Below are 54,838 nucleotides of genomic sequence, written 5' to 3'. Positions count from 1 at the left end.
GAGGCCGTAGAGCTGGAACGGCGGCGCCGTGCCCTGCTCGTAGGCCTCGATCATGCTCTTGCCGCCGCCGCTGTAGCCGCTGACCGCGTTGACGCTGATCGGGTGGTCGGCCGGGATCAGGCCGCCCTCCACCAGCGGGCGCAGGAGCGCGACGCCGCCGGTCGGGTAGCAGCCCGGATTGGCGACGCGCCGGGCGCGGGCCACCGCCGCGCCCTGCTCCCGGGTCAGCTCCGGGAAGCCGTAGGTCCAGCCCTCCGCGACCCGGTGGGCGGTGCTGGCGTCGAGGACGCGGGGGCCGCCGCCGGGCAGGCTGTCGGCCAGCGCCACGGTCTCCCTGGCGGCCTCGTCCGGCAGGCAGAGCACGACGAGGTCGACCTCGGCGAGCAGCGCGCGCTTCGCCGCCGGATCCTTGCGGTGCTCCGGCGCGATGCTGCGCAGGGCGACCCGTCCGTCTCGCTCCAGGCGCTCGCGGATGCCGAGACCGGTGGTGCCGGCCTCGCCGTCGATGAACACGGTGGGCTTCGTCGCGCCTGCGCCAGACATCGCTCGTCTCGCTCTCTCGAATATGCCTCGCCGCCCGAGTCGGGCACCGCGGCCGGGGATCAGGTGCGCGCGGTGCGACAGCCTGTCAACGGCCGTGCCGCGGCCTGAAAACGCGAAAGGGCGGCCCCCGCAGGAGCCGCCCTCTCCGTGACACCGGTGTGACCGGATGTCTTAACGCTTGGAGAACTGGAAGCTGCGGCGGGCCTTCTTGCGGCCGTACTTCTTACGCTCGACGACGCGGGCGTCGCGGGTGAGGAAGCCCTCACGCTTCAGCGAGGCGCGCAGTTCCGGCTCGTAGTAGGTCAGGGCCTTCGACAGGCCGTGGCGCACCGCGCCGGCCTGGCCGGAGAGGCCGCCGCCCGCCACCGTGACGGTGATGTCGTACTGGTCGACGCGGCCGGCGATCTCCAGCGGCTGGCGCAGGATCATGCGCAGCACCGGGCGGGCGAAGTAGGTCTCGACCGGGCGCTTGTTGATCGTGACCGTGCCGCTGCCGGGCTTGATCCAGACGCGGGCGACCGCGTCCTTGCGCTTGCCGGTAGCGTAGGCGCGGCCCTGCGCGTCCAGCTTCTGGACGTGGACGGGGGCCTCGTTGGCGGGGTCGACCGCGCCGGTGTTCGACCGGTTGAGGTCGGCGAGGGACTGCAGGGTCGCCATGATCAAGCGCTCACGTTCTTGCGGTTGAGGGCGCCGACGTCGAGCGCCTGCGGTTGCTGGGCCTCATGCGGGTGCTCGGTGCCCTTGTAGACGCGGAGATTGCCGAGGATCTGGCGGAAGAGCGGGCCGCGCGGCAGCATGCGCTCGACAGCCTTCTCCACCACGCGCTCGGGGAACCGGCCCTCGAGGATGAACTTGGCCGTGCGCTCCTTGATCCCGCCCGGGTAGCCGGTGTGGTAGTAGTAGCGCTTCTGGACGTACTTGCGGCCGGTGAACTTCACCTTGTCCGCGTTGACGACGATGACGTTGTCGCCGCAATCGACGTGGGGCGTGTAGGCGGCCTTGTGCTTGCCGCGCAGGCGCATCGCCACGATCGACGCGAGGCGGCCGACGACGAGGCCCTCCGCGTCGATCACGATCCACTTCTTGTCGACCTCGGCGGGCTTCAGCGAGGTGGTCTTCATAGCCAAATCCCAAGGGTTCCGATGTCCGCGGATCCCGACGCGTCGGGATCCGCGGACATCGGGGTGCCGAAAAACGAGCCGCCGCGTGGGGCACACGCGGCGGCGGTGCCGGGTGTATAGACGGCCCGGTCGACTTGGTCAATAGGTAAATCGGAAATCGCGAAAAATCGAGCGATCAGAGTGGTTTGGCTGTTGAGGTATCAGGATACCCCAATCGGGGAGACGCGAGGCCACGAACGGCCGGGCGGCTCTCCACGCCGCCGCCGCATCCTGAGGTGCCGGAGCGTAGCGGAGGCCTCCGAGGAAGCCGGCACGGATCGCGCGGCCGGCTGGAGCCCTCCTTCGAGGCTCGCCGCGCTCGCACCTCAGGATGAGGGTGTTGGACGGGATCATCCGATCCGGTTGGAGCCGTGCCCGATCGCGTTGAGGCGGGGGCGATCGCCGTGCCTGTGCCGCACGAGGCGCGGGTCCCCTCTCCCGTGCGGGAGAGGGACAGGGTGAGGGATCAGGCCCGTCCGGACGAGGTGCGTCCTGGCCGAGCCGCGATGACGCGCTCGACCCGGAAGCGTCTGGTCCCTCACCCCAACCCTCTCCCGCACGGGAGAGGGGGCAGGGCGCGGTTGTCTCGATCGGAGCCGCCGTCCTTCCAGACCGCTACGACGCGATCGGACGCGGCGCTGGCCACGGGGCGCTGTCGTGGTCCGTATGAGGACCGGATTCAGTCGCCGCGCCGGCCCCGCTCCGCGATGGTCAGCTTCTGGACGCCCTTGGCCGCCAGCACGGGTTTCCGGGCACTGAGGATCCGGGAGTTCACGCCGGTCCAGCCGATCTCCCCGGAGAGCCGGCCGTACTCGATCTTCGGGCAGCGGTTCATGATCACCGTCAGTCCGCGCGCCTCGGCCCGGGCGGCGGCCGCGTCGTCGCGCACGCCGAGCTGCATCCAGATCATCTTGGGCGGCGGCGTCAGCGCCAGCGCCTCGTCGACCAGCGGCCCGGCGGCGGCGGAGTTGCGGAAGATCTCGACCATGTCGATCGGCTGGTCGCCCAGCGCGGCCTGAACCTCCGCCAGGGAGGCGGCCACCCGGCGCCCGAGCAGGTCCTGGCCGGCGAGGCCGGGATTGACCGGCGTCACCGCGTAGCCCCGGTCGAGCAGGTATTTCAGGACGATCCAGCTCGGGCGCGCCGGGTTCGCCGAGGCCCCCACCAGCGCGATCGTGCGCGTGCCGTTCAGGATGGTGCGGATCTGCGCGTCCGGGTAGCGGGCGTGCCGCTCCGCGAGCGCCGCGTCGCTGGGCGCGGGCGGCCGGTTCTCGTGGCCCGTCTCGGCCCCCTTCTCGTCCATGGCGTGTTCCCTCGTCGTCCGGATGATCGCGGGTCGTGTGGCGCGTCTCGCCGCTGTCCCAGCCTCGGCGCGGCCGCTGTCACAGCCGCCAGACCTCGTAGCCCAGCCGCGCGAACGGCGCCTTCTCGAAGAGCGCCTTCACGTCCACGATCAGGCCGCCAGGCTTCACCCGGGCGGCGATCGCCTCCGGGCCGAGCCCGGCGTAGTCGCGGTGCGGGACCGCGATCACGGCCGCGTCCGCGTCGGTGGGCAGGTCATTCCAGTCGACGAGGTCGATGCCGTACTCGGACCGGGCCTCCGCCTCGGAGGCGCGGGGATCGTGGACCGAGACGGCGCATCCGAATTCCTCCAGCTCCCGCACGAGGTCGGCGACCTTCGAGTTGCGCAGGTCCGCGCAGTTCTCCTTGAAGGTCAGGCCGAGGACGACGACCCGCGCCCGCCCGGTCCCGCCGCGCCGGACGATCCGCTTCACCGTGCTGCGGGCGACGTGGGCCGCCATGCTGTCGTTGATCCGCCGCCCGGCCAGGATCACCTGCGGGTGGTAGCCGATCATCGCGGCCTTGTGGGTCAGGTAGTACGGGTCGACGCCGATGCAGTGGCCGCCGACCAGCCCGGGGCGGAACGGCAGGAAGTTCCACTTGGTCCCCGCCGCCGCGAGGACCTCCTGCGTGTCGAGGTCGAGCTTGTCGAAGATCAGCGACAGCTCGTTCATGAGCGCGATGTTCAGGTCGCGCTGGGTGTTCTCGATGACCTTGGCGGCCTCGGCCACCCGGATGGACGAGGCGGCGTGGAGCCCCGCCTCGATGATCGACCCGTAGAGGGCCTTCAGCCGCTCCAGGGTCTCGGGCGTGTCGCCGGCGACGATCTTCACCACCCGGGCGAGGCTGTGCTCCCGGTCGCCCGGGTTGATCCGCTCGGGTGAGTAGCCGACGAAGAAGTCCGTCTTCCAGCGCAGGCCCGAGGCCCGCTCCAGGACGGGGATGCAGATTTCCTCGGTGGCGCCGGGATAGACGGTCGACTCGAACACCACGGTGGCGCCCGGCCGCATGTGCCGGCCGACGAGGTCTGAGGCCCGGACCAGCAGGTCGAAATCGGGGCACTGGGCCGCGTCGACCGGGGTCGGGACCGTGACGACGATCACGTCCGCCGCGCCCAGCGCCCTCGGGTCGTCGGTGATCGCGAGCTGCGCGGCGGCCCGGAACGCCTCCGCGTCGATCTCCCCGGCCGGGTCGTGCCCGGCCCGGTAGGCCGCCACCTTGTCGGCGGCGCGCTCGTAGCCGATCGTGACCCGCCCCCGGCCGAATGCCAGGGCGAGCGGGAGCCCGACATAGCCCAGGCCGACGATCGCCACGCTGTCCGCCGGGCGGTCCCGCAATTTGCCCGCTGAGCCGTCTGCCGCCCCGTCAGCCACGCCGGATCCCTCTGCGGGCTCGGAGGGCGCCGATGACGGTCCGGCCGCCGGGCGCGTATAGGGGCGGTCCGCGCCGGCGTCGACTCGCCTCGGCCCGCGTGGAGTCATGCGCCGGACGGCTGACGATGTGGGACCATGGGGCGTGACGATGCCTGATCTCCGCTGGACCGAGGGGCCGGTCCACTGCACCGACCTCGTCGACGAAACCGGCAAGGTCTTCGGCTACGTCGGCCCGTGCGCCGCGGGCAGGCGCGGCTACGTCGTCCAGTCCGGGTCGGAATGGCCGCCGCGCCCGGCCGCCTTCGCCGATCACCCCGCGGCCGCGGCGGCCCGCGCCTGGGTCGAGGCCGCCGTGTCCGCGCGCGCCTTCCGGCCCGTCCGCATCCTCCGGGACGACGGCGCGTCGGATGCGTGATCGCCCGGCGCGGTTCAGGAACTCGTCAGCTTCGCTCGGCTTTGTTGTGGCGTGGAGTGGAGGCGCCCGATGGCCGAAATCTGCATCACGGAAGACCAGAACGGACGATGGACCGTCTACACCGCCGGACTGGTGGTGACGGACCTGACGCGCGAGGCCGCCGAGGCCTTCGCGGCGAGCTACCGCCGCGTCACGGCCGGCTGAGCGACGGACCTTCTCCGGGGCGCGCCGTGCTATGAGGCCCGCCGAGCCCCGATCGCCCTGTCGCGGGCAATGAGGTCGATCATCATGCGCCTGTTCATGCTCGCCGCTGCCCTGCTGGCGCTGCCCGCCCCCGCCTCGGCGCTGTGCCGCTGCACGTGCATCCGGGGCGAGATGAAGGCGATCTGTCAGGAGACCGACCTCACGGTCCCGATCTGCCAGGGGCTCTGCGAGACCACGATCCGGCAGGAGCGGGTCATCACGCCGCTGGCCGGCGGCCGGCAGGCCTTCGAGCCGGCCCAGTCGACCAACCCCGCGCCCGGCGGCCTCGTGTCGCCCGATCTCAGCCTCGACAGCAACCCGAACGGCACCCAGCTGGGCACGCCGAGCCAGCTCTCCGGCAGCGTCGGGTCGAGCCTGTCCTCCGGCAGCGGCCGCTGAGCCGCGAAAAAGCCCCGCGCGGCGGGTGCCGGCGGGGCTGAAGGTTGAGGACGCCCGGTGCGTTACGCCGAGCGACTGCGCCTAGAGTAGCACCATCCTGTGCGATGGGAAGATCTCGCGAAGAAAAACCAAGACTATTTTTGTAGAATTCCCTCGAGCGAACGCAGAAGTCCCCGCTCGGCCAGGCCGGGCGGGGTTCATCGCGGCGGACGCGCGGCGAGAGACCGCGCGTCTCCTGGGCCCGAGGTCCGTCCGACTTACGACTGGGTCTTCAGGTAGGCGATGAGGTCGTTGATCTTCTTGTCGTCCGCGATGCCCTGGAAGATCATCTTGTTGCCCGGCACCTTCGTCTTCGGGTTCTTCAGCCACTCGTGCAGGTTGGCCTCGTCCCAGGTGATGCCGGAGTTCTTCAGGGCGGCGGAGTAGTTGTAGCCCTCGTAGGTGCCTGCCTTGCGGCCGACGACGCCCTTCAGGTCGGGGCCCACGCCGTTCTTCTGGAAGTTGTGGCACGCCTTGCAGGGGGCGAACGCCTTCTCGCCGGCGGCGGCGTCGCCGGCCTCCTGGGCCTGCGCGGCGAGAGGCATGACAACGGCAAGGACGGCGCCGATTGCAAGCATACGCATGTATAAACCCCAATCCGGAAGATAAGCTTCGCGCTTTTGCCAGAAAAACCGCTCGATGCAAGCGAAAAAATCTGAGGCTGAGCGCAGATTATATTGTTCGCTGCCTCACATCATCTCGAAGCCCGTGCCAGCCGCAATGGCAGACCTTCGGGGCCCGGCCGTCGCCCGGTGGCGGGCCGACGCCCGCGCACGGCCCGCCGTGCCCGCGGAGGGAGGCGGAGTGGGCGGAGCCGGAGAACCTGAGAATTCTTCCAAGTTTGACATGTCGGGATGTTGACGTGCGCCGAGGCGCGATAATCCATCCCGTGTCGGAAAATCCGTCGCGCTGTCGAGGCCGAGGGCGCACGAGAAAGGGCCCGCCGCGGCGAGCCCTGCAACGAGGACGATGGGCGCGCTCGGTTCTAGGCGGCGAGCGGCATCCGGATCACCGGCGGATGGGATTCCGGCGCCGTGGCGGCCCGGGCCATCGCCGCGCCGGCATCCCAGGCCACGAGCGCCGCGATCCGCGCGGCGAGGATCGTCGTCTCCAGGATGCAGGGCGCCGCTGTCGGCGGGCGGGGCATCGTCGGTCGGTGGCTGGTCATGACGGCTCCGCGGCTTCCTGCGAGGGCCATGCGCCCGAATGGTTACTGCCTTGTCTCCGCCAGGACGGCGCGCGCAGATGTGATGCGCCGACCGGCACCCGCGAGGGCTTCACGCCGGCCGGGCCGAGCGTCACGCCCGAGCTCCGCGCGAGCGTGCTGTCGGGGCGCTCCAAGGACGCGCCGCTGCACCGTCGACGTCATCCAGTAGACTAATGAGGACGGGATCGAGGGCGGTGCTGCCATCTTGCGTGAGCGCGACGATGTCTTCGAGGTCGCGTTTCTCGACGTAGGCCTCCACCTGCTTGCTGAGGGACATCCCCTTGGCCCGGGCCAGATGCTTGATGGCCCGGCGCAGATCGTCGCGCACATGAAACGAGATCCTGTTGCATCGCCGCTCGTGCACGGCCAGTCGCGGGCGGCCACGCCGACGCGTCGGTTGTTCAGAGGGCGTCGTCGACATGGAGGGTTCGCTGCGCGCGGTCGGGATCGGGACAGTTGCTGGGAAGACGCAACGCGCGGCATCGGCGCCGCCCGACCCCGTGAGGACATCGCGCTCGGCGCGGGCCGCCGACGCGCGGCGCCTGAGGCGACCTCGAACGCCCGACACTCATCGGGGCCGAGCGCGCGGCTCGAAGGGCAGGCGGCCGGGGCGCTGCCCCGGCCGCTACGGCGGCAAGATCGAGATCCGGTCGCTTGAGGAGGAGCTGAACGCCTTCAAGATCGAGGTGGCGCGGACCTGCGTGACTGGTGACGTCATCACCCGTCTGGAGCGGCGGATCGATGACATGGTCAGCTCGGTGCGGGGTGAGATGAAGGAGACGTGCGACGAAATGCTGAAGGCCTTCATGCGGCGGCCGTCCGACTGACCGTCGCGGTTGACTTATAGGTCAACGCCCTGGGCGCCCTGGCTTCGGCCGGGGCGCCTTTCGTCGTTTCGCAGGGCGGCTGGATTAAACCGCGCCTCGCCAACGTCTACATCTCGTGAACGCAACCACCTGAACCGCCCGGCTCCGGCCGCGGCGGTTTTTTCGTGCCCGGATCTTCAGCGCGGCTTCGGAGCCGGCGACTTCGGGTCCTTGAAGAAGCCGCTCCGGCCCTCGGCCAAGCCGGTGTTCACGAAGTGCACGAGCGGGTTGTGGCAGGATGAGGCCACATCGGGGTTTGCGGCCAGATAGCCGTCGGTGCTGAAGCCCGCGCTCGGATCCCGGCCTTCCTTCCAGCCGTGCCGCAGATAGTGATCGAGCGGATTAAGGCCTGCGATCTGCACGTCGGGATACGCGTTCAGGTAGTAGGCCGGATCGAAGCCGGGCAGCCGGACCTTGACGAACGACGGAGGGCGCCGGAACGGCCGCAGCATGCGCAACTTCATGATGGATCCCCAAGCGCGAGACCTGCGCTCGATCCATCATTCCGAGCGGCGCCGCAAGCGCCGACCGATTCATTCGAGCGAGCGCTTCTGTGCCTCGCGCTGGCCCGCGGCTTGCGACGGACCTGCATTCCTCCCAGGGATTCACTCAGCCCCGCCGGCACCGCCGCGCGGGGCTTTTTCGTTGCTCAGCGGCCGCCTGCCGCGGCGCCACCAGACAACGAATTTGCGTTGCCGCCTGTCGCGCCCGAAAGGCTCGAGCCTACGCTGCCCGAGAGCTCGGAAGGCGTGCCCAAGGGCTGGCCGTACTTGTTGGTGTTGAGATCCAACTGGTCAGATGCGAGCCCGCCAGGCGAAGGGTTGGTCGTCTCGGCGGGGCCGAACTGCACTCGTCCGCCGGCAAGCGGGGTCGTCACGCGCTCTTGCCGGATCGTGGTCTCGCACAGCCCTTGGCAAATCGGCACCATCAGGTCCGTCTGCTGACAGACCGGTCTCATCTCGCCGCGGACACAGACGCACTGGCATAGCGCGAAGGCGGGCGCGGGCAGGAGTAGCAGAGAGGCGGCGAGCAGAAGCGATCGCATTGTGGCCGATCCCAGCGCCCGTGACGGGCGACGAGGCCTGATAGCATGGCGGGGTTCAACGTGGGACGTTCGCACGTTGGGTGCCCGCACCGCCCGGTAACCGGCGCCGACCATCCTGGCGCCCAGCCAAGTTGCGTATCGGCTCGGCTCACACGCTGGTGAGATCAGGCGCTCCCCCGCCCCGTGAGCAGATCGGGGCGGGGCCGAGCGAACGGTTAGCGTGTCGGCAACCATTCCGCCGTACCCCGCCGTCATGTCCGACCTCCCGCCCGCCGTCGCCTCTTGGCGCGACCTGATCGAGCGCCTGTCCGAGCATGGTTGGCGATTTCGGCGCATGAGGGGCGCCAACGGCGCTAAATGACCTTGGCCATACTTAGGCCAATGCTCAACAAATGAGCACTAACGGCGACCGGGTTCTCGCTCAGAAGTTGCCGCATATCGGCCGTTTAGATCGCTATACAACCTCCCCGTTCTTCGAACACGAGGGCGACACGTCGGGCCGCCTATCGCAGAAGGGTGCGATCGTGAACCTCATCTTCCTCGTTCTGTCGGCCTTCGTAGGCGCAGGACTTTCGATTGTGGGTACATGGCCTTCGTTGGGGGCGATCTCGGTCATTATGGCTCCGATCGGGGGCGCCGTGGCATGTGTTGCGAGCGCTGCCTTGTTGTTTGCTCTGAGGCGCTCGTCATCGTCGAGCAGCCACGCATCCTCTGTCACCCCCACGCAAAGCCTTAAGCCGAAACAGCAACCTGCCGCTGGTGCTTCGAACGATGATCAAATAGAGCTCAAGCGCTCAGCCTGATCATCCTTCCTCTCGTTTCATGTTCGTCAGAGACATTTAGACCTCGGGGGCCGCCGGTCTGGGAGTTCGCGGCCAAGGTGCGCGGCTGATCTCGCCTTTGATCTGCAAGGATGTCGGGGACAAGCGCGATCTGAGCCGGCGCAGGATGTTGCGTCGTGCAAGCCATTAACGCGGCGAGCCTTTTCCGGGCGCAAGGTGCCGGTATGTCCACTCGCATATGGAGCCGACCATGCATTTCGAGATCCGATCGACCGGCCGCCACCTTTGGACCTGGGTGCTGCTCGACGCCTCGCATCTGCCGGTGATGGAATCTGATCGGACCTTCCCGTCCGAGGCGCAGGCGTCAGCCGCCGCGCTGGCGTTCTCGAAGCTCGTCACCGGCGCGGGCAAGTCGCTGACCGGCGGGCCGGCGGGTAGGTTGCTCTAACCCAGGGGCGCTGGGCCGCCGCGACGCCGCTCGGCCTCATCCTCGGCCGCGTGCCGCTTCTTGGTGGCGATCAGCCAATCTTAGTAGGCATTGCTCCCTAAATTCTTCGTTTTCGACGCGACATCGTTGAAAATTGCAAGAATAAAAGAAAATTATTTAGCACATAGAATTTTATGAGATTGATGAAGATAGATTTCATGACGATTCGCGGCTCGTCCTACATTGGGTGTCGACCTGGCTACATCCGTCATCAGCCTCTGGAATTTAGATCGATCAAGTCCACGCCAATTCATGCTGGCAACAAGCGTAGATATAACTATTTCTAGCGCTTGAGACCGCTCAGCTTCTTTGGCCAATTGACATCTGAGTAGCTGCTCTCTTTGGCGCGCCGCACCGAGTATAATTTCCATCTGACCCCAGGCGTCCATATTCGTCTCGCATGATCTAGATGCATCCGAGGCCGTGACTGTTGCCGAACTTCTGTATGCTCGGCCAGCTGTGCCTTTCGCAAAGACGCACATGGCGGCAACAAGGTCAGGATTATCTGTCCAAAAATCCGAACTGATGTACGTGTACGTTTTCTCCCGCAGCGTAAACAGCCTGCTGCCAGTGAAACCTTCGATGCGATCTCCCCAACGGGAAATCAAAGTGTTCTCTATGTTAGAAAATTCCTCGATATCAAAGTTCAGGGCCAGGCTTTCCGTGCATTCTTTAGCCCTCGCGGCAACTAGATCGCGCATTAATCCGTATTTTTGCGACTGGATCGCATCCACTCCGATGAAGCCACACACATTCCACAGACGGATCATCTCACAGTCAATGTAATCAAAAGATTTGTTGAACTCTGTTCGCTTGCTGGAAGAAATGATCAAACCAAGTAAATCGAAAGCGAATTGCTTTGCTACGTCAGAAATTCGGTCGTATAAAAAAATTTTAATCGAGTCTCTTCCAAAAACAGACGCCCAGTTGCTTAATAATAAATCCGGGACCAGCAGATGTAGCCTCCCTGGCATCGAAATCACACTTAGAACATATTTATGAAAATCTTCGACGCCGCCATGTTTGACTAATTCTTGCCACCATGAATGGAGAATAGATAATATGTTTCGTTGATAATAAACAATCGTAAATTCGGCAGACGGAAGAGCTTCTCGAATTTTCTGCAACGAGTCGACCGGAAGGAAGCTAAGCTCTTCACTTGAGAGAACAAACGTCTTCTCAAGCCTCGAAAGGCACGTCAGCATCTCGATGAAAGTAGGATTTTCGGGGTCTGACGCCGTTCGAGCGAAATCGTGCTGCCCTGTCTGATCGGGGCAAGTGAAGGGATAAACAAAATTCTCGCCATCACCCAAAGAATGCGCATAGAGCATATTTTGGATTGATGTAGTCCCAGTTTTATGTGGGCCAACATGAATTATGACCTTCTGTGTCATAATCCATTGTCGCACATTGCATCAAATCTCTGAGACGAATGTCGATTAGGCAGGTAATGGTGTCCTGCTGTGCTAAGTTGCAGAAGCATATCGATCAACGGCTGCGCTGTATCACCGATGGATTGACCTGCTGTTGCGAGTGTCACATCAGGTTTCATCGGGGCTTCGTAGGGCGCTGAGATGCCAGTGAAGTTCGGGATCATGCCCGCTCGGGCGCGAGTATATAAGCCCTTTGGGTCTCGGCCTTCACAGATTGTTAGCGGTGTATCTACGAACACTTCAAGGAAAACGACGTCGCCAGCAATAGCCCGCGCAGCTTTGCGTTCTGCAGAAAACGGAGATATGAGTGAAACAATTATTATTAAACCGGCTTCAGCTACCAATTTTGCTGTCTCAGCCACACGTCGAACGTTTTCAGCTCTGTCGCGGTCCGTAAAGCCTAAGTCACTATTCAGTCCATGTCGCAGGTTGTCACCGTCTAACACCATTGTTGCGCGACCAGAGGCTGTTAGAGCTTGATCCACAACGTTTGCGATCGTTGACTTGCCTGCCCCTGAAAGGCCTGTGAGCCAAGCAATGACTGGGCGCTGCCCGAGAGCGTTCCAGCGTTGCTCCCGCGGCTGCAGATGCTGCCAAGTCAGATTCCGATTCGGTGATGGGCCTCGTGAGCGGTCCATGCTTCGCTCCTAAGTTGTTCCACTCACGTCGATACACGAAAACGTGATCAGTTGTGTTGCCACAACGTCACGTTGATGCGTGTCGTGCCGACGAAGACGGTGCTCATGCGCAAATCCGTCAGCGACGGTTCACGCCTTGGCGCCGGGTCTCGGCACCATAAGCTATTGTCGTGGTTGGATTTTCATGGAGGCTTCCACATCCCGCCACACTGTCATCAGGGAAGGCTCACGCCAGGCATTGCTATGCGAGTCTGGCTCTGGCTTGTTCCCTCTCCGTTCGCGAGCGGAGAGCAACCAGAATGGGGCGCCTGGGGGATGCGGATCCCGGTCGGGTGTACGTCGACTGCGCCACCTGCAAGCGGTCGGGTCGGTACACCGTCGCCAGCCTGATCGGTCGCGACGGGGCCGACATCTCGACGCTCGACCTGCTCCGGCACCTGACGGCCTCGTGCCGCTACCAGCGCTCGCCCGGGGCGCCGCCCGCGCGGAAATACGAGCGCCTCTGCCTCGCCGCGACCACGCTGCCGCCGCCCGCCAGGAAGATCCCGCCGGTGCAGCCGGGTGACCCCTACACGGTGGAGATGTGGGATCGGATCGGCAACAAGCTCGAGCTGCAACTCGCGACCATCTACCCGCTGTCCGTGGCAATCGCTACGTTCGAGGCTGCCGGCCTCGATTGGCCGACGAACGAGGTAACCCTAAGGGACCGAGCTCGGATCGTGCGGAAGCGGGAGTTGCCGCCGCGACACATGCGCTGCTTGCCGTTTTGACGCCTCTGCAGCCCTTATGCGAACAGCATCGCCCTCTGGTTGACGAGGCCCTGATTTCATTAAACTTTAGATCATTGGTCTGCCTATCGGCATTGCGCCTCACCGTAGGTCGGTGCTTGCGAGAGGCGACGACCCTTTGTCTAAATGGGCCGCTTGCGCGGGCGGATGATCTATTTGCCATGAATAAACATAAAGTCCCTAGCGATCTCCATCTCGGCCATAATGGATTTTTGTTCGTCATTGCTGGAAGCAACAATGTGCTTGAGCAGTACAAAAACAATGATAGAAATGATTACACACTCATAAAATGGCGGCAAATCATCCTTGGCCGCAAAGAAAAACTTCAAGCTAAGGCATCGTGTACAAGCACATGATTGCGCCAGAGAAGGTCAGCATACTTTCGGATATGATGCGCGATATCAATGTCGATGTACAACTTGCACCGGCGCGTCGCTTCTATGAAGAAGATCCGTTCTGGCTTGCTGGGGACAGGGGTAAATTAGCATACTTTCAACATGTCCGCCGCCAAAGAAGCTGGCGATCGATTTGCATTGACCTGTTTGGGCCGATGAGTGCGGCCGAGGACCGGGCACAGCTTTATTTTAAGGTAGACAGCCACTGGTCGTTCAAGGGGCGTCAGTTCGCCTACGAAAGAGTATGCAAGGCACTCGGAGCGCGACCTGTCCGGGATTTCGAAGAGCGGCGAAAGCAGCACATCCCTGAATTTGCAGGCGATCTCGGCGGCAGGTGCGATCCTCCAATGACAGAAGATCAAATCATCGTGCAGCCTCAGCGCGATGCAGTTCGTGCCTATGCCAGTCCAATTGTGAAGTCACGCGAGCACTTAGGTCTGGGCTCAACGTTGCACATTGGGGCCCATGTCATTTACCGCAATAACAGAGTCGATGATAAAAGACGGCTCCTTCTGTTCGGCGACAGCTTCAGCCACTGGGCGCCGATCATGCTGACGATCCTGTTGGCTGAGACGTTCCGAGAGGTTCATTTCGTATGGTCGACGTCCATTGATTACGGATTGGTTGATCGTGTGAAGCCGGACATCGTGCTGACCGAGATGGCCGAACGATTCATGTATCAAACCGTTGAGGACGATTTCGACTTGGAAGCGTATGCCCAGGAGAGGTTTGGCGCTGAGCTATCAGGAGAGGGGCAGTTGCGATAAGGGGGTTGCTCTTCCCGCCGCGGAGCGCCACCGCGTCCGCGTTCGGCGGATTACGCTGAACGCCAGACCCTTAGCCTCGAGGCGCTCCAGCGCGTGGACGGCGTACATCGCGCGCACCCGGCCGGGAATGCCTGCACGCTCTGCTATCTCGGTCGCAGTCAACGGCTCGGACGTCAGCGCCGCCAACACGCGCGGGCGGAGATCCCGGCGCGGTCGCGCGCCTCGCGGCGATGGCACCTTCGGCGTCAACGGCACGCCGCCTACAGCCCTGCGACGAACGTGAGCAGCAGCGTCGAGATCGCGAGCAGGCTCCCGGAGAGCGTGAGAACTAATGCGCCACGCGTCTCAAGCTTCCTCCGCTCCAAAGCGTAGGCGGTCAGGCTGGCTGCGGTGAACCCAGTGACCGGCCCGGCCAACCACATAGCGGCGAAGAGAAGCCAGCCAACAGGCGTCATCGGGGTCATGTTGCGGTCATCTTCAGCATGACTATCCCAGCGCGATCAGCATCCAGGTGCGCGCCTTGGCCATCAGGTCGCCGGCGGACGGCTCGGACGCGATCACGCGCTCAATGATCTGGCGCGCGTCCGCGCCGCTCATCCCGATTCCCTGAACGAAGCCGCTCAGCCGTTCGGAGAGACGCTCGACGGTCGCTACACGCTCAGCGTCGGGATCGCTCATCCCTTCACCGGATGCGCCAGCAGGATCGCGGTCCGGACCATGTTCCGCTTCCAGGCCGCCTTGTCGGTGGTCCGCGCTTCGGCCGCGCGGGTGTTCGTGCGCAGCGTGTCGACGAGGTCGAGGGTCCAGCCCTTCGCGAGCGGGTAGGCCTCGGTGGCCAGATCCGCCAGCACCACGTCGACCGCGGCGTTGATCTCGTCGTCGGAGATCTCGGCGGCCTCGCGCAGCTCGGAGACGGTCGGAGGTTCCTTGGCCATCACGTCCCGGCCGCTGGTGGGGTAGATGCGCCTGCCTCGGAAATTCGCTAGTAAAATCAGCGCAGGTTGGCGGAGGGAGCGGGATTCGAACCCGCGATACCGTTTCCGGTATACACACTTTCCAGGCGTGCGCCTTCAACCACTCGGCCACCCCTCCGTCCGCGAACCGGGCACCCGGGCGCGCACGCGGCGCGGCGGGCGCGGCCAGGGCCGCGCGGTGCCGTGCTGTTAGCCGGGTGCGCCGCTCGGCGCAAGGCGCAGTCGGCCGGGCGGTGCGAAAACCGCCCGGCTGCGTCCCTCACCCCTCGGCGTCGTCGAGGTGGAAGCGGACGTGCTCCACGTTCGCCCGCTCGAAGGCCTGCATCACGTGCTGGTAGGAGCGCTCCATGGCGTTATCCTCCGTCCCGGGGCTGTCCTCGGGCTTCAGGACGAACATCAGGAGCGAGCGCCCGGTCACGTCGTAGCCGGAGCCGAACTTGAAGCTCTCCACGTCCTGGCTGTCGGGCAGGTTGGTGTCGAGGAGCCGCGTCCAGGCCACGCCGCCGACCGATTCCGGCAGCGTAAACGTCACGAGGTCGTGGTAGGCGTTGAACATGATCAGCAGGGTCGCGTCGCCGCCGCGGCGGTGCAGGCCGGTAGCCTGGGCGCGCCCGTCGAGCTGGACCGCGAAGGCCCGGGCCTCGCCGTCCGACCAGTTCTCGCCGGCCATCTCGCTGCCGTCCGGGCGCAGCCACGTCACGTCCTTGACGCCGAACTCCTCGTCGTACTGGCCGGTGAGGAACCGCCCGCGGCTCAGGATCGGCAGGGCGTTGCGCAGGATGATCAGGCGCTGGGTGAACTCGGCGAGATCCCGCTCCTCGTCGCCGATCGCCCCCCAGTCGAGCCAAGAGACCTCGTTGTCCTGGCAGTAGGCGTTGTTGTTGCCCTTCTGGGTCCGGGCGAACTCGTCGCCGGCAAGCAGCATCGGCGTGCCGCGGGACAGGAACAGGGTCGCCAGCATGTTGCGCATCTGGCGCAGGCGCACCGCCCGGATCTCTGGATCGTCCGTCGGGCCCTCCACCCCGTAATTGTACGAGAGGTTGTGCGAGTGGCCGTCGCGGTTGCCCTCGCCGTTCGCCTCGTTGTGCTTGTCGTTGTACGAGACCGTGTCGTGCAGGGTGAAGCCGTCGTGGGCGGTGAGGAAGTTCACCGAGGCCCAGGGCTTGCGCCCGCGCTTGTTGAACTTGTCGGCCGAGCCCGAGACGCGCGCCGCTAGGTCCGGCAGCAGCCCGCCGTCGCCCTTCCAGTAGGCGCGGACGTCGTCGCGGAACCGGTCGTTCCACTCGGCCCAGCCGGGCGGGAAGCCGCCGACCTGGTAGCCGCCCGGGCCGCAATCCCACGGCTCGGCGATGAGCTTGACGTTGTTGAGCACCGGGTCCTGCCGGCAGGTGTCGAGGAAGCCGCCGCCCTCGTCGAAGCCGTAGGGCTCGCGGCCCAGGATCGTGGCGAGGTCGAAGCGGAACCCGTCGACCTGCATCTCCTGCGCCCAGTAGCGCAGGGAATCGGTCACGAGCTGCAGCACCCGCGGGTGCGACAGGTTGAACGTGTTCCCGGTGCCGGTGTCGTTGATGTAGTAGCGCGGCTCGTCCGGCAGCAGCCGGTAGTAGGAGGCGTTGTCGACGCCCTTGAACGACAGGGTCGGGCCCTTCTCGTTGCCCTCGGCGGTGTGGTTGTAGACCACGTCGAGGATCACCTCGAGGCCGGCGCCGTGGAAGCGCGAGACCATCTCCTTGAACTCGGAGAAGGCGAAATCCGGCACCGCGGCGTAGCGCCGTGCGGGCGTGAAGAACGAGATCGTGTTGTAGCCCCAGTAATTCACTAGGTCCTTCTGCTGCAGGTAATCGTCCTGCACGAAGGCGTGGACCGGCAGCAGCTCCACCGAGGTGACGCCGAGGCTCTTGATGTAGTCGAGCACGTCCCGGGTGCCGAGGCCGGCGTAGGTGCCGCGCAGCTTCTCCGGCACCCGCGGGTCGAGCTTGGTCATACCCTTGACGTGGGCCTCGTACACGATGGTCTTCTCCCACGGGATCAGCGGCTTGCGGTGCCGTCCCCAGGTGAAGGCCGGGTCGATGACGCGGGAGCGGCGCGTGTAGGGGGCGCTGTCGCGCTCGTCGAAGGTCAGGTCGTCGCCGGTCTCCATCTGGTAGCCGAACAGGGCCGGGTTCCAGGTGATCGAGCCGACGAGCCCCTTGGCGTAGGGGTCGATCAGCAGCTTGTTGGGATTGAACCGGTGTCCGGCCTTCGGCTCGTAGGGGCCGTGGACGCGGTAGCCGTAGATCGTGCCGGGGCGCGCGTCGGGCAGGTAGCCGTGCCAGATCTCGTCCGTGTACTCGGGCAGCTCGATGCGCTCGATCTCCTGCTCGCCCTGGTCGTCGAACAGGCAGAGCTCGACCTTGGTGGCGTGGGCCGAGAACAGCGCGAAATTGACCCCGAGCCCGTCCCAGGTGGCACCGAGGGGATAGGGTTGGCCTTCCTGGATGCGCGAGCGGGTCGCGCGGGCCTGCGATGCGGGACGACGGGAATCGGACATGGACACTCCGGAACGCGACCCGCCCGGCCACGTGCCGCTGCGGGGAGCCCCTGGTGAACGTGCCGGAAACAGCGAAGCTCCCGCAGTGCCGCAAAAATCGCGGATGCGTGACGGCTGTCGCCCCTCAGTTCGAGGCCGCGGCCGCGAAGCTCCGGTCCACGGCCCGGCCGACGTCGAGGGTCTTCGACAGGATGCCGTACCGCGTCGCCCGGTCCGAGGCCTCCTGGACCTCCGCCACGACGCCGTCGTCGAGCGCGATCGGGCTGGTCCGCTGCGCCGTGTAGGCCGCGCGCAGGACATCCTCCGGCATCTTGGTCAGCGCGGCCGTGTTCCGGGCGTAGGCGTCGAGGTGGTCCAGCGACCAGAGCCGCGCCCGGTTCAGGCGGCGCAGGAAGTCCTGGAGGGCCGCCCGCTTGGTGGCGATGGCGCTGTCCGAGGCGACGATGAAGGTGATGGTCGGCGTGAGGCCCGCGCCGTCCGCGATCGGCCGGGCCTTGTCCTTGAGCGTCGCGAACGCGACGTAGGGCTCCCAGACCGCCCAGGCATCCACCGAGCCGGCCATCAGCGCGACCTTGGCGTCGACCGGGTTGAGCGGCGCGAAGGTGGCCTCGGACGGCGCGATCCCGGCCTTCTCCAGCGTCGCGCCGATCAGGAACTGGCCCCAGCCGCCGCGGGTGCCGGCGAGCCGCTTCCCCTTCAGGTCGGCGGCCGAGCGGATCGGTGAATCCGCGCGGACCAGGATCGCCTGCGTCCGCGGATCCGACTTGGTGCCGCCGATCGCCTTGATCGGTGCCCCGGCCGCGACGACGGTGAGGAAGGAGAGGTCGCCGGTGTAGCCGACATCGAGGGCGCCGGCGTTGAGCGCCTCCAGGATCGGCGCGGCGGCGGGGAATTCCGACCACGCGATCCGGTAGGGCAGATCCTTCGCGTAGCCGGCGATCTCGAGGAGCGACCGGTTCCCGCCCTTCTGGTCGCCGACCCGCAGGACGACCTCGTCCGCGCGGGCCGCCACCGCGGCCAGCGTCGTCGTGGCCAGCGTCAGCGCGGCGGCGAGCAGCGCCCCGGCGAGCCGGCGGCTGCCGGGGCGCGCGTGAGATCCGATGTGCATGGGGCCTGCCGCGATCCGATGCCCGCGCTGTGCCGGGCTGTTCTGTGGGCGGCCGAGTTTATGCTTGCCGCGAGGGCGGTCAATGAAACGAAAATCTGTATCGTCCGCGCTCTGCGCGCGAGATGACATCCGATCGACGCGCGCCGGGAGACGAACGTCTTTCCCCACGCGCCGCGCCGGTCAGCGGGCGGGCGGGAACGCGTCCGCCAGGTAGGCCCGCACGAAGCCCGGCATCCGCGCGGAGTCGATGTCGTCGCGGCCCCGCACCACGTGCATCCCGGCGAGTTCCGGCTCGGCCTCGGCGCCGAGATGGTCGGCGATCCGGGCCACGAGCCGCGCCGCCGGCTCGGGGAAGCGCACCGGCCGCAGGAAGGCGAGCTGGCCCTCCCCCTCCAGCAGCACCCAGTCCGTCTCGGCCCCGGCCGGCAGCGCGAGGCCGGTCTCCTCGGCGAGTTCCCGGGCGGCGCTGCCGGTGAGATCGACCCGCGCCCCGCGCACGTCGTCCGGATCCGGGGTGCCGCAGGGGAAGTAGAGCTGGCCGGCATTGGCCGTGTGGGCGCCCATCTCGCCGAGCAGGACGGCGCCGTCCGCCGTCCAGGGCACGATCGCCGCGAAGGCGTTGGCGATGCGAGCCTCGGCGCGGGGCCTGTCCCGGTAGTAGGTGAAGGTCGCGTAGCGCGTCGCGAACAGGTCGAGGCGGGCGACCCCGTCGGCGACGGCGTGGTCGCAGCACAGCAGGACGGTCCCGTCGAACATGCCGGGGCTGCGCTGCAACCGGGCCTGCCAGTGGGCCGCGATGGCGGCTTCGTGCACGCGGGGGAAGGCCCAGTCGTGGTCCACGAACCGCGCCGCCACGTCCGCGACCCGGGTGATCCGGAAGCCGTCGGAGAAGTTGTCAGACATGCAGGCTGCCGTCCGACAGGATCACGGCGGCGCCGCCGATCTCGACGCCCTGCAGGGCGCCGGCCGCGATCGTGAGCTGGAGCGCGATGTCGCTCGGCCGCCCCATCGCCTCGCCCTGGCGGATCGCCACGTCGTGGGTGCCGTCGCCCAGCGCCTCGAACTGCATCAGCACCCCCGCGAAGGCGGAGGCCGCCGAGCCGGTGGCGGGATCCTCCGGCACGCCGACATTCGGCGCGAACATGCGGACGCGCCAGCGCTGGCCGGTGCCCTCGGGATCCGGGGCGTAGAGGTAGAGCCCGTCGGCCGGATCGGGCGCCTGGGCCGTCCGGGCGGCGTCGAGCGCGGCGATCGACGCCACCGGCACGCAGGTGAAGGTCGGCCCCACGCCGTGGCGGCTCGGCGCGTGCCGGCCGGTGCCGATGTCGCCGGGCTCGAGGCCCAGGAGCCGCGCCAGCACCGCGGGATCGGGGCCGGGACCGAGGTAGTCCGGCAGGACCGGGAGGCGGAACCGGGCCCGTCCGCCGGTCCCGTCCGCCAGGGTCTCGACCACGCAGGGGACGATCCCGATCCCCTCCTCCAGGCCGAAGGCCCGGGCGTCGCCCCGGGTCGGGTCCTGCAGCGCCAGCAGCACGGCGGTGCCCACCGTCGGGTGCCCGGCGAAGGGCAGCTCCCGGGCGGGGGTGAAGATGCGCAGCGCCGCCCGGTGCCGGGCCTCCGCGGGCGGGAGGACGAAGACCGTCTCCGACAGGTTGAACTCCCGCGCGATGGCCTGCATGGCCGCGGTGTCGAGCCCCTCCGCGTCGAGCACCACGGCGAGGGGATTGCCGGCGAGCCTCCGCTCGGTGAACACGTCGAGGGTGACGAAGCGGCGCGCCATCGGGTCGATCCTTGCTGCTCTCTACGGACTTGGGCGGAGCGGTTTGCCGGGGTCGCCTCAGACCGCCTCGACCGGAAACCGCGCGCTCGGATTCACGTACTCGTCCTGCGCGGCCACCGTCAGGATCTCCCGCGACCCCGCCTCGGCGGTGCGCTTGAGCAGCCCGTAGATCGAGGCCGCCGCGGCGCCCAGCGCCGCCTCGGCCGAGCCGGTCCGGGCGTAGTGCACCAGGAACAGCGCCGCGATGCAGTCGCCGGCCCCGTTCACCGCGATGGCGAGCCGGGGCGTCCGGACCCGGAACACCCGCCCCTCCGCGCCCGCGAGCAGGTCGATGCTGTCGGACGGCGTGTCGGCGCAGAGCGCCGAGGTGACCAGGACCACCCGCGGCCCGCGCGCCCGGAGCGCCGCGATCGCGGCCCCGGCCTCCGCCAGGGTGCCGCTCGGCAGGCCGGTGAGGAGGCCGAGCTCGAACTGGTTGGGGGTGAGGATGTCGGCGGCCGGGACCGCGCGCTCGCGCAGGAACGCCTCGATGCCCGGCCGCACGTAGACGCCCTCCTCGACGTCGCCGATCACCGGGTCGCAGCAGTAGAGCGCCCGAGGGTTTGCCGCCCGAACCGCGTCCACCGCCTCCAGGATCGCGGCGCCGATCTCGGCCGAGCCCATGTAGCCCGACAGGACCGCGTCGCAGCGGCCCAGGACCCCGCGCTCGCCGATGCCGCGCACCACCTCGCGGATCATCGCCGCGTCGAAGACGGGGCCGCGCCACGCCCCGTAGCCGGTGTGGTTGGAGAACTGCACGGTGTGGACCGGCCAGACCTCGACCCCGAGACGCTGCATCGGGAACACCGCGGAGGCGTTGCCGACATGGCCGTAGGCGACGTGGGACTGGATCGACAGGACGTTCAACGCGGGACTCGCTCGTTGTCCCGCTACGGTTAGCCGGTTCCCGCGCCGGCTGCACCCCTGTCCCTTGCCGCCCTCCCCCGCGCGCCTCAGATGGGACCGACCCTCCTCCTACTCCCAGAGCCCCGTTCGGAGCCCCATGGACATCGAAGCCCTGCGCACCTCGACCCTCGCCTTCGTGGAGGCGCACAAGGCCTGGACGCCGGTCATCGCGGGCGGCCTCGCCTTCTGCGAATCGATCGCGATCCTGTCGCTGTTCGTCCCGGCGACCGTGATCCTGGTCGGCATCGGGGCCCTCGTCGGCGGCGCCGACATCCCGTTCTGGCCGGTGGTGATCGCCGCGGCGCTCGGGGCCGCCCTCGGCGACTGGATCTCGTACGAGGCCGGGCGCTGGCTCGGGCCGGGGGCGAAGACCAAGTGGCCGCTGCGGCGCTATCCCGAGCTCATGGCCAAGGCCGAGGCCTTCATCGGCCGCTGGGGCATCGCCGCGGTGGCGCTGGGACGCTTCTTCGGGCCGGCCCGCGCCCTGGTCCCGCTCTTCGCCGGGATCCTCGGCCTGGCGCGGCTGCCGTTCCAGCTGGCCAACGTCGCCTCCGCCCTGATCTGGGCCTTCGTGCTGCTGGCCCCCGGGGCCGGGCTGCTCACGTGGCTCGACCGATAATGCGGCTCGACCGATGATCCGGCTCGACCGATGATCCGGCCCGACCGCTGATGCGCCGCTTCCCGCCCGAGCGGATCGTCTGCCTCACCGAGGAGACGGTCGAGACCCTGTACCTTCTGGGCGCGGAGGCGCGGATCGTCGGCGTCTCGGGCTACGCGGTGCGCCCGCCCCGGGTCCGCCGGGAGAAGCCGCGCGTCTCGGCCTTCACCAGCGCGGACATCCCGAAAATCCTGGCGCTGGCGCCGGACCTCGTCCTGGCCTTCTCGGACCTCCAGGCCGGCATCGTCGCCGACCTCGCCCGCGCGGGCGTGGCGGTCCACCTGTTCAACCAGCGCGACGTAGCGGGCTGCCTCGCGATGGTGCGCACGCTCGGCGCCCTCGTGGGCCTGCCGGAGCGGGCCGAGACCCTGGCGGCGGGCCTCGAGGCGCGGCTGGCCGCGGCCGCCGCAGAGGTGCCGGACCGGCCGCCGCCGCGCGTCTACTTCGAGGAGTGGGACGCGCCGATGATCTCTGGCATCGGCTGGGTCTCGGACCTGATCGGCCTCGCGGGCGGCCGGGACGTCTTCCCGGAGTTGAGCCGCCAGCCGGCCGCGAGGGACCGAATCGTCACCGCCGAGCAGGTGATCGCGGCCGCGCCCGACGTGATCCTCGCCTCGTGGTGCGGCAAGCGGGTCAACGCCGAGCGGATCCGGTCCCGGCCCGGCTGGGCCGCGATCCCGGCGGTGCGCGACGGGCGCATCCACGAGATCAAGTCGCCGCTGATCCTGCAGCCCGGCCCGGCCGCGCTCACCGACGGGTTCGACGCGATCCGGGCCTGCCTCGGGTGATCGCCCCGGGGCGCTGCCGCGGGGCGGTGCCGCGCCGCAGGTGACGGAGCGGGCGCGACTTGGCAGGATGTCCCGATTCGGTACAGACGCACCCGCAGACGCATCCCCCGAGCTCGATGTCCGCTTCCCTCGGCCTTCCCGATTCCGCACCCCCGTCCGTCGAGGCGCTGCTGCCGCCCGACCGGCGGCAATCGCCCACGGCCCTGCGCATCCAGCGCGGCGTGCGCCGGCTGTTCTCCGAGATGGGCTGTGTCACCCTGCCGGAATTCTCCCTCGTCAACGGCCGCCGCGCCGACGTGATCGCGCTCTGCGGCGCCGGCAAGCTCACCATCGTAGAGATCAAGTCGAGCGTGGCCGATTTCCGCGCCGACCGGAAATGGCCGGATTACCGCGACTTCTGCGACCGGTTCTTCTTCGCCATCCCGGAGGACGTGCCCGAGTCGCTGATCCCGGAGGAGTGCGGCCTGATCGTCGCCGACGCCTACGGGGCCGGGATCCTGCGGGAACCGCCCGAGCACCCGCTGAGCGGCGCCCGCCGCAAGGCCGTGACGCTGCGCTTCGCCCACAGCGCCGCGCGCATCCTGCACGCGCTGGCCGATCCGGGTGCCGTGCGGGAAGGGGCGCTCTAGGTCGCGGCCCGCGCCGCGACCCTCGGCGGACCTTCGGCCGACGCGGTATTCATCCGACCAGGAAACGTCCTAGAACGGCCGCGCTTCCCGCAGATCCAGCGCCGGGCCCGATCCACCGATGACCTCCGTCGCCCTGTTCGAGCTGATCCTCGGCCTCCTCGGCGCGGCCCTGCTGCTGTCGCTGGCGGCCGGGCGCCTGGGCTTCCCGCCGGCCGCCGCCCTCGTCGTCGGCGGCATGGCGCTGGCGGTGGTGCCGGGCCTGCCGGCCTTCGATCTCGACCCGGACCTGATCATGGTCCTGTTCCTGCCGCCGCTCCTGCTCGAATCCGCCTACTTCACCGTCTGGCGCGACTTCCGGGCGAGCCTCGGCCCGATCCTGTCCCTGTCGCTCGGCGCGGTCCTGTTCACGACCCTCGTGGTCGGGCTCGTCGCCCACGCGGTGGTGCCGTCCCTGCCCTGGGCCGCCTGCTTCGCCCTCGGCGCCATCGTCTCGCCGCCGGACGCGGTGGCTGCCAAGGCGGTGCTGGCCCGCGTCGCCCTGCCCCGCCGGATGATCACGGTCCTGGAGGGCGAGAGCCTCGTGAACGACGCCTCGGGCCTCGTGCTCTACCGCTTCGCGGTGGCGGCGGCGCTCACCGGCACCTTCAGCGCCTGGGCGGCGGCCGGCAGCTTCGCGTGGCTCGCGGTGGCGGGCGTCGCGGTCGGGATCGCGTGCGGGGTGGCGGTGACCCTGGTGATGCGGCGGATGCACGACGCCAACGCCATCACGGTGCTGAGCTTCCTCGCGGCCTACGTCGCCTACCTCGCGGCCGAGGAGATCCACGCCTCCGGCGTCCTGGCCGTGGTCGCCTGCGGCCTGATGATGGGCGGCCGGGAGCACGAGACCTTCGACGCGCATGCCCGCCGCCACTCCGTGGCGGTGTGGGAGTTCGTGGTCTTCGTGCTGGAGGCCCTGGTCTTCGTCCTGATCGGGCTGGCGCTCCGCGGCGTGCTGGCCCGGACCGGCGGCCAGCTGGGGGCGCTCTCGGCGGAGCTGCCGCTGGCCCTCGCCGTCACGGCAACCTGCGTGGTCGCTCGCCTGCTCTGGGTGTTCCCCGCCGTCTACCTGCGGCGGCTCCTGTCGCCGCGGTTCCGCGCGCAGGAACCGTCGCCGAACCCGGCGGTGCCGCTGATCGTCGGGTGGGCCGGCATGCGCGGGGTCGTGACCCTGGCGGCCGCCCTGGCGCTGCCGGTGGACTTCCCGGGCCGCGACGCGATCCTGGTCGCGGCCTTCGCGGTCATCCTGTTCACCGTGCTGGTGCAGGGCACGACGCTGGGGCCGCTGATCCGGCGGCTGCGCCTCGACCCCGCGGCGCACCTCCCCGACGGCCATCTCGACGCGCCGATGGCCCGCGTGGTCGTGAACGAGGCCGGGCTCGCCGCCCTGGAAGGCCTGGTGTTCCCCGAGACCGGGGCGCCGCAGCACCCGCGCCTCGTGGAGGAGTACCGCCGCCGGGTGCGGGCGTCCTCGCGGGACCGCGACGAGCGGGCGGCGCTGGAGGCCGAGAAGACCGAGCACTTCGCCGCCGCGCTGCTCGCCGTGCGCTCAGGCCGGTCGGCCCTGATCGACCTGCACCGGCAGAACCGGATCCACAGCTCGGTTCTGCGGCAGCTGGAGACGGAGATCGACCTGGAGGAGCTCCATCTCAAGCGTCTGGCCGGGACCGCACCGGCCCACGTCTGAGTCGGGGCGCGGGCGTCAGTGGGCCGCGCAGCCGTCCGCCGACTGGCCGTAGCCGCTGTAGACCACCCGCACCTTGCGCAGGCAGCTTCCCTCAGCCTTCGGCGCGGCCGCCACGGGGGCGACCTCCACCGGCTCGACCCGCAGGGTCGCGGCCACCGGCTGGTCCTCGGACGTGGCGAGTGCGCGGCTGGCGCTCATCACGAAGGGCGTGGCGGCCAGCGACGAGATGGCGAGCGCGGCGAAGACGGCGATGTTCTTGCGGCCGAAGGTGGTGCGGGTGCGAGCATTGAACATGACGGGTCGTCCGACGTCTAATATTCGGCAGCGCTGAGGTGCCGAGATCCCCTGTTGCGCTGATAACTTGGCCGTCAGCTCGGCGGTTCCGGTTTATCGCCCAAAAACCGCCACGCTTGGGTGTCCCGGCGCACGCGGGGCGCCGGCGCTCAGAAGATCCTGCGGTACTGCACGAAGCCCGACTTCTCGGCGATCCGGTCGTAAAGCTGCATCGCGTCCGCGTTGGTCTCGTGCGTCAGCCAGTGGACGCGGGAGCAGCCGGCGGCCTGCGCGGCCGCGTAGACGTGCTCGATCAGCCGACGGCCGATCCCGAGCCCGCGGGTGCCGTCCGCCACGAACAGGTCCTGAAGGTAGCAGTAGTCGCCGACCGTCCAGGCCGAGCGGTGGCGGATGTGGTGGACGAGGCCGACCGCCTCGGCGCCGCGCCACGCTAGGGCGCCGTCCACCGGCTCGGCCGGATCGTTGAGGCGCTGCCAGGTCGTGTCGGTGACGGCGTCCGACAGGTCGACCTTGTAGAACGCCTGGTAGCCCCGCCAGAGCGGCAGCCAAGCGTCCCGGTCGCCGGGGCCGATCGGGCGGATCGCGAGGTCAGGATCCATGATTCTCTCCGTGGGTGCGCGGCCAGCGGACCATCATCGGGACCGCAGAGGCAACCCGGGATGCCGGCGCCGCGCTCCCGCGGTCGACACCCTTCGCCTTGCACCCCCGCGCGCCCGCACCTAAACCGGCCCGCCGGCGGCCCGAGCCGACGCGCGATCCCGAGCTTCCGAGACCGATGTCCGAGAAAAAATCCTTCCAGGGTCTGATCCTGACGCTTCAGGAATTCTGGGCGGCGCAGGGCTGCGTGATCCTCCAGCCCTACGACATGGAGGTCGGCGCCGGCACGTTCCATCCGGCCACGACCCTGCGGGCGCTCGGCCCGAAGCCCTGGAAAGCGGCCTACGTCCAGCCCTCGCGCCGGCCCAAGGACGGCCGCTACGGCGAGAACCCCAACCGGCTCCAGCACTATTACCAGTTCCAGGTCATCCTGAAGCCGAACCCGCCGAACCTGCAGGAGCTCTACCTCGCCTCGCTCGCCGCCATCGGCGTCGACCTGAAGCTCCACGACATCCGCTTCGTCGAGGACGACTGGGAGAGCCCGACGCTGGGCGCCTGGGGTCTCGGCTGGGAGTGCTGGTGCGACGGGATGGAGGTGTCCCAGTTTACCTATTTCCAGCAGGTCGCGGGCTTCGAGTGCGCGCCGGTGGCGGGCGAGCTGACCTACGGGCTGGAGCGGCTCGCCATGTACGTCCAGGGCGTCGAGAACGTCTACGACCTCGACTTCAACGGCGCCGAGGGCGCCGACCGGATCACCTACGGGGACGTGTTCCTGCAGGCCGAGCAGGAATATTCCCGCCACAACTTCGAGGCGGCCGACACCGCGATGCTGTTCCGCCAGTTCACCGACGCGGAGGCCGCCTGCCGGTCCTACCTCGCGGCGGGCGCGCCGGACGCGGAGGGCGCGCGCCATCGCATGGCGCAGCCGGCCTACGACCAGTGCATCAAGGCGAGCCACGTCTTCAACCTGCTCGACGCGCGCGGCGTGATCTCGGTGACGGAGCGCCAGAGCTACATCCTGCGCGTGCGCGAGCTGGCCAAGGCCTGCGGCGCGGCGTGGCTGAAGACGGCGGCCGGGGGCGCGTGAGCCATTCCGACGAAGCCGGCGCGCGTCGCAGACTTCGCACGCCCCGTCTTTGCGAGCGGAGCGAAGCGATCCAGCGGCGCCACGGCTAGGGACGTTCCGCTGCCCTGGGTCGCTTCGCTGCGCTCGCGATGACCGAGCGGCCCCCATCGCGGAGCCCCTTGAGCCCTCGCGCGTTGCAACCCCCGCCAACCGGCGCGCCTCGGCGCGTCCGCAGACGCGGGACATGCCCAATGAAGAAGACGATCCTCGCCCTCAGCCTCCTCGGATTCGGCCTCGCCCCCGCGCTGGCGGCCGATCCCGGGCCCGAGGCCACGGTGAAGAAGCTCTACGCCGAGCCGCACCCGAATCACTCCTCCGTGTACTCGAAGCGCCTGCAGGGCCTGTTCGACGCCGACGCGAAGCAGGCCAACGGCGCCACCGGCAACCTCGACTTCGACTACCGCCTGAACGGCGAGCCCCTGAAGCCCGACACGGTGAGGAACCTGACCTTCAAGGAGGCCACCGAGGGCAAGGACCAGGCGAAGGTCACGGTCGAGCGCAAGGGCGGCAACGGCGCCAACGTCATCGTGTACGACCTCGTGCGCGAGGACGGCGGCTGGAAGGTCTCCGACGCCCACGCGATCGGCGACCGGAAGTGGCAGCTCTCGACCATCCTCAAGGGCGAGGCGCGCTGAGCCCCGCGCGCCGACCCTCGACAGGGGTGCGGCGCGGCGATATGGCCGCCCCATGCCCGACCTCCTGCTCGAACTCCGCTCGGAAGAGATCCCCGCCCGCATGCAGCGGCGCGCGGCGGAGGATCTCAAGAAGCTCGTCACCGACGCCCTCGTGGCGCGCGGCTTCCTGTACGAGGGCGCCCGGGCGTTCTCGACGCCGCGCCGCCTCGCGCTCCACATCGCCGGGCTGCCCGCGCGGGGCGAGGCCGTGCGCGAGGAGCGCCGCGGCCCGCGGGTCGGCGCCCCCGAGGCGGCCGTCCAGGGCTTCCTGAAGGGCGCGGGTCTGACGAGCCTCGACCAGGCCACGACCGTCACCGATCCGAAGAAGGGCGAGTTCTACCTCGCGGTGATCGAGCGCCCCGGCCGCGAGACGCTGGACGTCCTGGCCGAACTCCTGCCCGAGATCGTCCGGACCTTTCCCTGGCCGAAATCCATGCGCTGGGGCGCGGCCTCGGCCGAGCCGGGCTCTCTGCGCTGGGTGCGCCCGCTGCAGTCGATCGTCGCGACCTTCGGGCCCGAGACGGAGACGCCGGAGGTGGTCCCCGTCTCGGTCGCCGGGATCGCGGCCGGCACGGTGACGTACGGCCACCGGTTCCTCGCCCCCGAGGCGATCGAGGTGCGCCGGTTCGACGACTACATCCAGGTGCTGGAGCGCGCGAAGGTCATCCTCGACGCCGACCGGCGCAAGGACGTGATCCTGCACGACGCCCGTGACCTCGCCTTCGCCCGCGGCCTCGACCTCTTGGAGGACGAGGGCCTGCTGGAGGAGGTGTCGGGCCTCGTGGAATGGCCGGTGGTGCTGATGGGCTCGTTCGACGAGTCGTTCCTCGACATCCCCGCCGAGGCGATCCGCGCGACCATCCGGGCGAACCAGAAGTGCTTCGTGCTGCGCAAGGGCGGCTCCGAGGACCTGGCGCCGGCCTTCATCCTGGTCTCGAACCTCGTCGCCACCGACGGCGGCCAGGCGATCACCGCCGGCAACGAGCGGGTGGTGCGGGCACGCCTCTCGGACGCGAAGTTCTTCTGGGAGACCGACAAGGCCACCCGCCTGGAAGAGCGCCTGCCCAAGCTCGACGCCATCGTCTTCCACGAGAAGCTCGGCACGCAGGGCGAGCGGATCGCCCGCATCGCCGCGCTCGCGAAGGATCTCGCCCCGCGCGTGGGCGCCGACCCGGCGCTCGCCGAGCGCGCCGCCCGCCTCGCCAAGGCCGACCTCGTCACCGAGATGGTCGGCGAGTTCCCCGAGCTCCAGGGCCTGATGGGCCGGAAATACGCGGTGCTCCAGGGCGAGCACGACAGCGTCTGCGCCGCCATCGAGGAGCACTACAAGCCGCTCGGCCCCTCCGACCGGGTGCCGACCGACCCGGTCTCCATCGCGGTGGCGCTCGCCGACAAGCTCGACACGCTGGCGGGCTTCTGGGCGATCGACGAGAAGCCGACGGGCAGCAAGGACCCGTTCGCCCTGCGCCGGGCGGCCCTGGGCGTGATCCGGCTGATCCTCGACCGCGGCCTGCGCCTGCGCCTGCTGGAGCAGGTCGGCGCGGCGGATCGCGGCCTTGCCGGGCGGGCCGGTGCCGACGCGCGGGATCTCCTCGGCTTCCTCGCAGACCGCCTGAAGGTCTATCTCCGCGACCAGGGCGCCCGCCACGATCTGATCGACGCCGTCTTCGCCCTGCCCGGCCAGGACGACCTGCTGATGGTCGTGCGCCGCGTCGAGGCGCTGGCCACCTTCCTCGACACCGAGGACGGGAAGAACCTGCTCGCGGGCTACAAGCGCGCGGCCAACATCCTGCGGATCGAGGAGAAGAAGGACGGCCGCGCCTACGATTCCGCGCCCGACGCCGCCCTCGCCGCCGCGGGCGAGCCGGCCGAGCGCGCCCTGGCCGAGGCCCTGGCGAAGGCGCGGGAGACCGCCTCGGCGTCCGTGGCCCGCGAGGATTTCGCCGGGGCGATGCAGGCGCTCTCGACGCTCCGCGCGCCCGTGGACGCGTTCTTCCAGGACGTGACCGTCAACGCGCCCGATCCGAAGCTCCGCGAGAACCGCTTGGCTCTGCTCAACGCGCTGCGGGCCGCGACGCGGGAGGTGGCGGAGTTCACGAAGATCGAGGGGTGAGCGTCGGCGCGCCGAGCGCGGAATCGGGCGCGGGTCCCCTCTCCCGCACGGGAGAGGGGGTGCGTCGCGCCTCGCACCGACCCCGAGGCACCCTCACCCGTGATCGTGCCCGGCATGGTCGTCCGGCTCCGGCAGGGTCAGGCCGAAATGGCTCACCAGATCGGCGACCTGCCCGGGGCTCAGCGGCCGCGGGTTGAGGTTCCGCAGGAGCAGGTAGAGCTTGGCGGTCTCCTCCAGCTCCTCGGTGGCGAAGACCGCGCCCTCCAGGCTGTCGCCGGCCACCACCGGGCCGTGATTGGCGAGCAGCACCGAGCTGTACTTCCCGGCCAGGCCCCGGATCGCGTCCGCCACGGCTGGGTCGCCCGGGCGATAGTAGGGCACGAGCGCCGTGCCGCCGGTGCGCATCAGGTAGTAGGGCGTCAGCGGCGGCAGCACCTGACGCGGGTCGATCTCCGGCAGCATCGACACCGCCACCGCGTGGGTCGAGTGCAGGTGGACGATGGCCTTGGCCTCGCTCCGGCTCTCGTAGAGCGCGCTGTGCAGTGGGATCTCCTTGGTGGGCTTGTCGCCCGACACCAGCCGCCCCGCATCGTCCAGCCGCGAGATCCGCGCCGGGTCGAGGAATCCGAGCGACGCGTTGGTCGGCGTCACCAGCCAGCCGCCGTCGGGCAGGCGCAGCGAGATGTTGCCGGACGAGCCCGGCGTCAGGCCGCGCTCGAACAGCGAGCGGCCGTAGCGGCAGATCTCCTCGCGCAGCCGGCTCTCGTCGCTCATGCGGTCGCTCCCTCGATCAACTCGAACCCGAGATCGATTTTTCTCGGGCCTTCGCCGGTCAGGCAGGCGGCGGCCCGCCGGCCGATCTCCAGGCGCGGCGTGCGCACCGTCGACAGGGGCTGGGGCATCGCCGCCGCGAAGTCGAGCCCGTTGAAGCCGAACAGCGCGATCCGTCCCGGCACCGCCAGCCCTGCCGACAGGCAGGCGAAGTAGCCGCCGAGCGCCATGTCGTCGTTGGAGAAGTAGACCGCGTCGAGATCGGGCACGCGCGTCAGCAGCGCCTCCAGCCCGGCCCGGCCCGAGGCCGGCGAGGACGGCCCCGGCCGGATTTCCTTGCCACAGAGCGCCAAACCCGCCTCCGCCAGGGCTTGCTCGAACCCGGCCAGCCGCTTGCCCGCCCGCAGGTCGACCGCGAGATCGTGCCCGAGATAGGCCATGCGGCGATAGCCGCGCGCGACGAGGTGCCGGGCGCTCGCCGCCCCCACGGCCCGGTTGGAGAAGCCGACCACGGTGTCGATCCCCTCCCCGTCCGTGTCGATCATCTCGACCACGCGCACCCCCCCGGCCTTGGCGAGGGCCACCGTCCCGGGATTGTGCTCCAGCCCGGTGAGCAGCAGCGCCGCCGGCCGCCAGGACAGGAGCGCGGCGGCCAGCGCCTCCTCCCGGTCCGGGTCGTAGTCGCTGACGCCGATCACGCAGGGGATCCCCGCGGCGTCGAGGGCCGCGGTGAGGCCGCGCAGCAGGTCGGGGAAGACCACGTTGGCGAGCGACGGGATGACGACGCCGACGAGCCGCGCGCTCGCCCCCTGGCCGGCGAGGCTGCCGGCGAGGCGGTTCGGCACGTAGCCGAGGCGGGCCACCGCCTCCGCCACCCGCTCGCCGGCGCGCTTGGAGTAGGAGCCGTGGTTGCGCAGGACCCGCGAGACCGTGCTCTCGCCGACACCGGCCGCGCGGGCGACGTCGGTGAGGGTCACGAGCCGCCCCGGCGTCTGGATGTCGTCCATGGCCCCGCTCTCCCGGCGCGGTTTTCTTGCGATGACGTCGCCATTGAGCCGGACGGATCCGGGTAGGCGCGGGTCCCCTCTCCCGTGCGGGAGAGGGTCAGGGTGAGGGGTACGACCGCTCCGGAAGAGGCTGGGTCAGCATGCGCGTCGATGACGTGCACCGTCCTGAAGCGTCTGGTCCCTCACCCCGACCCTCTCCTGCACGGGAGAGGGAGCCCGTCGCGCCCGTCATCGTCATCGCGCCTCACCGACATAGCCGCCTGCATTATTCCGCACAACCGGATTGGCAGCGCTGCCAAAAGGCGATATGGCACCGCTCCAGCGCCGCCCGACGAGCGGTGAAGACGAATGTCCGGCGGCCGTGCGGCCCGGACCAGGGAGTACGCCATGCCGGTCCAAGCCGCTCCGCTGGGGAGCGCCTCCGCAGCCGCGGACCAGAAATCCTTCGCCGACCGCACCTACGCGAAGGTGTTCTGGCGCCTCGTGCCGTTCCTGATGCTCTGCTACGTGGTGGCGTATCTCGACCGGGTGAATGTCGGCTTCGCCAAGCTCCAGATGTCCCAGGAGCTGAAGTTCTCCGAGACGGTCTACGGCCTCGGCGCCGGCATCTTCTTCCTCGGCTACTTCCTGTTCGAGGTGCCCTCGAACGTGATCCTGCACCGGGTCGGCGCCCGCGTGTGGATCGCCCGGATCATGATCACCTGGGGGGTGATCTCCGGCGCGTTCCTGTTCGTGAACTCCGAGTGGAGCTTCTACGGGATGCGCTTCCTCCTCGGTCTCGCCGAGGCCGGGTTCTACCCGGGCGTCATCCTCTACACGACCTCGTGGTTCCCGGCCCATCGCCGGGCCAAGGTGATCGCGGTGTTCATGGCGGCGATCCCGATCTCCGGCATCTTCGGCAACCCGCTCTCCGGCTGGATCATGGACGCGTTCAACGGCGCCCACGGCCTGTCGGGCTGGCAGTGGATGTTCCTGATCGAGGCGGTGCCGGCGGTGCTGATCGGCCTCGCGGTGTTCCTCTACCTCGACAACCGCCCCGCCGAGGCCAAGTGGCTGACCGAGTCCGAGAAGCAGCTCCTCGAGCACGACATCGCGGCCGACAACCAGGGCAAGGAGTCGAGCCCGCACTCTATCGCCACCGTGTTCCGCAACGGCCGCGTGTGGTTCATGAGCCTGATCTACTTCGCGTTCGTCACCGGCCAGTACGGGCTGACCTTCTGGATGCCGACGATCGTCAAGGCGTCGGGCGTGCAGGGCAACTTCAACATCGGCCTGATCAGCGCGATCCCGTTCGTCTGCGCGGCGATCGTGATGGTCCTGCTGGGCCTCTCCGCCGACCGGATGCGCGAGCGCCGCTGGCACCTGATCATCCCGGCGCTGATCGGCGCCGCCGGCTTCGTGGTCTCGGCCAATGCCGGCTCGACGACGCTCGCCGTCGCGGCGCTCTCGGTGGCGGCGGCCGGCGTGCTGACCTGCTCGCCCCTGTTCTGGTCGCTGCCCACGGCGTTCCTCAGCGGCGCGGGCGCGGCGGCCGGCATCGCGCTGATCAACTCGGTGGGCAACCTCGCGGGCTTCGTCAGCCCGTACGTGATCGGGGCGCTCCGCGACGCCACCGGCAGCACCGCCACGGGCCTCTACGCGCTGGCCGCGATGCTGGTGGTCGGCTCGGTCTGCGTGTTCGTGACGCCCGCCCGGATGGTCAACCGCTGACCTCTGATCCGGGCGCGACCTGCCCTCTCTCCCGTGCGGGAGAGGGTTGGGGTGAGGGATGCGACCTCTCCGGAACGTTCTCGACAATCACCCTGTCCCTCTCCCGCACGGGAGAGGGGACCCGCGCCTCACGCGGTGATGCAGAGGCGCCCTCCCCTTCACGCAGGAGCCGCCCCCGATGACCAACGCAACACACCGCGCCGCGGTGATCGGCCTGGGCTCCATGGGCTCCGGCATGGCCGGCTCGCTCCTCCGGGCGGGTTTTTCCGTGGCCGCCTGCGACGTGAACCCGGAGGCGGTCGCCCGCTTTGAGGCGGCCGGTGGCCGGGGCGCCGCGAACCCGGCCGAGGCGGCGCGGGACGCCGACGTGGTGGTGAGCGTGGTGGTCAACGCCGCCCAGACCGAGGCGGTGCTGTTCGGCGAGGACGGCGCCGCCGCCGCGATGCCCGCGGGCGCGGTGTTCGTCTCCTCCGCCACCATGGACCCCGCCGTCGCCCGGGCGCTGGCGGCGCGGCTGGAGGCCACCGGCCGCCACTACCTCGACGCCCCGATGAGCGGCGGCGCGGCCCGCGCGGCGGATGGCGGGCTCACCTTCCTGGCCTCGGGCTCGGCGGCGGCCTTCGCGAAGGCGCGGCCCGCCCTCGATGCCATGGCGGGCACGCTCTACGAGCTCGGCGACGCGGCCGGCCAGGGCGCGGCCTTCAAGATGATCAACCAGCTGCTCGCGGGCGTGCACATCGCCGCCGCCGCCGAGGCGATGGCCTTCGCGGCCAAGCAGGGGCTCGACCTCCGGCGCGTCTACGAGGTGATCACCAAGTCGGCCGGCAATTCGTGGATGTTCGAGAACCGGGTGCCGCACATCCTCGATGCCGACTACAGCCCGAAGAGCGCGGTCGACATCTTCGTCAAGGATCTCGGCATCGTGCAGGACATGGCCCGGGCCGAGAAGTGCCCGGTCCCGGTGGCGGCGGCGGCCCTGCAGATGTTCCTGATGGCGTCCGGCGCCGGCATGGGCCGGGACGACGACGCCTCCGTGGCGCGGCTCTACGCGCAGGTCTCGGGAGCCAAGCTCCCGGGCCAGGCTTGAGGGAGCAAGAACCATGCCGCGCTTCGCCGCCAACCTGAGCCTGATGTTCAACGAGGTGCCGTTCCTCGACCGGTTCGAGGCCGCGGCCCGGGCCGGGTTCGACGCCGTCGAGTTCCTGTTCCCCTACGAGCATGCGCCGGAAGACATCGGCGCGCGGCTCCGGGCGAACGGCCTGACCCAGGCCCTGTTCAACCTGCCGCCGGGCGACTTCGCCAAGGGCGAGCGCGGGATCGCCGCCTTCCCCGAGCGGTTCGACGAGCTGAAGGCGGGTGTCGACACGGCGCTCCGCTACGCCGAGGCGACCGGCGTCGGCCGGCTCCACCTCATGGCGGGCCTCGCCCCATGGGACGATCCGAAGGCGATCGAATCCTACCGCCGGGCCGTGACCTGGACGGCGGAGCGGCTGGCGCCGGCCGGCCTCGACCTCGTCCTGGAGCCGATCAACGGCCGCAACATGCCGGGCTATTTCCTCAACGATTTCGGCCGGGCGGCCGACCTGATCCGCGCGCTGGCCCTGCCGAACCTGAAGCTGCAGTTCGACCTCTACCACTGCCAGATCCTGCACGGCGACGTGACGACGCGGCTGCGCGCCCTGATGCCGATCGTCGGCCACGTCCAGACCGCGAGCGTGCCCGAGCGGCACGAGCCCGGCACCGGCGAGGTGGCCGACTTCTTCCTGTTCGACGAGCTGGACCGGCTCGGCTACCGCGGCTTCGTCGGCTGCGAGTACATTCCGGCCGCCGACACCGTCGCGGGCCTCGGCTGGCTCGCCGCCTACAAGGGGAGCGCCCGATGAGCCTCGCGCTGGGATGCGTCGCCGACGACTACACGGGCGCCTCGGACCTCGCCAACACGCTGACCAAGGCGGGCCTGCGCACGATCCAGACCATCGGCGTGCCTGAGGCGGGCCGGACCCTGCCGGAGGCCGACGCGGTGGTGGTGGCCCTCAAGAGCCGCTCGATCCCCGCCGACCAGGCCGTGGCGCGCTCCCGCGAGGCGGAGGCCTGGCTGCGGGCCCGGGGCGCGGCCCACGTGATGTTCAAGGTCTGCTCGACCTTCGACTCCACGGATGCGGGCAATATCGGCCCGGTCATGGACGCCCTGCGGGCCGACGCGGGCGAGACCGTCGCCCTCGTCACGCCGGCGTTCCCGGAGACGGGGCGCAGCGTCTACCAGGGCAACCTGTTCGTGGGCGCGGTGCCGCTGAACGAGAGCCCGCTCAAGGACCACCCGCTCAACCCGATGCGCGACGCCAACCTCGTGCGCGTGCTCGGGCGCCAGAGCGGCAGCCCGGTCGGCCTGATCGACACCGCCACGGTCGCCCGGGGCGCGGAGGCCGTGGCCGCCCGCCTCGACGCCCTGGCCGAAGAGGGCAAGGGCGCCGCCATCGCGGACGCGATCTTCGACAGCGACCTCGAGGTGCTCGGCTGGGCGATCGTCGACCGCAAGTTCTCGGTGGGGGCGTCCGGCCTCGGCCTCGGCCTCGCCCGGGCCCTGGTGGCCGACGGGCGCGGCACCCGGGACGCCGCCGGCGCGGCCGTGGGCGAGCCGGTGGGCGGGGCCTCGGCCTGCCTCGCCGGCAGCTGCTCGCAGGCGACCCTCCAGCAGGTCGCCGCCGCGGAGGCGATCATGCCGGTGCTGCGCCTCGACCCGGCGCGGCTGCTCGCGGGCGACGACTTGGTCGCCGAGGCCCTGGCCTTCGCGGAGGCGCGCATGCCCTCCGGCCCGGTGCTGATCGCCACCTCGGCCCCGCCCGAGGCGGTGCGCGCGCTCCAGGCTGCGCACGGGGTCGACGCGGCCGGCCACGCCATCGAGGCGGCGCTGGCGGCGATCGCCGAGGGCCTCGTCGCCCGCGGGGTCCGCCGGCTCGTGGTCGCTGGCGGCGAGACCTCCGGCGCAGTGGTCGACCGGCTGGGGCTGACCGCCTTCCTGCTCGGACCGGAGATCGCCGCGGGCGTGCCGGTGCTGCGCACGGCGGGCCGGCCCGAGCCGATGCTGCTCGCGCTGAAATCCGGCAATTTCGGCGGCGCCGACTTCTTCGGCCGCGCCCTCGACATGATGGCCTGACGCCACAACCCGACGGGAGGTTCTCCATGCACGCCCTGATTCTCGGCGCCGCCGGCATGATCGGCCGCCGCCTCGTGGACGCCCTGGTGAGGGATGGCCGGGTCGGCGGGCAGCCGCTCACCGCCCTCACCCTCCTCGACGTGGTCCCCCCCGCAGCGCCCGAGGGCTTCTCCGGGCCGGTGCGGACCGAGGCCGCCGACCTCACGGCGCCGGGCGCCTCCGAGGCCGCCATCGCCGAGCGGCCGGGGGTGATCTTCCACCTCGCCGCCGTGGTCTCGGGCGAGGCCGAGGCCAACCTCGAGCTCGGCTACCGGGTCAACCTCGACGGTACCCGCCTGCTCCTCGACGCGATCCGCGCGGCCAATGCGGCGGACGGCTACCGGCCGAAGCTCGTCTTCACCTCCTCCCTCGCGGTGTTCGGGCCGCCCTTCCCCAAGGTCATCCCGGACGACCACATCCTGCGCCCGGCCTCCTCGTACGGGGTCCAGAAGGCCATGGGCGAGCTGATGCTCGCCGACTACGCGCGCCGCGGCTTCCTCGACGGGATCGGCCTGCGCCTGCCGACGATCTGCGTGCGGCCGGGCAAGCCCAACAAGGCGGCCTCGGGATTCTTCTCGGGGATCATCCGCGAGCCGCTGGCCAGCCAGGAGGCGATCCTGCCGGTGCCCGACACGGTCCGGCACTGGTTCGCCAGCCCCGCCGCGGCGGTGGGCTTCCTCACGCACGCGGCCGGGCTCGACCTCGCGGCGATCGGCCCGCGGATCAGCCTGACCATGCCGGGCGTCTCGGCGACGGTGGCGGAGGAGATCGAGGCCTTGCGCCGCGCGGCGGGCGACAGGGCCGTGGCGCTGATCCGGCGCGCGCCCGACGCCACGATCGCGCGGATCGTCGGCTCCTGGCCGGAGGCGTTCGAGCCGGAGGCCGCGCTCGCCCTGGGCTTCCGGGCGGACGCGTCCTTCGACGCGATCGTGGCCCAGCACGTGGCCGAGTTCCACGGCGGCTGAGGCCCCGCTCGCCGTCGTCACGCGCGCAGCGAAGTGACCCAGGGCGGCGCGACCTCGGTGGACGCGGCGCCACTGGATTGCTTCGCTCCGCTCGCGAGGACGAGGGTGCCGACATCAGATGTGAGCGGGCGGTCAGCCGAGGGCCGAGCGGATGTCGGTCTGCGGGAATTCGTCGCCGACGTAGAGCAGCGGCACGCCGTGCACCCGCGCGAAGGCATAGGCGAAGCAGTCGCCGAGGTTCAGGCGCGCCGGGTGGCGGCCCTTGCCGTAGCGGGCGTGGGCCATGACGGCGAGGCGCGCCTCCGCTTCGGCGATCGGGACCCGTGTGACGCCGGCGGCGTCCAGGAAATCGTCCACGATCTCTCGAGCGACCTCGGGCGGGACGGCCTGGAGCCAAGCGATGGCGAGCACCGCCTCGTAGACGGCGACGCCGCTCGTGAGCCGCACGGAACCGTCGCGCAACCGATCCAGCAGCGTACGATGTCCTGGCTCGCCGGTGACGATCGCCACGATGGCGGACGCGTCGACGAACATCACTCGTCGTTCAGGCTGTCGTAGAACGCCTTGTCTGCCTGGAGGCCCGTTGACGGGTAGGACGCCAGCCTTTCCTGGATCTGCGTGACCCTCTCCAGGAAGGTCTCGCGCTCCGCGTCCCGCCGCGCCAGCTCGTTCGCGAGCGCGAGTCGCACCGCCTCGGTCTTGCTCACGCCGGCCCGCGATGCCAGCTTCTCGGCCAGCTGATTCACCTCTTCGCTGCGGATGTTGAGCGGCATGGCGGCCCCCGTGTAGACACCGGGAGGCTGGTGTCTACACACCCCTGCCGCAAGGGCGGCCAGAACCCCGATCAAGGATCCCGATGACCCGCCTCGACGAGGCCCGCGCCGCGCTGAAGAAGACGTTCGGCTACGAGGATTTCCGCCCCGGCCAGGACGAGGTGATCGGCGCGGTGCTCGACGGGACCGACGTGTTCGCCGTGATGCCCACGGGATCGGGCAAGTCGATGACCTACCAGCTCCCGGCGCTCGTCGATCCGGGGCTCACCGTGGTGGTCTCGCCGCTGATCGCGCTGATGCACGATCAGGTCCAGCAGATGCGCAGCGTCGGCATCCGCGCCGCGACCCTCAACTCGACGGTGGCCGAGTCGGAGTCCCGCGAGACCTGGCGCGCCCTGCGCTCCGGCGACCTGCGGCTGCTGTTCGTCTCCCCCGAGCGCCTGCTGATGGACGGCTGCATGGACGCCCTGCGCGGGGCCGGCGTCCGGCGGCTGGCCGTCGATGAGGCCCACTGCGTCTCGCAGTGGGGACACGATTTCCGCCCCGAGTACCGGGAGATCGCCCGCGCCCGGACGGCGCTGGGCAACGTCCAGACCCTGGCGCTCACCGCCACCGCCGACGCCGCGACCCGCGCCGAGATCGCCGAGCGGCTGTTCCCGCAGGACCGGCCCCCGCGGATCTTCGTCCACTCCTTCGACCGGCCGAACATCCGGCTGACCTTCCAGCCCAAGGACAACCCGGCCCGGCAGATCGAGCGGTTCCTGAAGCACCGAAGGGCGGAGAGCGGGATCATCTACTGCTCGTCGCGCAAGCGCACCGAGCAGCTCGCCGAGACCCTCCGGAAGGACGGCTTCGACGCCCTGCCCTACCATGCCGGCCTCGACCAGGCGACGCGGATGGCGAACCAGGACCGGTTCCTGCAGGAGGACGGGGTGGTGATGACCGCCACCGTCGCGTTCGGCATGGGCATCAACAAGCCGGACGTGCGCTTCGTCTGCCACGCCGACATGCCCAACAACGTCGAGGGCTACTACCAGGAGATCGGCCGCGCCGGCCGCGACGGGCTGCCGGCCGACACCCTGACCCTCTACGGGCTCGACGACATGGCGCTCCGCCGCCGCCAGATCGACGAGAAGGAGATCTCGGACGACCGCCGCCGGGTCGAGCGGCGCAAGCTCGAGGCGATGATCACCCTGTGCGAGGGCGCCACCTGCCGCCGCCAGTCGCTGCTCGCCTATTTCGGCGAGGCGAGCGAGCCCTGCGGCCGCTGCGACCTGTGCCGCGGGGGCGTGACCCTCGTGGACGGGACCGTCCCGGCCCAGAAGATCCTCTCGGCGATCGTGCGCACCGGCCAGCGCTTCGGCGCGGCCTATGTCTGCGACGTGGTCCACGGGAAGGAGAGCGACCAGATCCGCCGCAACGGCCACGCGAGCCTCAAGACCTTCGGGGTCGGGGCGGACAAGCCGGTGGCGGCCTGGCGGGCGATCCTGCGCCAGCTCTTCGCGGCCGGGGCGATCGCCGAGAACGCCGACGGCTACGGCGGCCTGTCCATGACCGAGAAGGGCGAGGCGATCCTGTTCGGCCGGGAGCCGGTCCAGCTCCGTCCCGATCCGGAGCCGAAGGCCGAATCCCGCGAGCGCCGCCGGCCCGCCGCCCGCGAGGACGGCGAGATCGCCCTCTCGGAGGCCGACGAGGCGCTGTTCCAGCACCTGCGGGGCCTGCGCGCCACGCTGGCCCGGGCCGAGGGGATCGCGGCCTTCATGGTCTTCCCGGACCGCACCCTGATCGAGATGGCCCGCCAGAAGCCCGTCGACCTCTGGGCGCTCCGCACCGTGCACGGCGTCGGCGAGCGCAAGCGCGAGGCCTACGGCGACAAGTTCGTGGCGGCGATCGCCGATTTTCTGGCCCATCCGCCGGCCGCGTGACCGGCACCCATACACGGCCAGCAGTGCCGGCGTATTGCAACGCGGTGGCGGAACGCACTAATCCGTCACCGTCGCCGCGCGCGGCCCGGTTCGGGTCGCGCATCGGGTCGAGGGCCCTGCCGGGGCTCCCGGACCGCCCTCGTCGAGACCGCCCATGTTCCGCAACGACGTTCCGATCACCCCCGAGCTCGTGGCCCAGCACGGCCTGACGCCGGACGAGTACGAGCGCTTCCGCGGCCTGATCGGGCGCGACCCGACGCTGACCGAGCTCGGCATCGTCTCGGCGATGTGGAACGAGCACTGTTCCTACAAGTCCTCCCGCAAGCACCTGCGCGGGCTGCCGACCTCGGCGCCGTGGGTGATCCAGGGGCCGGGCGAGAACGCGGGCGTCATCGATATCGGCGACGGCCACGCCTGCGTGTTCAAGATGGAGAGCCACAACCACCCGAGCTACATCGAGCCCTACCAGGGCGCGGCGACCGGCGTCGGCGGCATCCTGCGCGACGTCTTCACCATGGGCGCGCGGCCGATCGCGGCGCTCAACGCCCTGCGCTTCGGCTCTCCGGATCACCCGCGCACGCGCAGCCTCGTCTCCGGCGTGGTCGCGGGCGTCGGCGGCTACGGCAACTCCTTCGGCGTGCCGACCGTCGGCGGCCTGACCGGCTTCCACAAGCGGTACGACGGCAACATCCTGGTCAACGCCATGGCGGTGGGGCTCGCCCGCACCGACGGCATCTTCTACGCGGCCGCCGCCGGCGTCGGGAACCCGATCGTCTATCTCGGCTCCAAGACCGGCCGCGACGGCATCCACGGCGCCACCATGGCGTCGGCCGAGTTCGACGAGGCCTCCGAGTCCAAGCGCCCGACCGTGCAGGTCGGCGACCCCTTCGCCGAGAAGCTGCTGCTGGAGGCCTGCCTGGAGCTGATGGCCTCCGGCGCGGTCATCGCCATTCAGGACATGGGTGCGGCCGGCCTCACCTGCTCGGCGGTCGAGATGGGCGCCAAGGGCGACCTCGGCGTCGAGCTGGACATCGACAAGGTCCCGGCCCGCGAGGCGGGCATGACCCCCTACGAGATGATGCTCTCGGAGAGCCAGGAGCGCATGCTCATGGTGCTCAAGCCCGGCATGGAGGCCGAGGCCCAGGCGATCTTCGTGAAGTGGGGCCTCGACTTCGCGGTGATCGGCCGGACCACCGACACGCTGCGCTTCGTCATCAAGTGGCACGGCGAGACCGTGGCCGACCTGCCGATCAAGGAACTCGGCGACGAGGCCCCGCTCTACGACCGGCCGCACCTCGCCAACACGCACCAGCCGGTGATCGCGGCCGCCGATGTGGCGGCCCCGGCCTCGCTCACCGACGCGCTGAAGCGCCTCGTCGGCTCCCCTGACCTCGCCTCGAAGCGCTGGGTGTTCGAGCAGTACGACCATTTCATCCTGGGGAACACCGTCCAGAAGCCCGGCGGCGACGCCGCCATCGTGCGGGTCGAGGACGGGCCGAAGGGCCTGGCGCTCACCTGCGACGTCACCCCGCGCTACTGCGAGGCCGACCCGGTCGAGGGCGGCCGGCAGGCTGTGGCCGAGGCGTGGCGCAACATCACCGCTGTCGGGGCCAAGCCGCTCGCCATCACCGACAACCTGAACTTCGGCAACCCCGAGAAGCCCGAGGTGATGGGCCAGCTCGTCGGCTGCCTCCAGGGCATCGGCGAGGCCTGCCGGGCGCTCGACTTCCCGGTCGTGTCCGGCAACGTCTCGCTCTACAACGAGACCAACGGCGTCGGCATCCTGCCGACCCCGACCATCGGCGGCGTCGGCGTGCTGGACGACGTGGCGCGCCACGCGACCATCGCCCTCAAGCGCGCGGGCGACGTGCTGGTGCTGATCGGTGCGAGCGAGGGCTGGCTCGGCCAGTCGAGCTACCTGTCGGTGATCGAGGGCCGCGAGGCGGGCGCGCCGCCGCCCGTCGACCTCGCGCTGGAGCGCCGCAACGGCGACTTCGTCCGCGGCCTGATCCAGGCCGGCACCGTCGACACGGTCCACGACCTCGCGGATGGCGGCCTCGCGGTGGCGCTCGCCGAGATGGCGATGGCCGGCGGCCTCGGCGCGGCGCTCTCCGACGTGCCGGTGGACCTGCCGCCCCACGCCTACCTGTTCGGCGAGGATCAGGGCCGCTACCTGCTGGCGGTGCGGCCGGAGGCGGCCACCGACCTCCTCTCGGCCGCCGCGGCCCAGGGCGTGGCGGCGGCCTCGGTCGGCGTCGCGGGCTCCGACCGTTTGACCCTGCCGGGCGGCGAGACCATATCGCTCGCCGACCTGAATGCGGCGCACGAGGGCTGGCTGCCCGACTACATGGCGAGCCAGCCGGCCGCGCCGGCCGCCTGAGCCCCGTTCTGACGAGGAGTTTCCCGATGCCGATGGATGCGGGCGAGATCGAGCGCATGATCCGCGAGGCCCTGCCGGACGCGCAGGTGGAGATCCGCGACCTCGCGGGCGACGGCGACCACTACGCCGCCACCGTCCTGTCGGCGGCCTTCAAGGGCAAGACCCGGGTGGCGCAGCACCAGATGGTCTACGGCGCCCTGCAGGGCCGGATGGGCGGCGTGCTCCACGCCCTTGCGCTGACCACGGGCGTCCCTCAGGATTGAGCCTTCGCGCGGGAGCTCTCCCGATGGATCGACCGAGTCTCTACGACGACGATATCGTGAGCTGGGCCGAGGAGCAGGCGGCGGCCCTGCGCGCGCTGGCCGAGCGGCCCGAGCTGTCGAACGCGGTCGATTGGGAGAACGTTGCCGAGGAGATCGAGAGCGTGGGGCGTTCGCATCTGCGGGCCGTCGAAGGTCTGCTGGTCCAGACGCTCACCCACCTCCTCAAGCGCGCGTCCGCCCCGCTCGCGCCGGCCAGCCTGCACTGGCGGGAGGAGATCGCGACCTTCCAGATCACCGCCTGGAACGCCTACGAAGCGTCGATGCGGCAAAGGCTGAGCTGGAACAGGATCTGGAAATCCGCCGTCACGGTTGCCGAGGCTGGTCTCGGCGCCTTTGGAAACGCCCTGCTCCCGGGACTGCCGGAGGCCTGCCCGATCCGTCTGAGGACCTTCTGACCGAGACTTTCGACATAGAGCGCGCCCTTCGCACGATCGCCGTGTCGGTTGCGCGCCGCTGATTCAGGCCTCACATACGAGCGACAAGCAAGGACAGAGCGATGACCGACGCTAACACGACCATCCAGAACGAGATCGCCTCCCAGGACGTGGTGGTGTTCATGAAGGGCACGCCGCAGATGCCGCAATGCGGCTTCTCGGGGCAGGTGGTGCAGATCCTCAACTACCTCGGCGTGCCGTTCAAGGGCGTGAACGTCCTGGCCGACCAGGAGATCCGCGAGGGCATCAAGGCCTTCTCGAACTGGCCGACCATCCCGCAGATCTACGTGAAGGGCGAGTTCGTCGGCGGCTGCGACATCACCCGTGAGATGTTCCAGTCGGGCGAGCTGCAGACCTTCCTCTCGGAGAAGGGCGTGCCGGTGAAGACCGCCGCCGCCTGATTGTTTCGGGGACCTTCGACGGACGGATCAGGGCGCCCGCGGGCGCCCTTTTTCGTGCCCGTCCTTGCGAGCGGAGCGAAGCAACCCAGCGGCGCCACGCCTGCCGAGCTCGCGCCGCCCTGGATTGCTTCGCTGCGCTCGCAAAGACCGCAACCGGGTCAGCGCGGCTCCCGCGCCACGAACAGCGCCACGCAGCCGACGACCGTGATCTCCACCGACCGGAAGCGCCGGTCCAGCGCCGCGCGCAGGTCCGGCAGGGTGTCGGCGGCGTTCGAGAACACCCCCTTGCGGTTGTAGATCCGCATCAGCGCCCGCGCCGCGGCACTGGTCGGGACGCCGCCCGACAGGATCGTGGCGCCGAACACCACGCCGTCGTCGGCCAGGCACGGCCGCACCGTGTCGAAGGCCCTCGCCTTCGCGGCGATGTCGCCCGGCAGGCAGTGCAGCAGGTAGGTCATCCCGATCGAGTCGAACGGCGCGATGCCGGTGGCCCGGGCGGCGAGCACGTCGATCCGGTAGCTCTCGGGCCGGTAGCGCGCGATCCGGTCGGCTGCGAAGGCGAGGCTGTCGGCGTTGAGGTCCATGAGGCCGACGCGGGGTGCGGGCGCGGGGAAGCGGCACCGGTCGAGATACCAGCCGGTCCCGACCCCGACATCGAGATGCGCCAAGCCCGCGTGGCGGTCGTAGAGGTCCAGGATCCGCGCCGTGGGGCAGCGCCAGATCAGCGGGTTCGACAGGCGCAGCACGACGAGGTCGTAGATCCGCAGCGTCCGCGGGTTGTAGATCGCCTGCCCGGCTCGGGTGTCGGTCGCCATGGCTCTCCGTCAGGCCCCCTGTGGGCGGCGCGCATTCGCCTTCGCCGCCGCGATCGCGTATATCAGACCCTTTCCAACGTATGGATCGTTTGAACGCCATGGCGACGCCGTCGCTCGACAGCGCCCGCGCGGCCGATGCCGCGATCGAGAAGGCGCCGGATCTCCTCCCCGAGGCGCTCCCCGGCCGCCGGCCGTCGCTGGTCGGCCTGACCCGCGACGCCCTCAAGGCGCAGCTCGTCGGCATGGGCGTGCCCGAGCGCGAGAGCCGGATGCGCGCCGGCCAGGTCTGGCACTGGGTCAACTTCCGCGGCGCGTCCGACTTCGCCGAGATGACCAATGTCGGCAAGGCGCTGAAGGCGCAGCTCGCCGAGCACTTCACCCTGGAGCGCCCCGAGGTGGCGAGCCGGCAGGTCTCCCGCGACGGCACCCGCAAGTGGCTGCTGCGCATGGCGCCGACCAACCGGCAGGAGCACAACCGCGGCGCCGAGATCGAGTGCGTCTACATTCCCGGCCCGGACCGGGGCACGCTGTGCGTGTCCTCCCAGGTCGGCTGCACGCTGACCTGCTCGTTCTGCCACACCGGCACGCAGCGCCTCGTGCGCAACCTCTCGGCGGCCGAGATCGTGCAGCAGCTCGTCACCGCCCGGGACGAGCTCGGCGACTGGCCCGGCCAGATGCCGAGCCGCGACGCCGGCGGCTCCGGCGAGGTCGGCCGGCTCGTGACCAACATCGTGTTCATGGGCATGGGCGAGCCCCTCTACAACCTCGACGCCGTGGTCGACGCGGTCGGGGTGATGTCGGACCAAGAGGGGCTCGCCCTGTCCCGCCGCCGGATCACGGTCTCGACCTCGGGGGTCGTGCCGCAGATCCCCCGGCTCGGCGAGCAGGCCAACGCCATGCTGGCGATCTCGCTCCACGCCGTGCGCGACGACCTGCGCGACGAGCTGGTGCCGCTCAACCGGAAATACCCGATCGCCGAGCTGCTCGCGGCCTGCCGGGCCTATCCGGGCCTGAGCAACGCCCGCCGGATCACCTTCGAGTACGTGATGCTGAAGGGCGTCAACGATTCGGACGCGGACGCGCGGGAGCTGGTCCGCCTGCTCAAGGGCATCCCGGCCAAGATCAACCTGATCCCGTTCAACCCCTGGCCGGGCAGCCGCTACGAGTGCTCGGACTGGGACCGGATCGAGCGCTTCTCGGAGATCGTGTTCAACGCCGGCTACGCCTCGCCGGTGCGCACGCCCCGCGGCCGGGACATCCTGGCGGCCTGCGGCCAGCTCAAGAGCGAGACCGAAAAGCTGCGCGCCCGCGCCCGGATGATGCAGGAAGAGGGCATCGGCGTGGAGAGCTTCTACGCCGGCGCCGACGACTGACCCCCGTCTTTGCGAGCGCAGCGAAGCAATCCAGCAGCGCCACGCGCACAGATGGCGCGCAGCCCTGGGTCGCTTCGCTGCGTTCGCGATGACGGCGCGGTTCATGCCGCGAACCGACGCTCCTCGGCCCGGCGCAGGGCCGGCTCCTCGGCGCCTACCCATTCCGTGCGGTGCCGCGGCAGGGCCTCCGGGTGCTCGGCCTGGAGCCACGTGATCATCGCCTCGCGGACCACGCAGCGCAGGTCCCAGGCCTGGGGCGCGTTGCGGGCGCTCACCAGCATCCGGATCTCGATCGTCGCTTCCTTGGCGTCCGAGACTTGGAGGTTGACCACCTTGCCGTCCCACAGGGGCGTGGCCCTGGCGACCTCGGCGAGCTTCTCGCGCATCGCCGCCACGGGCGCCCGGTGGTCGACGTAGAGGAAGACGCTGCCGATCAGCGAGGCGCCGTCGCGGGTCCAGTTCTGGAACGGCTTCTGGATGAAGTAGGTCAGGGGCAGGACCAGCCGGCGCCAGTCCCAGAGGCGGACCACCACGTAGGTCGCGGTGATCTCCTCGACCCAGCCCCACTCGTTCTCGACGATGATCGCGTCCTCGATCCGGATCGGCTGGGTGATGGCGATCTGGATGCCGGCCACGAGGTTCGACAGGACCGGCTGCATGGCGAGACCGAGGACGAGGCCCGCCGCGCCCGCCGAGGCGAGCAGGCTGACGCCGTACTGGCGCACCGGCTCGAAGGTCATCAGCGCCACCGAGAGGGTGACGAGGGCCACCAGCGTCACGCCGGCCCGCTCCAGGATGCGCATCTGCGTGAAGTGCTTGCGCGCCAGGAGGTTGTCCTCGGCGTCGAGCTTGAACCGCCGCAGGTAGATCACCGTGGCGATGTGGAGCGCGGTGGCGCAGCACCAGCCGGTCAGCGTCACGAAGGCCACCAGCAGGATCTGGTTGAGGGCGATCCGCACCTCCCAGGACAGGTGCACGGTGGTCGAGGCAAGGCTGATCGCCACCACGATCAGGCCGAGGCGGCTCGGCCCGCGGGTGCGCGACACCAGCGAGCGCCAGAACAGGCTCTTGGTCGCGACCGCCCGCTTCATCGCCCGGTAGACGATCCCGTGCAGGGGCATCACCACGGCGCAGCAGGCGACGATGAGGATCAGGCTCTCGGCCCACCACGGCAGGTAGGCCAGCGCGCGGGCTGCGGAGCCGGCGAGCGCGTCGAGGTCCGGCATCGGGCATCGCTCCACGGGTTCCGAACGGGACCTGTGGGAATGGGTGGGCGCTCGCGGGGGTTCCGCAATGCACCATGTGCCCGCCGCAACGCAGCGACCCGGCCCGGCGGGTTGCACCGTCGCGTTCGAGGCGGGTCCGGACGATCGCTTCAGCACCACCGTCCTTGCGAGCGCAGCGAAGCAATCCAGGGAAGCGCCGCGCTCACCGATGACGCGCTGTCCTGGGTCGCTTCGCTGCGCTCGCGATGACGGGAAAGCCCCGTCGGGCGCAGCGCTCGAACGGAATCCGTCCTACTTCGCCGCCCCGACCGTCACGCTGCCCGAGGCGGTCCGGCCGAACCGCGCCGGCCGGTACATGTCCTCCACGGTGGCGCCCGGGTGGACGTAGGTCCCGGGCGAGACCGCCCGCACCGTGTAGGCCACGGTGAAGAAGGCCGACTGGCTCGGGTCGCGGTCGTAGGCCGCCACGAAGCGGTCGTCGCGGAACTCGGTGTGGACCGGCTGGACGTCGGACTTGGCGAAGGCGAGCCCCTGGAGCGCGTCGGCGTCGAGGAGCTTCGGGTTGTCGATCTCCAGCCCCGCCGGCAGCGGATCGACCAGCAGGAGCCGCGCGGCCTCCGCCTTGGCCTCGGTGACCTTGAGCACCACCACCAGCCGGTCGTTCTGGCGCAGGCCGCTCGCCGGGTCGACGGTGCTGCCGTCGAGGCGGCGGAAGCTGCGCTCGATCGTGTAGCCCTGCTGCGCCGCCGGTTCCGGCACCAGGGGGCTGCCGTTGACGGTCACGGCCACCTGCACAGGCGCGCGGCCGGTATTGGTGAGCTGAACGCCCCGGTCGGCCAGGGCCGCCTCCCGGTAGACCCGCGCCAGGAGGCCGGTCTGTGGCGCGCCGTCCAGGGTGAACGACAGGGCGCCCGCCTCGTTCGACAGGCTCTCGGCGGCGAGCACCATCCAGGCATTCTCCTGCGTGCTCGTCGGACGCTCGGTCTGCTGCTCCTCGCCGAGCGCGGCCGCCGCGGGGCCCAGCGCCCCCTGCGCCAGCCCGCTCTCGGCGGCCAGGGTGATCAGCCCGGCCCCGTCGCGCAGGCGCGAGCCGTAATCGGCGCGGTACAGGCCCTTGTCGCGCTCGGCGCGCAGCACGGTGAGCGCCGACTCCATCGTCTTGGCGGCCCGGCCGCGGTCGCCGAGCAGCGCCAGGGCGGCGGCGAGCTGCGCCCGCCCGAGGGCGGAAGAGAAGTCGCCGATCTTGGTGTCGGCGAGGTAGCGCAGGTCGCCCATCACCGGCCGGCCGTTCCGGGCGAGCACGTAGGCCGCGTAGGCGAGGTCGGCGCCGCCGTTGCGCACCTCGGTGGCATTGGCCACCGCGTTGCGCAGGTAGTCGAGGGCCTGGGCGAAGGCCTTCTGCGGCACCGCGAAGTTGCGCTCGCGGGCCCGGGTCAGGAAGTCGGTCACGTAGGCGTCGAGCCAGAGGTCGCTCGACCCCTGCGCCGACCACAGGCCGAAATCGCCGCTCGAATCCTGGCGGGCGAGCAGGCGCTCGATCGATTCGCGCACCCGGTCGTCGGCGCCCGCGTCGAGGGCGAGCTTCTCCAGGGCCGCGAGCTTGTTGACGTAGAGCAGCGGCATCGCCCGGCTCACCACCTGCTCGGAGCAGCCGTAGGGGTAGCGGTCGAGCGCGCGGAGCAGGGCCGCCACGTCGACCCCCGGCAGGGCCGTGGCCGAGAGCGAGACGCTGCCGGTGCCGGGCTGCAGGTCGGCGAGGAGGTCCGAGGTCAGCGTCAGGTTCGCGCCGGGGGCGAGGCTGCGCACCGATCGGCGCAGCAGGGCGCCGGTTCCCGGCGCGATCCCCAGGGCGAAGCTCTGGTTGAGGGCGGCCGGGAGGCCGGGCCCCGACAGGGCGAGGTCGAGCCGGGCCGTGCCGGGTCCGGCGGCGGTGAGCGGGATCGCGAACTGGCCCTTGGCGCCGGCCTCCAGCCGCAGCGTCTGGCGCAGCGCGCTGGCGCCGACCACGACCGGGCCGGTCGGGCTCAGGTCGACCGTGTACTCGCCCGCCGGCCCCTCGACGTTGTCGAGAGCCACGAACAGGCGCGAGCGGTCGCCGGTGTCGAGGAAGCGCGGCAGCGTGGCGCTGAGCACGACCGGGTCGCGGATGATCACGTCGGCCTGCGCCTGCCCGACCCGGTCGCCGCTCCAGGCGGTGACCATGACGCGGCCGGTGCCGTTGAAGGCCGGGATCGGGAAGGTGACGCTGGCCGCGCCGCCCGGTCCCACGGTGACGACGCCTGAGTAGAGCGCCAGCGGCGCCTGGGTCGGCGGGGAATCGGCGAGCTCGCCGCCGCCCGCGTCGCCGCCGGAGCGGATCGCCCCGGCCGAGCCCTGCATGCCGTCGATCAGGTAGCCGTAGAGGTCGCGGACCTCCGGCCCGAGCGCCCGCTGGCCGAGGAAGTACTGGGTCGGATCCGGCGCCGCGTAGCGGGTCAGGTTGAGGATGCCGACATCGACGAGGGCCACGGTGATCCGCGCCGGCTCGCCGGCCTTCAGCCCGGTGAGCTGGACCGGCAGGGTCAGGTCCTGGCGCGGGCGCGCCCGCTCCGGCGCCTTCAGGGCGACCCCGAGGCTGCGCCGCTCCCGGTCCACCGAGAACCACGCCAGACCCAGCGCCCGGCCGGGCAGGCGCTTGGCCGCCTGGTCGAGGGGCCGGTAGGCGGTGGCCACCAGGTAGGCGCCGGCGCCCCACTCGGCCTTCACCGGGATGCTGACCGTGGTGCCACCCTCGGGCACGCTGACCTCCAGGGTCTGGTGCACGCGGTCGCTGACGACCATCAGGCTGGCCTGACCCCTGAACTTCGGGCTGAGCTTGGCCCGCAGCGTGTCGCCGGCCGCGTAGGCGGCCTTGTCGAGGGTCAGGTCGAGGAGGTCGGGCGCCTCCGCGGTCTCGGAGCCGCCCCAGCCCACCTCGAAGCCGAGGCTCGCGGTCGCCTCCGGGGCGCCCGCGGTCGAGACCTCCAGCCGGTAGCGGCCGAGGCCGACCGGCGCCTCGATCCGGCTCGGGCCGGCGGCCGTGAGGTCGACGGTGCCGCTGGCGATGCGCCGCGCGGACTTCACCGCCTCGAACGACCAGCGCCCGTCCGCCCGGTACCACTGGTAGGAGGAGTCGATCCGCGACAGGGTCCAGCTCACGCCCGGTCGGGCGAGGAGCGCCCCGTCGGGGCTCGCGAACACCGCGTCGAAGCCCGCGATCCCGCCCTCCTTGAGGTCGGTGAAACCCTTGCGCAGGGCGAGGACTGGGTTGGCCGGGAGGATCGGCAGGGTCAGGCTGCGTGACAGCGCCCGGCCGCCGGGCTCGCCGACCGCCAGCGTGATCTTCGCCTCCAGCGCCCGCGGCGCCGCGACCTGGGGCACCGGCACCATGACGGTGGCGGCGCCCTGCGCGTTCGTGGTGGCGTGGTCCTGCAGTTCCTGGGTCGCCGGCTCCACGGCCTCGTCGTCGAGACCGATGGCGTAGTTCTCCAGCCCCTTGATGCCGCTGGTGCCGGCCGCCTGCACGGTGACGCTGCCCGACACGTCGAGATCGGCGCCCGGGGCGCCGTAGAGGTAGCGGGCGGCGACGTCGACCTGCGCGGCCTCGCCCCGGTTCAGGGCTGCCTGCCGGGCCTTGAGGGTCACCTCCAGCCGCTCCGGGACGTAATCCTCCACGAGGAAGCTGGTCTCGCCGATCGCGGGCGCCTTCGGGTCCGTGTAGGCGGAGACCCGCCACGTGCCGTGCATCGCCCCCGACAGGAGCGGCAGCGGCAGCGCCCGGCCGCCGAGCCCCTGGTCGGGCACCGAGACGCGCCGGTACTCGACGCCGTCCGGCCGCTTGACCACCAGGGTCAGCGGCAGGTCCGGCACGGCGGCGCCGCGGGGATCGCGCAGGAGGGCGGTGAGCTGGACGGTCTCGCCCGTGCGGTAGACCCCGCGCTCCGGGAACAGGTAGGCGTCGAGGCCGCCGGTCTCGGGCCGCCCCTTCACGCCGCGGTCGGTGAGGTCGAAGGCGCCGAGGTTGAGGTCGAGGAAGCCGTAATCGCCGCCCGTCTGGGCGACCACGAGGCTCGGCGCCAGGCCGCCCTCCCCGCGGGCGAGCCCGGGATCGAAGGCGACGTGGCCCTGCGCGTCCGTGGTCCGGGTGCCCAGCACCTCGTTGTTGCGGGCGACCAGCCGGATCTCGGCGCCCGGCATCACCTGCGCGGAGGCGAGCGAGCGCAGGACCACGGTGACTCCGTCCCGGCCCTTGGTGGCGGTGAGCCCCAGGTCGGAGACCACGAACCACTGGGTCGCCTGGGTGTCGTACTCCTCGTCGGAGGCGGCCACGCCCGAGGGCCGGGCCAGCATCACGTAGAGGCCGGGCTCCAGCTTGCCCACGGCCTGCAGCACCGGGAAGGCGGTGACGGCCTCCTGATTGATCTCGGCCTTGGCGGTGTCGAGGGTGCCCTTCCAGACGCGCTGGCCCTTCTCGGACGCGATCGTCCGGGCGGTCGAGCCGCTGAGCTGGCCGAGGAAGTCCTCGGACCGCAGGGTCGGCAGCAGGCCGCGGTCGCCGATGCGCAGCACCTCGACGTCGAGCTTCGGCGCGTTCACCGAGACCAGGGGCACGCCCGCTTGGCCCGTCCGCGGCAGGACGTAGTTGCGCCCGGTGAAGCGCACCTGCGGGGCGCGGTCGCGGACGTAGATCTCGTAGTCGGCGGCCTTGAGCAGGCTCTCGCCGACCGCCGAGGGCAGGCCCTGGCGCACCACGATGGCGTAGCGGCCGCCGTGCTTGAGCCCGTCGACGCAGGCCTGGGAGCCCTCCCCGGTCACCGCGGCCGCGCTGCTGCCCGAGACGGCGAAGAACGGCGCGTAGTCGGTCTTGGGCCTGATCGCCTCCGAGAAGGTGAAGCAGGCCCGCGGGGCGGCCGCGTCGGAATCGACCTTGTAGTCGAGGATGCGGAAGCCGTGCTCCGCCCGCAGGGTCTCGTAGGTCTCCCGGACCGAACCGGTCTCGGCCAGGGCGAGGCTCGCCGCGTAGGCGTCGAGCGCCGGGCGCCAGGATTCCTGCTCGGCCTCCGCGGCGCCGAGCGCGGCCAGCGACGCCGCGGCGTCGGCGGCCGTGCCGGCGCGCTCGTAGGCGCGGTAGGCGGCAGCCGTCACCCGCCCGCGCAGGCGCGACCGGCCCTGGTAGTCGTTGTCCTCGAGGGCGCCCAGGGCCGCCGCGGCCCCGCGGGCGTAGGCCTGCCAGTTGCGCCCGTCGGCCGGGTCGGCCGCCACCGCGGCGGTGAGCGGCGCCAGCGCCTCGTCGGGCTTGTCGGCGGCGAGCAGGGCTAACCCGGCGGCGCGGGACTGGCCGGCGGGCCGGAGCGGCCCCCCGGCTTCCGCCTTCAGCGCGGTCTCCAGGCGGACCGCCGCGCTGGCGAGGTCGGCCCGGACGAAGGTCCTGGCGAAGGGCGCCGCGACGGCCGCGACCGGCCGGGGCGCGGTGCGGGCCGCCGGCGAGGTCTGGGCGAGCGGAGTCTGGGCGAGGGCCGGACCGCTGGCGATCCCTCCGAGGAGCGCCAGGGCACCCGCGAGCCGTCCGAGCCGCGCCATCAGCCTGTTCCCCACCCGCAATCCCGATGATTCGTCCCGGGTCCCGTCGCGCGGGAGCCTAGCACCGGCGGTCGGGCTCGCAACGCTCCGAACCGCTCGAGGCCCTGCCCGGCCCCGCGCCGGGGCTCAGAACGCCTTCAGCACCTGCTCGGCGTGCTCGACGGCCACCGGGCCGGCGAAGCAGTGGGAGACCAGGGCGCGGTAATCCTGCCAGGGCTGCGAGCCGGTGAAGTCCGTGGTGTGGGCCTCCAGCGTGTCCCAGTGGATCAGCAGCCGGTAGCGCTGCGGGTGCTCGATCGAGCGCCGCACCTCGAAGTGCCGGCAGCCCTTGGCCTGCTTGAAGATCGCCGAGGCCTCGGCGATGCCGGTCTCGAACTCGGCCTCCAGGCCGGGCTTGATCTCGATCTGCGCGATCTCGAGGATCATGACGTGACGTCCCTCTCTCAGGTGCGAAGGGCGCGGCCGAGCTTGGCCGCCAGGATGCGCTGCGGGCTCAAGGTGGGGTCGGCCTGGGCGGCGACCGGCAGGTAGGCGGTCTGCTCCAGCATGTAGCGGCCGCCCATGGCCCCGTGCATCACGAGGTCCGAGAAGGTCACCCAGGTCTCGCCAGGGCGGAACTCCACGTCGGCCTGGGGCGCCGACGCCTGATACGCCTCGTCCTGCTTGAGGGCGTCGTGCAGGTGCAGCATCAGGTGGTCGTATTCTGAGCGCCGGGCCTTGGTGACGCGGAGTGCCGCCAGCAGGCGCGCCGAGAGCGGGGCGTAGCCGGGCAGGCGCGGCAGGAACTTCTCCGCCATCGTGCCGAAATCCTCGCCGACCCGCCAGCGGCGCGGCTCGCCCGCCGGGTTGATGTTGCGGAACACCCGCAGGATCCGCTTCTCGCCGATCGGGTTCGACGGGAACGCGTCGACGTGCAGGCGCGTGTCGTCGCGCCGCCAGCTCAGCTTGCGCCGGTCGACGTCGAAGGGCCGGTAGGAGGTGCCGGCGAGGCTCACCCGGTCGCGATACGCGGGCAGGTAGGTGCCGATCAGGTCTCGGGCGAAGGCGCGGTAGCGGATCAGGAGCTGGCGCAGGGCCTCCTGCTCCTCCGGCGTGCCGGCCGCGCCGCGCAGCTCGGCGGCCTCGCCGCGGATGTTGACGTTCTTGGCCTTGCCGTCCGCGAAGGGCCGCTCGGTGAACCGGCGCTCGAAGTCGCTGAACGGGAAGGGCAGATCGGGGAACAGCAGCACCGCCCCGGCCTCCAGCTCCCGCGCGAGGGAGCCGGGCGTCTCGCCGGGGGCGACTCTGCGGATCGGGCTGATCATCGTCTGCGCGCTGGCTGCCGTCACGGTCCGGCCCCCTCTAGCGGAGCGGCCGGGGGGAGGCCAGAGCCGCGCATTTCCGGTGGACGGCGGCTGTCATCCACCGCCGCGGCGGAGGGCAGCCACCCGATCGGCTTGCGCAACCGGTTCGTTCCCGGCACGTTCCCCGGCCAGCACCCGGCCCGAGAGCCCGGCGGAGGATGGCGCCGATGGCGACCCTGAAGGAATTCGAGGAAGCCCTGCGCGAGCACGGCATGAACATGGCGCTGGCGCTGCTGGAGCGCCTGCGCGAGCGCGACCGCGCGACCCGGACGGTCAAGCCCGCCCGGCGGCTGACCGGACAGAAGATGACCCCGGAACTCGCCCGGGCGATCCTGGACCTGCACGCCACGACCGGCATGACCCAGCAGGAGATCGCCTTCAAGGTCGGGGTCAACCAGGGCCGCGTGAACGAGGTGATCAAGCGCGGCAAGTGGCTGAGCGACGACCCGAACGCCCCGGAGGCCGTGGCCCGCGACAAGGCGGTGGCCCGGATGCGCGGCGACCCGAAGCCCAGGAAGGCGGCCGCCGCCCGCCCCGCCTCCGCGCGCGCCAAGGAGCGCAAGGCCGCGCCGCCCAAGGCGCGCAACCAGGGTCAGCTGGCGCTGGGGGATCTCTGAGGGGCTGCAGCGCCCTCGTCCTCGCGAGCGGTGCGAAGCAACCCAGGGCAGCGCGACCCTGCGAAGCGTGGCGCTCCCGGATCGCTTCGCTCCGCTCGCGAGGACGGTGCGGGCTCTCGCCTCC

57 protein-coding genes and 1 tRNA gene (1 of these 58 only partly in view) are annotated in these 54,838 nt (G+C 70.3%); 26 read left to right on the top strand and 32 right to left on the bottom strand.

Features of this window, described 5'->3' with window-relative positions; genetic code table 11:
* From argC to LOK46_RS06090, 5 genes are all read right to left on the bottom strand, one after another.
* Positions 1-543 carry the 5' portion of an N-acetyl-gamma-glutamyl-phosphate reductase gene (gene argC, locus LOK46_RS06110; RefSeq protein WP_273562948.1) on the bottom strand. It extends 408 nt beyond the left edge of the window, so only the first 543 of its 951 coding nucleotides appear in the window; the start codon lies at positions 541-543; its stop codon lies beyond the left edge, outside the window.
* Positions 544-714: 171 nt separating this feature from the next.
* Complete coding sequence (gene rpsI, locus LOK46_RS06105) at positions 715-1,200, bottom strand: 30S ribosomal protein S9 (RefSeq protein WP_273562947.1); 486 nt, start codon at positions 1,198-1,200, stop codon at positions 715-717.
* Positions 1,201-1,202: 2 nt separating this feature from the next.
* Entirely contained in the window at positions 1,203-1,664 is a 462-nt protein-coding gene (gene rplM / locus LOK46_RS06100; RefSeq protein ID WP_056529664.1) for a 50S ribosomal protein L13, read from the bottom strand.
* Positions 1,665-2,382: 718 nt separating this feature from the next.
* A complete protein-coding gene (locus LOK46_RS06095) occupies positions 2,383-3,006 on the bottom strand; it encodes a CoA-binding protein (protein ID WP_273562946.1) in 624 nt (207 codons plus the stop codon).
* A gap of 79 nt (positions 3,007-3,085) precedes the next feature.
* Entirely contained in the window at positions 3,086-4,357 is a 1,272-nt protein-coding gene (locus LOK46_RS06090; RefSeq protein WP_273562945.1) for a nucleotide sugar dehydrogenase, read from the bottom strand.
* Positions 4,358-4,565: 208 nt separating this feature from the next.
* On the opposite strand from LOK46_RS06090, the gene LOK46_RS06085 reads away from it, so the two are divergent.
* The 3 genes from LOK46_RS06085 to LOK46_RS06075 all read left to right on the top strand — a co-directional run bounded on the left by LOK46_RS06085 (position 4,566) and on the right by LOK46_RS06075 (position 5,474).
* Positions 4,566-4,832, top strand: a complete 267-nt coding sequence (locus LOK46_RS06085) for a hypothetical protein (RefSeq protein ID WP_273564549.1) — start codon at positions 4,566-4,568, stop codon at positions 4,830-4,832.
* A gap of 69 nt (positions 4,833-4,901) precedes the next feature.
* Positions 4,902-5,036, top strand: coding sequence for a hypothetical protein (locus LOK46_RS06080; RefSeq protein WP_020096204.1), 135 nt, complete (start codon positions 4,902-4,904; stop codon positions 5,034-5,036).
* A gap of 84 nt (positions 5,037-5,120) precedes the next feature.
* Positions 5,121-5,474 carry a hypothetical protein gene (locus LOK46_RS06075; RefSeq protein WP_273562944.1) on the top strand — a complete coding sequence of 118 codons (354 nt, stop codon included), beginning with the start codon at positions 5,121-5,123 and terminating at the stop codon, positions 5,472-5,474.
* A gap of 257 nt (positions 5,475-5,731) precedes the next feature.
* Here the strand turns inward: LOK46_RS06075 and LOK46_RS06070 are convergent, their stop codons facing one another.
* The 3 genes from LOK46_RS06070 to LOK46_RS06060 form a co-directional block, all read right to left on the bottom strand.
* Positions 5,732-6,097, bottom strand: coding sequence for a c-type cytochrome (locus tag LOK46_RS06070; protein ID WP_273562943.1), 366 nt, complete (start codon positions 6,095-6,097; stop codon positions 5,732-5,734).
* A 401-nt stretch (positions 6,098-6,498) separates the two neighbouring features.
* A complete protein-coding gene (locus LOK46_RS06065; protein WP_273562942.1) occupies positions 6,499-6,681 on the bottom strand; it encodes a hypothetical protein in 183 nt (60 codons plus the stop codon).
* Positions 6,682-6,811: 130 nt separating this feature from the next.
* Positions 6,812-7,048 carry a hypothetical protein gene (locus tag LOK46_RS06060; RefSeq protein ID WP_273562941.1) on the bottom strand — a complete coding sequence of 79 codons (237 nt, stop codon included), beginning with the start codon at positions 7,046-7,048 and terminating at the stop codon, positions 6,812-6,814.
* Positions 7,049-7,139: 91 nt separating this feature from the next.
* Here LOK46_RS06060 and LOK46_RS06055 point away from each other — a divergent pair, with 91 nt between their 5' ends.
* Positions 7,140-7,547 (top strand): hypothetical protein, encoded by a 408-nt coding sequence (locus LOK46_RS06055; RefSeq protein WP_273562940.1) that lies wholly within the window; start codon positions 7,140-7,142, stop codon positions 7,545-7,547.
* A 176-nt stretch (positions 7,548-7,723) separates the two neighbouring features.
* On the opposite strand, the gene LOK46_RS06050 is transcribed toward LOK46_RS06055, so the two are convergent.
* Positions 7,724-8,050: a hypothetical protein gene (locus tag LOK46_RS06050; protein WP_273562939.1), complete on the bottom strand. Its 327-nt coding sequence runs from the start codon at positions 8,048-8,050 to the stop codon at positions 7,724-7,726.
* A gap of 185 nt (positions 8,051-8,235) precedes the next feature.
* Positions 8,236-8,631 carry a hypothetical protein gene (locus LOK46_RS06045; RefSeq protein ID WP_273562938.1) on the bottom strand — a complete coding sequence of 132 codons (396 nt, stop codon included), beginning with the start codon at positions 8,629-8,631 and terminating at the stop codon, positions 8,236-8,238.
* Positions 8,632-9,663: 1,032 nt separating this feature from the next.
* Between LOK46_RS06045 and LOK46_RS06040 the strand changes: the two genes are divergently transcribed.
* Positions 9,664-9,861 (top strand): hypothetical protein, encoded by a 198-nt coding sequence (locus tag LOK46_RS06040; RefSeq protein WP_273562937.1) that lies wholly within the window; start codon positions 9,664-9,666, stop codon positions 9,859-9,861.
* Positions 9,862-10,013: 152 nt separating this feature from the next.
* Here the strand turns inward: LOK46_RS06040 and LOK46_RS06035 are convergent, their stop codons facing one another.
* Complete coding sequence (locus LOK46_RS06035; protein ID WP_273562936.1) at positions 10,014-11,294, bottom strand: hypothetical protein; 1,281 nt, start codon at positions 11,292-11,294, stop codon at positions 10,014-10,016.
* Entirely contained in the window at positions 11,291-11,971 is a 681-nt protein-coding gene (gene cysC / locus LOK46_RS06030; protein ID WP_273562935.1) for an adenylyl-sulfate kinase, read from the bottom strand. The genes LOK46_RS06035 and cysC overlap by 4 nt, the downstream gene beginning before the upstream one ends.
* Positions 11,972-12,303: 332 nt before the next feature.
* Here cysC and LOK46_RS06025 point away from each other — a divergent pair, with 332 nt between their 5' ends.
* On the top strand, positions 12,304-12,741 hold the full coding sequence (locus tag LOK46_RS06025) for a hypothetical protein (protein WP_273562934.1): 438 nt from the start codon (positions 12,304-12,306) through the stop codon (positions 12,739-12,741).
* Positions 12,742-13,099: 358 nt separating this feature from the next.
* Positions 13,100-13,921: a hypothetical protein gene (locus tag LOK46_RS06020; protein WP_273562933.1), complete on the top strand. Its 822-nt coding sequence runs from the start codon at positions 13,100-13,102 to the stop codon at positions 13,919-13,921.
* 260 nt (positions 13,922-14,181) lie between these two features.
* On the opposite strand, the gene LOK46_RS06015 is transcribed toward LOK46_RS06020, so the two are convergent.
* From LOK46_RS06015 to pdxY, 9 genes are all read right to left on the bottom strand, one after another.
* Positions 14,182-14,385, bottom strand: a complete 204-nt coding sequence (locus tag LOK46_RS06015) for a hypothetical protein (protein WP_273562932.1) — start codon at positions 14,383-14,385, stop codon at positions 14,182-14,184.
* A 22-nt stretch (positions 14,386-14,407) separates the two neighbouring features.
* Positions 14,408-14,599, bottom strand: coding sequence for a hypothetical protein (locus tag LOK46_RS06010; protein WP_273562931.1), 192 nt, complete (start codon positions 14,597-14,599; stop codon positions 14,408-14,410).
* On the bottom strand, positions 14,596-14,856 hold the full coding sequence (locus tag LOK46_RS06005; RefSeq protein WP_273562930.1) for a hypothetical protein: 261 nt from the start codon (positions 14,854-14,856) through the stop codon (positions 14,596-14,598). Before LOK46_RS06005 ends, LOK46_RS06010 begins: the two co-directional genes overlap by 4 nt.
* Before the next feature lie 67 nt (positions 14,857-14,923).
* Positions 14,924-15,013 (bottom strand) — tRNA-Ser (locus LOK46_RS06000).
* A 141-nt stretch (positions 15,014-15,154) separates the two neighbouring features.
* Entirely contained in the window at positions 15,155-17,425 is a 2,271-nt protein-coding gene (glgX, locus tag LOK46_RS05995) for a glycogen debranching protein GlgX (protein WP_273562929.1), read from the bottom strand.
* 124 nt (positions 17,426-17,549) lie between these two features.
* Positions 17,550-18,533: an ABC transporter substrate-binding protein gene (locus tag LOK46_RS05990; RefSeq protein WP_273562928.1), complete on the bottom strand. Its 984-nt coding sequence runs from the start codon at positions 18,531-18,533 to the stop codon at positions 17,550-17,552.
* A 180-nt stretch (positions 18,534-18,713) separates the two neighbouring features.
* Positions 18,714-19,436, bottom strand: a complete 723-nt coding sequence (locus LOK46_RS05985) for an NUDIX hydrolase (RefSeq protein WP_273562927.1) — start codon at positions 19,434-19,436, stop codon at positions 18,714-18,716.
* Positions 19,429-20,313, bottom strand: a complete 885-nt coding sequence (locus LOK46_RS05980) for a PhzF family phenazine biosynthesis protein (RefSeq protein ID WP_273562926.1) — start codon at positions 20,311-20,313, stop codon at positions 19,429-19,431. Before LOK46_RS05980 ends, LOK46_RS05985 begins: the two co-directional genes overlap by 8 nt.
* 57 nt (positions 20,314-20,370) lie before the next feature.
* Positions 20,371-21,219, bottom strand: coding sequence for a pyridoxal kinase PdxY (gene pdxY, locus LOK46_RS05975; protein WP_273562925.1), 849 nt, complete (start codon positions 21,217-21,219; stop codon positions 20,371-20,373).
* Positions 21,220-21,355: 136 nt separating this feature from the next.
* Here pdxY and LOK46_RS05970 point away from each other — a divergent pair, with 136 nt between their 5' ends.
* From LOK46_RS05970 to LOK46_RS05955, 4 genes are all read left to right on the top strand, one after another.
* Entirely contained in the window at positions 21,356-21,877 is a 522-nt protein-coding gene (locus LOK46_RS05970) for a DedA family protein (protein WP_020092475.1), read from the top strand.
* Positions 21,878-21,927: 50 nt separating this feature from the next.
* Positions 21,928-22,704: a cobalamin-binding protein gene (locus LOK46_RS05965; protein WP_273562924.1), complete on the top strand. Its 777-nt coding sequence runs from the start codon at positions 21,928-21,930 to the stop codon at positions 22,702-22,704.
* Positions 22,705-22,820: 116 nt separating this feature from the next.
* On the top strand, positions 22,821-23,333 hold the full coding sequence (locus LOK46_RS05960) for an MmcB family DNA repair protein (RefSeq protein ID WP_273562923.1): 513 nt from the start codon (positions 22,821-22,823) through the stop codon (positions 23,331-23,333).
* Between the two features lie 118 nt (positions 23,334-23,451).
* On the top strand, positions 23,452-25,056 hold the full coding sequence (locus LOK46_RS05955) for a Na+/H+ antiporter (RefSeq protein WP_273562922.1): 1,605 nt from the start codon (positions 23,452-23,454) through the stop codon (positions 25,054-25,056).
* 15 nt (positions 25,057-25,071) lie between these two features.
* Here the strand turns inward: LOK46_RS05955 and LOK46_RS05950 are convergent, their stop codons facing one another.
* Both LOK46_RS05950 and LOK46_RS05945 read right to left on the bottom strand, forming a co-directional pair.
* Positions 25,072-25,350, bottom strand: coding sequence for a hypothetical protein (locus LOK46_RS05950; protein WP_091682325.1), 279 nt, complete (start codon positions 25,348-25,350; stop codon positions 25,072-25,074).
* 149 nt (positions 25,351-25,499) lie between these two features.
* A complete protein-coding gene (locus LOK46_RS05945; RefSeq protein ID WP_273562921.1) occupies positions 25,500-25,949 on the bottom strand; it encodes a GNAT family N-acetyltransferase in 450 nt (149 codons plus the stop codon).
* Positions 25,950-26,125: 176 nt separating this feature from the next.
* Between LOK46_RS05945 and LOK46_RS05940 the strand changes: the two genes are divergently transcribed.
* The 3 genes from LOK46_RS05940 to glyS all read left to right on the top strand — a co-directional run bounded on the left by LOK46_RS05940 (position 26,126) and on the right by glyS (position 29,860).
* On the top strand, positions 26,126-27,034 hold the full coding sequence (locus LOK46_RS05940) for a glycine--tRNA ligase subunit alpha (protein ID WP_103985503.1): 909 nt from the start codon (positions 26,126-26,128) through the stop codon (positions 27,032-27,034).
* Positions 27,035-27,264: 230 nt separating this feature from the next.
* Positions 27,265-27,708 carry a DUF3828 domain-containing protein gene (locus LOK46_RS05935; protein WP_273562920.1) on the top strand — a complete coding sequence of 148 codons (444 nt, stop codon included), beginning with the start codon at positions 27,265-27,267 and terminating at the stop codon, positions 27,706-27,708.
* A gap of 52 nt (positions 27,709-27,760) precedes the next feature.
* Positions 27,761-29,860 (top strand): glycine--tRNA ligase subunit beta, encoded by a 2,100-nt coding sequence (gene glyS, locus LOK46_RS05930; RefSeq protein WP_273562919.1) that lies wholly within the window; start codon positions 27,761-27,763, stop codon positions 29,858-29,860.
* Between the two features lie 93 nt (positions 29,861-29,953).
* Here the strand turns inward: glyS and otnC are convergent, their stop codons facing one another.
* On the bottom strand, positions 29,954-30,634 hold the full coding sequence (otnC, locus tag LOK46_RS05925) for a 3-oxo-tetronate 4-phosphate decarboxylase (RefSeq protein ID WP_273562918.1): 681 nt from the start codon (positions 30,632-30,634) through the stop codon (positions 29,954-29,956).
* Complete coding sequence (locus LOK46_RS05920; RefSeq protein WP_273562917.1) at positions 30,631-31,638, bottom strand: LacI family DNA-binding transcriptional regulator; 1,008 nt, start codon at positions 31,636-31,638, stop codon at positions 30,631-30,633. The genes otnC and LOK46_RS05920 overlap by 4 nt, the downstream gene beginning before the upstream one ends.
* Before the next feature lie 387 nt (positions 31,639-32,025).
* Between LOK46_RS05920 and LOK46_RS05915 the strand changes: the two genes are divergently transcribed.
* From LOK46_RS05915 to denD, 5 genes are all read left to right on the top strand, one after another.
* Positions 32,026-33,348, top strand: coding sequence for an MFS transporter (locus LOK46_RS05915; protein ID WP_273562916.1), 1,323 nt, complete (start codon positions 32,026-32,028; stop codon positions 33,346-33,348).
* Between the two features lie 178 nt (positions 33,349-33,526).
* Positions 33,527-34,435 carry an L-threonate dehydrogenase gene (gene ltnD, locus LOK46_RS05910; protein ID WP_273562915.1) on the top strand — a complete coding sequence of 303 codons (909 nt, stop codon included), beginning with the start codon at positions 33,527-33,529 and terminating at the stop codon, positions 34,433-34,435.
* A 13-nt stretch (positions 34,436-34,448) separates the two neighbouring features.
* The gene (gene otnI, locus LOK46_RS05905) at positions 34,449-35,231 is read left to right on the top strand and encodes a 2-oxo-tetronate isomerase (RefSeq protein WP_273562914.1); all 783 of its coding nucleotides are present in this window, start codon (positions 34,449-34,451) and stop codon (positions 35,229-35,231) included.
* On the top strand, positions 35,228-36,502 hold the full coding sequence (gene otnK / locus LOK46_RS05900) for a 3-oxo-tetronate kinase (protein WP_273562913.1): 1,275 nt from the start codon (positions 35,228-35,230) through the stop codon (positions 36,500-36,502). Before otnI ends, otnK begins: the two co-directional genes overlap by 4 nt.
* Positions 36,503-36,528: 26 nt before the next feature.
* A complete protein-coding gene (gene denD, locus LOK46_RS05895) occupies positions 36,529-37,506 on the top strand; it encodes a D-erythronate dehydrogenase (protein ID WP_273562912.1) in 978 nt (325 codons plus the stop codon).
* A 132-nt stretch (positions 37,507-37,638) separates the two neighbouring features.
* On the opposite strand, the gene LOK46_RS05890 is transcribed toward denD, so the two are convergent.
* Positions 37,639-38,040, bottom strand: coding sequence for a type II toxin-antitoxin system VapC family toxin (locus LOK46_RS05890; RefSeq protein ID WP_273562911.1), 402 nt, complete (start codon positions 38,038-38,040; stop codon positions 37,639-37,641).
* On the bottom strand, positions 38,040-38,279 hold the full coding sequence (locus LOK46_RS05885; RefSeq protein WP_273562910.1) for a type II toxin-antitoxin system VapB family antitoxin: 240 nt from the start codon (positions 38,277-38,279) through the stop codon (positions 38,040-38,042). The genes LOK46_RS05890 and LOK46_RS05885 overlap by 1 nt, the downstream gene beginning before the upstream one ends.
* Before the next feature lie 83 nt (positions 38,280-38,362).
* Between LOK46_RS05885 and recQ the strand changes: the two genes are divergently transcribed.
* The 5 genes from recQ (at position 38,363) to grxD (ending at position 43,742) form a co-directional block, all read left to right on the top strand.
* Complete coding sequence (gene recQ, locus LOK46_RS05880; RefSeq protein WP_273562909.1) at positions 38,363-40,204, top strand: DNA helicase RecQ; 1,842 nt, start codon at positions 38,363-38,365, stop codon at positions 40,202-40,204.
* Positions 40,205-40,358: 154 nt separating this feature from the next.
* A complete protein-coding gene (gene purL / locus LOK46_RS05875; protein ID WP_273562908.1) occupies positions 40,359-42,584 on the top strand; it encodes a phosphoribosylformylglycinamidine synthase subunit PurL in 2,226 nt (741 codons plus the stop codon).
* 26 nt (positions 42,585-42,610) lie between these two features.
* The gene (locus LOK46_RS05870; RefSeq protein ID WP_007568343.1) at positions 42,611-42,847 is read left to right on the top strand and encodes a BolA family protein; all 237 of its coding nucleotides are present in this window, start codon (positions 42,611-42,613) and stop codon (positions 42,845-42,847) included.
* A 23-nt stretch (positions 42,848-42,870) separates the two neighbouring features.
* Positions 42,871-43,302, top strand: a complete 432-nt coding sequence (locus tag LOK46_RS05865; RefSeq protein WP_273562907.1) for a DUF29 family protein — start codon at positions 42,871-42,873, stop codon at positions 43,300-43,302.
* Between the two features lie 101 nt (positions 43,303-43,403).
* Positions 43,404-43,742 (top strand): Grx4 family monothiol glutaredoxin, encoded by a 339-nt coding sequence (gene grxD / locus LOK46_RS05860; protein ID WP_010685583.1) that lies wholly within the window; start codon positions 43,404-43,406, stop codon positions 43,740-43,742.
* Between the two features lie 158 nt (positions 43,743-43,900).
* Here the strand turns inward: grxD and LOK46_RS05855 are convergent, their stop codons facing one another.
* Positions 43,901-44,557, bottom strand: a complete 657-nt coding sequence (locus tag LOK46_RS05855; protein ID WP_273562906.1) for a class I SAM-dependent methyltransferase — start codon at positions 44,555-44,557, stop codon at positions 43,901-43,903.
* A gap of 98 nt (positions 44,558-44,655) precedes the next feature.
* Between LOK46_RS05855 and rlmN the strand changes: the two genes are divergently transcribed.
* Positions 44,656-45,930 carry a 23S rRNA (adenine(2503)-C(2))-methyltransferase RlmN gene (gene rlmN, locus LOK46_RS05850; RefSeq protein ID WP_273562905.1) on the top strand — a complete coding sequence of 425 codons (1,275 nt, stop codon included), beginning with the start codon at positions 44,656-44,658 and terminating at the stop codon, positions 45,928-45,930.
* 101 nt (positions 45,931-46,031) lie between these two features.
* Here the strand turns inward: rlmN and LOK46_RS05845 are convergent, their stop codons facing one another.
* From LOK46_RS05845 to LOK46_RS05830, 4 genes are all read right to left on the bottom strand, one after another.
* Positions 46,032-47,156: a mechanosensitive ion channel family protein gene (locus LOK46_RS05845; protein ID WP_273562904.1), complete on the bottom strand. Its 1,125-nt coding sequence runs from the start codon at positions 47,154-47,156 to the stop codon at positions 46,032-46,034.
* Positions 47,157-47,447: 291 nt separating this feature from the next.
* Positions 47,448-52,754, bottom strand: coding sequence for an alpha-2-macroglobulin family protein (locus tag LOK46_RS05840; protein ID WP_273562903.1), 5,307 nt, complete (start codon positions 52,752-52,754; stop codon positions 47,448-47,450).
* A gap of 126 nt (positions 52,755-52,880) precedes the next feature.
* The gene (locus LOK46_RS05835) at positions 52,881-53,180 is read right to left on the bottom strand and encodes an antibiotic biosynthesis monooxygenase family protein (protein ID WP_273562902.1); all 300 of its coding nucleotides are present in this window, start codon (positions 53,178-53,180) and stop codon (positions 52,881-52,883) included.
* A gap of 17 nt (positions 53,181-53,197) precedes the next feature.
* Positions 53,198-54,058, bottom strand: a complete 861-nt coding sequence (locus tag LOK46_RS05830) for a Kdo hydroxylase family protein (protein WP_273564548.1) — start codon at positions 54,056-54,058, stop codon at positions 53,198-53,200.
* Between the two features lie 206 nt (positions 54,059-54,264).
* Here LOK46_RS05830 and LOK46_RS05825 point away from each other — a divergent pair, with 206 nt between their 5' ends.
* Positions 54,265-54,714 (top strand): RNA polymerase subunit sigma-70, encoded by a 450-nt coding sequence (locus LOK46_RS05825; protein ID WP_273562901.1) that lies wholly within the window; start codon positions 54,265-54,267, stop codon positions 54,712-54,714.
* Positions 54,715-54,838: the final 124 nt, after the last annotated feature.

This window comes from Methylobacterium sp. NMS14P (assembly GCF_028583545.1).
Classification (GTDB): domain Bacteria; phylum Pseudomonadota; class Alphaproteobacteria; order Rhizobiales; family Beijerinckiaceae; genus Methylobacterium.
This window is presented reverse-complemented; position numbering and strand designations above follow the sequence as displayed.

Coding starts and splice junctions, on each gene's coding strand:
- purL (WP_273562908.1), top strand. CDS start 40,359: ATGTTCCGCAACGACGTTCCGATCACCCCCGAGCTCGTGGCCCAGCAC.
- LOK46_RS05935 (WP_273562920.1), top strand. CDS start 27,265: ATGAAGAAGACGATCCTCGCCCTCAGCCTCCTCGGATTCGGCCTCGCC.
- LOK46_RS05825 (WP_273562901.1), top strand. CDS start 54,265: ATGGCGACCCTGAAGGAATTCGAGGAAGCCCTGCGCGAGCACGGCATG.
- LOK46_RS05855 (WP_273562906.1), bottom strand. CDS start 44,557: ATGGCGACCGACACCCGAGCCGGGCAGGCGATCTACAACCCGCGGACG.
- rlmN (WP_273562905.1), top strand. CDS start 44,656: ATGGCGACGCCGTCGCTCGACAGCGCCCGCGCGGCCGATGCCGCGATC.
- LOK46_RS06040 (WP_273562937.1), top strand. CDS start 9,664: ATGCATTTCGAGATCCGATCGACCGGCCGCCACCTTTGGACCTGGGTG.
- LOK46_RS06095 (WP_273562946.1), bottom strand. CDS start 3,006: ATGGACGAGAAGGGGGCCGAGACGGGCCACGAGAACCGGCCGCCCGCG.
- LOK46_RS05840 (WP_273562903.1), bottom strand. CDS start 52,754: ATGGCGCGGCTCGGACGGCTCGCGGGTGCCCTGGCGCTCCTCGGAGGG.
- LOK46_RS05960 (WP_273562923.1), top strand. CDS start 22,821: ATGTCCGCTTCCCTCGGCCTTCCCGATTCCGCACCCCCGTCCGTCGAG.
- LOK46_RS05830 (WP_273564548.1), bottom strand. CDS start 54,058: ATGATCAGCCCGATCCGCAGAGTCGCCCCCGGCGAGACGCCCGGCTCC.
- LOK46_RS05885 (WP_273562910.1), bottom strand. CDS start 38,279: ATGCCGCTCAACATCCGCAGCGAAGAGGTGAATCAGCTGGCCGAGAAG.
- LOK46_RS05985 (WP_273562927.1), bottom strand. CDS start 19,436: ATGTCTGACAACTTCTCCGACGGCTTCCGGATCACCCGGGTCGCGGAC.
- LOK46_RS06045 (WP_273562938.1), bottom strand. CDS start 8,631: ATGCGATCGCTTCTGCTCGCCGCCTCTCTGCTACTCCTGCCCGCGCCC.
- LOK46_RS05990 (WP_273562928.1), bottom strand. CDS start 18,533: ATGCACATCGGATCTCACGCGCGCCCCGGCAGCCGCCGGCTCGCCGGG.
- otnC (WP_273562918.1), bottom strand. CDS start 30,634: ATGAGCGACGAGAGCCGGCTGCGCGAGGAGATCTGCCGCTACGGCCGC.
- glgX (WP_273562929.1), bottom strand. CDS start 17,425: ATGTCCGATTCCCGTCGTCCCGCATCGCAGGCCCGCGCGACCCGCTCG.
- LOK46_RS05920 (WP_273562917.1), bottom strand. CDS start 31,638: ATGGACGACATCCAGACGCCGGGGCGGCTCGTGACCCTCACCGACGTC.
- recQ (WP_273562909.1), top strand. CDS start 38,363: ATGACCCGCCTCGACGAGGCCCGCGCCGCGCTGAAGAAGACGTTCGGC.
- LOK46_RS05845 (WP_273562904.1), bottom strand. CDS start 47,156: ATGCCGGACCTCGACGCGCTCGCCGGCTCCGCAGCCCGCGCGCTGGCC.
- LOK46_RS06035 (WP_273562936.1), bottom strand. CDS start 11,294: ATGACACAGAAGGTCATAATTCATGTTGGCCCACATAAAACTGGGACT.
- LOK46_RS05835 (WP_273562902.1), bottom strand. CDS start 53,180: ATGATCCTCGAGATCGCGCAGATCGAGATCAAGCCCGGCCTGGAGGCC.
- LOK46_RS06070 (WP_273562943.1), bottom strand. CDS start 6,097: ATGCGTATGCTTGCAATCGGCGCCGTCCTTGCCGTTGTCATGCCTCTC.
- LOK46_RS05970 (WP_020092475.1), top strand. CDS start 21,356: ATGGACATCGAAGCCCTGCGCACCTCGACCCTCGCCTTCGTGGAGGCG.
- LOK46_RS05870 (WP_007568343.1), top strand. CDS start 42,611: ATGCCGATGGATGCGGGCGAGATCGAGCGCATGATCCGCGAGGCCCTG.
- rpsI (WP_273562947.1), bottom strand. CDS start 1,200: ATGGCGACCCTGCAGTCCCTCGCCGACCTCAACCGGTCGAACACCGGC.
- LOK46_RS05945 (WP_273562921.1), bottom strand. CDS start 25,949: ATGGATCCTGACCTCGCGATCCGCCCGATCGGCCCCGGCGACCGGGAC.
- LOK46_RS06085 (WP_273564549.1), top strand. CDS start 4,566: ATGCCTGATCTCCGCTGGACCGAGGGGCCGGTCCACTGCACCGACCTC.
- LOK46_RS05980 (WP_273562926.1), bottom strand. CDS start 20,313: ATGGCGCGCCGCTTCGTCACCCTCGACGTGTTCACCGAGCGGAGGCTC.
- LOK46_RS05915 (WP_273562916.1), top strand. CDS start 32,026: ATGCCGGTCCAAGCCGCTCCGCTGGGGAGCGCCTCCGCAGCCGCGGAC.
- LOK46_RS05955 (WP_273562922.1), top strand. CDS start 23,452: ATGACCTCCGTCGCCCTGTTCGAGCTGATCCTCGGCCTCCTCGGCGCG.
- cysC (WP_273562935.1), bottom strand. CDS start 11,971: ATGGACCGCTCACGAGGCCCATCACCGAATCGGAATCTGACTTGGCAG.
- LOK46_RS05890 (WP_273562911.1), bottom strand. CDS start 38,040: ATGTTCGTCGACGCGTCCGCCATCGTGGCGATCGTCACCGGCGAGCCA.
- grxD (WP_010685583.1), top strand. CDS start 43,404: ATGACCGACGCTAACACGACCATCCAGAACGAGATCGCCTCCCAGGAC.
- LOK46_RS05940 (WP_103985503.1), top strand. CDS start 26,126: ATGTCCGAGAAAAAATCCTTCCAGGGTCTGATCCTGACGCTTCAGGAA.
- LOK46_RS06080 (WP_020096204.1), top strand. CDS start 4,902: ATGGCCGAAATCTGCATCACGGAAGACCAGAACGGACGATGGACCGTC.
- LOK46_RS06005 (WP_273562930.1), bottom strand. CDS start 14,856: ATGGCCAAGGAACCTCCGACCGTCTCCGAGCTGCGCGAGGCCGCCGAG.
- LOK46_RS06065 (WP_273562942.1), bottom strand. CDS start 6,681: ATGACCAGCCACCGACCGACGATGCCCCGCCCGCCGACAGCGGCGCCC.
- LOK46_RS05965 (WP_273562924.1), top strand. CDS start 21,928: ATGCGCCGCTTCCCGCCCGAGCGGATCGTCTGCCTCACCGAGGAGACG.
- LOK46_RS06050 (WP_273562939.1), bottom strand. CDS start 8,050: ATGAAGTTGCGCATGCTGCGGCCGTTCCGGCGCCCTCCGTCGTTCGTC.
- LOK46_RS05865 (WP_273562907.1), top strand. CDS start 42,871: ATGGATCGACCGAGTCTCTACGACGACGATATCGTGAGCTGGGCCGAG.
- denD (WP_273562912.1), top strand. CDS start 36,529: ATGCACGCCCTGATTCTCGGCGCCGCCGGCATGATCGGCCGCCGCCTC.
- LOK46_RS06055 (WP_273562940.1), top strand. CDS start 7,140: ATGGAGGGTTCGCTGCGCGCGGTCGGGATCGGGACAGTTGCTGGGAAG.
- LOK46_RS06075 (WP_273562944.1), top strand. CDS start 5,121: ATGCGCCTGTTCATGCTCGCCGCTGCCCTGCTGGCGCTGCCCGCCCCC.
- LOK46_RS05950 (WP_091682325.1), bottom strand. CDS start 25,350: ATGTTCAATGCTCGCACCCGCACCACCTTCGGCCGCAAGAACATCGCC.
- LOK46_RS06010 (WP_273562931.1), bottom strand. CDS start 14,599: ATGAGCGATCCCGACGCTGAGCGTGTAGCGACCGTCGAGCGTCTCTCC.
- ltnD (WP_273562915.1), top strand. CDS start 33,527: ATGACCAACGCAACACACCGCGCCGCGGTGATCGGCCTGGGCTCCATG.
- glyS (WP_273562919.1), top strand. CDS start 27,761: ATGCCCGACCTCCTGCTCGAACTCCGCTCGGAAGAGATCCCCGCCCGC.
- otnK (WP_273562913.1), top strand. CDS start 35,228: ATGAGCCTCGCGCTGGGATGCGTCGCCGACGACTACACGGGCGCCTCG.
- rplM (WP_056529664.1), bottom strand. CDS start 1,664: ATGAAGACCACCTCGCTGAAGCCCGCCGAGGTCGACAAGAAGTGGATC.
- LOK46_RS06015 (WP_273562932.1), bottom strand. CDS start 14,385: ATGACCCCGATGACGCCTGTTGGCTGGCTTCTCTTCGCCGCTATGTGG.
- otnI (WP_273562914.1), top strand. CDS start 34,449: ATGCCGCGCTTCGCCGCCAACCTGAGCCTGATGTTCAACGAGGTGCCG.